Annotated in this window: 45 protein-coding genes (1 of these 45 running past the window's edge); 10 read left to right on the top strand and 35 right to left on the bottom strand. The window is 66.0% G+C overall.

All coding sequences use genetic code 11. The features are described from left to right. Nucleotides 1-1,533: 1,533 nt before the first annotated feature. Nucleotides 1,534-3,210, bottom strand: coding sequence for a hypothetical protein (locus ACFWF1_RS35595; RefSeq protein ID WP_379283730.1), 1,677 nt, complete (start codon nt 3,208-3,210; stop codon nt 1,534-1,536). A 272-nt stretch (nt 3,211-3,482) separates the two neighbouring features. Between ACFWF1_RS35595 and ACFWF1_RS35600 the strand changes: the two genes are divergently transcribed. Next, complete coding sequence (locus tag ACFWF1_RS35600; RefSeq protein ID WP_379283729.1) at nt 3,483-3,977, top strand: histidine kinase; 495 nt, start codon at nt 3,483-3,485, stop codon at nt 3,975-3,977. Nucleotides 3,978-4,045: 68 nt separating this feature from the next. On the opposite strand, the gene ACFWF1_RS35605 is transcribed toward ACFWF1_RS35600, so the two are convergent. From ACFWF1_RS35605 to ACFWF1_RS35645, 9 genes are all read right to left on the bottom strand, one after another. Beyond that, on the bottom strand, nt 4,046-5,710 hold the full coding sequence (locus tag ACFWF1_RS35605; protein WP_379283727.1) for a dipeptide ABC transporter ATP-binding protein: 1,665 nt from the start codon (nt 5,708-5,710) through the stop codon (nt 4,046-4,048). Further along, a complete protein-coding gene (locus tag ACFWF1_RS35610; RefSeq protein WP_379283725.1) occupies nt 5,707-6,573 on the bottom strand; it encodes an ABC transporter permease in 867 nt (288 codons plus the stop codon). Before ACFWF1_RS35610 ends, ACFWF1_RS35605 begins: the two co-directional genes overlap by 4 nt. Beyond that, nucleotides 6,570-7,577 (bottom strand): ABC transporter permease, encoded by a 1,008-nt coding sequence (locus ACFWF1_RS35615; RefSeq protein WP_379283723.1) that lies wholly within the window; start codon nt 7,575-7,577, stop codon nt 6,570-6,572. Before ACFWF1_RS35615 ends, ACFWF1_RS35610 begins: the two co-directional genes overlap by 4 nt. A gap of 21 nt (nt 7,578-7,598) precedes the next feature. Beyond that, entirely contained in the window at nt 7,599-9,233 is a 1,635-nt protein-coding gene (locus ACFWF1_RS35620) for an ABC transporter substrate-binding protein (protein WP_379283722.1), read from the bottom strand. Then, on the bottom strand, nt 9,233-11,173 hold the full coding sequence (locus ACFWF1_RS35625; RefSeq protein WP_379283721.1) for a biotin carboxylase N-terminal domain-containing protein: 1,941 nt from the start codon (nt 11,171-11,173) through the stop codon (nt 9,233-9,235). Before ACFWF1_RS35625 ends, ACFWF1_RS35620 begins: the two co-directional genes overlap by 1 nt. After that, nucleotides 11,170-12,735 carry a carboxyl transferase domain-containing protein gene (locus tag ACFWF1_RS35630; protein ID WP_379283720.1) on the bottom strand — a complete coding sequence of 522 codons (1,566 nt, stop codon included), beginning with the start codon at nt 12,733-12,735 and terminating at the stop codon, nt 11,170-11,172. The genes ACFWF1_RS35625 and ACFWF1_RS35630 overlap by 4 nt, the downstream gene beginning before the upstream one ends. Continuing rightward, nucleotides 12,732-13,967: an aminotransferase class I/II-fold pyridoxal phosphate-dependent enzyme gene (locus ACFWF1_RS35635; protein ID WP_379283719.1), complete on the bottom strand. Its 1,236-nt coding sequence runs from the start codon at nt 13,965-13,967 to the stop codon at nt 12,732-12,734. Before ACFWF1_RS35635 ends, ACFWF1_RS35630 begins: the two co-directional genes overlap by 4 nt. Nucleotides 13,968-14,007: 40 nt before the next feature. Further along, complete coding sequence (locus ACFWF1_RS35640) at nt 14,008-15,153, bottom strand: MFS transporter (RefSeq protein ID WP_379283718.1); 1,146 nt, start codon at nt 15,151-15,153, stop codon at nt 14,008-14,010. A 257-nt stretch (nt 15,154-15,410) separates the two neighbouring features. Next, nucleotides 15,411-16,262, bottom strand: coding sequence for a helix-turn-helix domain-containing protein (locus ACFWF1_RS35645; protein ID WP_379283717.1), 852 nt, complete (start codon nt 16,260-16,262; stop codon nt 15,411-15,413). A gap of 273 nt (nt 16,263-16,535) precedes the next feature. Here ACFWF1_RS35645 and ACFWF1_RS35650 point away from each other — a divergent pair, with 273 nt between their 5' ends. From ACFWF1_RS35650 to ACFWF1_RS35660, 3 genes are read left to right on the top strand one after another with little or no spacing between them, the layout of a single operon-like run. Then, nucleotides 16,536-17,342, top strand: a complete 807-nt coding sequence (locus ACFWF1_RS35650) for an alpha/beta fold hydrolase (RefSeq protein ID WP_379283715.1) — start codon at nt 16,536-16,538, stop codon at nt 17,340-17,342. Between the two features lie 43 nt (nt 17,343-17,385). Next, nucleotides 17,386-18,132: an MBL fold metallo-hydrolase gene (locus ACFWF1_RS35655; protein ID WP_379283714.1), complete on the top strand. Its 747-nt coding sequence runs from the start codon at nt 17,386-17,388 to the stop codon at nt 18,130-18,132. 2 nt (nt 18,133-18,134) lie between these two features. Beyond that, entirely contained in the window at nt 18,135-18,500 is a 366-nt protein-coding gene (locus tag ACFWF1_RS35660) for a putative quinol monooxygenase (RefSeq protein WP_379283713.1), read from the top strand. A 48-nt stretch (nt 18,501-18,548) separates the two neighbouring features. Here ACFWF1_RS35660 and ACFWF1_RS35665 read toward each other — a convergent pair whose 3' ends face one another. From ACFWF1_RS35665 to ACFWF1_RS35705, 9 genes are all read right to left on the bottom strand, one after another. Beyond that, the gene (locus ACFWF1_RS35665; protein WP_379283712.1) at nt 18,549-20,096 is read right to left on the bottom strand and encodes an amino acid adenylation domain-containing protein; all 1,548 of its coding nucleotides are present in this window, start codon (nt 20,094-20,096) and stop codon (nt 18,549-18,551) included. A 384-nt stretch (nt 20,097-20,480) separates the two neighbouring features. Continuing rightward, a complete protein-coding gene (locus tag ACFWF1_RS35670; protein ID WP_379283711.1) occupies nt 20,481-20,966 on the bottom strand; it encodes a MerR family transcriptional regulator in 486 nt (161 codons plus the stop codon). After that, a complete protein-coding gene (locus ACFWF1_RS35675) occupies nt 20,963-21,310 on the bottom strand; it encodes a hypothetical protein (RefSeq protein ID WP_379283710.1) in 348 nt (115 codons plus the stop codon). The genes ACFWF1_RS35670 and ACFWF1_RS35675 overlap by 4 nt, the downstream gene beginning before the upstream one ends. Nucleotides 21,311-21,366: 56 nt before the next feature. Continuing rightward, nucleotides 21,367-21,663 carry a hypothetical protein gene (locus tag ACFWF1_RS35680; protein ID WP_379283709.1) on the bottom strand — a complete coding sequence of 99 codons (297 nt, stop codon included), beginning with the start codon at nt 21,661-21,663 and terminating at the stop codon, nt 21,367-21,369. Nucleotides 21,664-21,674: 11 nt separating this feature from the next. Next, nucleotides 21,675-22,685, bottom strand: a complete 1,011-nt coding sequence (locus ACFWF1_RS35685) for an ABC transporter substrate-binding protein (protein ID WP_379283708.1) — start codon at nt 22,683-22,685, stop codon at nt 21,675-21,677. Between the two features lie 65 nt (nt 22,686-22,750). After that, on the bottom strand, nt 22,751-23,635 hold the full coding sequence (locus tag ACFWF1_RS35690; RefSeq protein ID WP_379283913.1) for an ABC transporter ATP-binding protein: 885 nt from the start codon (nt 23,633-23,635) through the stop codon (nt 22,751-22,753). Nucleotides 23,636-23,670: 35 nt separating this feature from the next. Beyond that, the gene (locus tag ACFWF1_RS35695; protein WP_379283707.1) at nt 23,671-24,738 is read right to left on the bottom strand and encodes a FecCD family ABC transporter permease; all 1,068 of its coding nucleotides are present in this window, start codon (nt 24,736-24,738) and stop codon (nt 23,671-23,673) included. After that, nucleotides 24,735-25,748, bottom strand: coding sequence for a FecCD family ABC transporter permease (locus ACFWF1_RS35700; protein WP_379283705.1), 1,014 nt, complete (start codon nt 25,746-25,748; stop codon nt 24,735-24,737). Before ACFWF1_RS35700 ends, ACFWF1_RS35695 begins: the two co-directional genes overlap by 4 nt. Nucleotides 25,749-25,852: 104 nt before the next feature. Beyond that, the gene (locus ACFWF1_RS35705) at nt 25,853-26,227 is read right to left on the bottom strand and encodes a hypothetical protein (protein ID WP_379283704.1); all 375 of its coding nucleotides are present in this window, start codon (nt 26,225-26,227) and stop codon (nt 25,853-25,855) included. A 149-nt stretch (nt 26,228-26,376) separates the two neighbouring features. Here ACFWF1_RS35705 and ACFWF1_RS35710 point away from each other — a divergent pair, with 149 nt between their 5' ends. Genes ACFWF1_RS35710 through ACFWF1_RS35720 form a run of 3 tightly spaced genes read left to right on the top strand, consistent with a single transcriptional unit; the run spans nt 26,377 to nt 30,836 of the window. Beyond that, a complete protein-coding gene (locus tag ACFWF1_RS35710) occupies nt 26,377-27,306 on the top strand; it encodes an ester cyclase (protein WP_379283703.1) in 930 nt (309 codons plus the stop codon). A 54-nt stretch (nt 27,307-27,360) separates the two neighbouring features. Further along, nucleotides 27,361-30,189 (top strand): BTAD domain-containing putative transcriptional regulator, encoded by a 2,829-nt coding sequence (locus ACFWF1_RS35715; protein WP_379283702.1) that lies wholly within the window; start codon nt 27,361-27,363, stop codon nt 30,187-30,189. A 53-nt stretch (nt 30,190-30,242) separates the two neighbouring features. Continuing rightward, nucleotides 30,243-30,836 carry a hypothetical protein gene (locus ACFWF1_RS35720; RefSeq protein WP_379283701.1) on the top strand — a complete coding sequence of 198 codons (594 nt, stop codon included), beginning with the start codon at nt 30,243-30,245 and terminating at the stop codon, nt 30,834-30,836. Nucleotides 30,837-30,915: 79 nt separating this feature from the next. On the opposite strand, the gene ACFWF1_RS35725 is transcribed toward ACFWF1_RS35720, so the two are convergent. The 5 genes from ACFWF1_RS35725 to ACFWF1_RS35745 form a co-directional block, all read right to left on the bottom strand. Beyond that, nucleotides 30,916-32,058, bottom strand: a complete 1,143-nt coding sequence (locus ACFWF1_RS35725; protein WP_379283700.1) for an acyl-CoA dehydrogenase family protein — start codon at nt 32,056-32,058, stop codon at nt 30,916-30,918. Between the two features lie 13 nt (nt 32,059-32,071). Next, nucleotides 32,072-32,983 carry an SDR family NAD(P)-dependent oxidoreductase gene (locus ACFWF1_RS35730; protein ID WP_379283699.1) on the bottom strand — a complete coding sequence of 304 codons (912 nt, stop codon included), beginning with the start codon at nt 32,981-32,983 and terminating at the stop codon, nt 32,072-32,074. A 36-nt stretch (nt 32,984-33,019) separates the two neighbouring features. Then, complete coding sequence (locus tag ACFWF1_RS35735; protein WP_379283698.1) at nt 33,020-33,637, bottom strand: TetR/AcrR family transcriptional regulator; 618 nt, start codon at nt 33,635-33,637, stop codon at nt 33,020-33,022. An 80-nt stretch (nt 33,638-33,717) separates the two neighbouring features. Then, nucleotides 33,718-34,602 (bottom strand): helix-turn-helix domain-containing protein, encoded by an 885-nt coding sequence (locus ACFWF1_RS35740; RefSeq protein WP_379283697.1) that lies wholly within the window; start codon nt 34,600-34,602, stop codon nt 33,718-33,720. A 233-nt stretch (nt 34,603-34,835) separates the two neighbouring features. After that, nucleotides 34,836-36,263, bottom strand: a complete 1,428-nt coding sequence (locus ACFWF1_RS35745) for an MFS transporter (RefSeq protein ID WP_379283696.1) — start codon at nt 36,261-36,263, stop codon at nt 34,836-34,838. A 250-nt stretch (nt 36,264-36,513) separates the two neighbouring features. On the opposite strand from ACFWF1_RS35745, the gene ACFWF1_RS35750 reads away from it, so the two are divergent. Next, nucleotides 36,514-36,840, top strand: coding sequence for a hypothetical protein (locus ACFWF1_RS35750; protein ID WP_379283695.1), 327 nt, complete (start codon nt 36,514-36,516; stop codon nt 36,838-36,840). A gap of 44 nt (nt 36,841-36,884) precedes the next feature. Here ACFWF1_RS35750 and ACFWF1_RS35755 read toward each other — a convergent pair whose 3' ends face one another. Together ACFWF1_RS35755 and ACFWF1_RS35760 are read right to left on the bottom strand one after the other, a co-directional pair. Next, nucleotides 36,885-37,121 (bottom strand): hypothetical protein, encoded by a 237-nt coding sequence (locus ACFWF1_RS35755; RefSeq protein WP_379283694.1) that lies wholly within the window; start codon nt 37,119-37,121, stop codon nt 36,885-36,887. Between the two features lie 66 nt (nt 37,122-37,187). Beyond that, on the bottom strand, nt 37,188-38,189 hold the full coding sequence (locus tag ACFWF1_RS35760; RefSeq protein ID WP_379283693.1) for an NADP-dependent oxidoreductase: 1,002 nt from the start codon (nt 38,187-38,189) through the stop codon (nt 37,188-37,190). A gap of 314 nt (nt 38,190-38,503) precedes the next feature. Between ACFWF1_RS35760 and ACFWF1_RS35765 the strand changes: the two genes are divergently transcribed. After that, complete coding sequence (locus ACFWF1_RS35765) at nt 38,504-39,217, top strand: DUF4232 domain-containing protein (protein ID WP_379283692.1); 714 nt, start codon at nt 38,504-38,506, stop codon at nt 39,215-39,217. Nucleotides 39,218-39,326: 109 nt separating this feature from the next. Here the strand turns inward: ACFWF1_RS35765 and ACFWF1_RS35770 are convergent, their stop codons facing one another. The 8 genes from ACFWF1_RS35770 to ACFWF1_RS35805 all read right to left on the bottom strand — a co-directional run bounded on the left by ACFWF1_RS35770 (nt 39,327) and on the right by ACFWF1_RS35805 (nt 51,342). Continuing rightward, nucleotides 39,327-40,349: a hypothetical protein gene (locus ACFWF1_RS35770; protein WP_379283691.1), complete on the bottom strand. Its 1,023-nt coding sequence runs from the start codon at nt 40,347-40,349 to the stop codon at nt 39,327-39,329. Between the two features lie 144 nt (nt 40,350-40,493). Beyond that, nucleotides 40,494-41,303, bottom strand: coding sequence for an ESX secretion-associated protein EspG (locus ACFWF1_RS35775; protein ID WP_379283690.1), 810 nt, complete (start codon nt 41,301-41,303; stop codon nt 40,494-40,496). Continuing rightward, nucleotides 41,300-43,837: a hypothetical protein gene (locus ACFWF1_RS35780; protein WP_379283689.1), complete on the bottom strand. Its 2,538-nt coding sequence runs from the start codon at nt 43,835-43,837 to the stop codon at nt 41,300-41,302. Before ACFWF1_RS35780 ends, ACFWF1_RS35775 begins: the two co-directional genes overlap by 4 nt. 5 nt (nt 43,838-43,842) lie before the next feature. Next, entirely contained in the window at nt 43,843-44,121 is a 279-nt protein-coding gene (locus tag ACFWF1_RS35785) for a beta-ketoacyl synthase N-terminal-like domain-containing protein (RefSeq protein WP_379283688.1), read from the bottom strand. A 2-nt stretch (nt 44,122-44,123) separates the two neighbouring features. Then, nucleotides 44,124-44,426, bottom strand: a complete 303-nt coding sequence (locus ACFWF1_RS35790; protein ID WP_379283687.1) for a hypothetical protein — start codon at nt 44,424-44,426, stop codon at nt 44,124-44,126. Between the two features lie 98 nt (nt 44,427-44,524). Next, a complete protein-coding gene (locus ACFWF1_RS35795; RefSeq protein ID WP_379322252.1) occupies nt 44,525-50,440 on the bottom strand; it encodes a hypothetical protein in 5,916 nt (1,971 codons plus the stop codon). Nucleotides 50,441-50,452: 12 nt separating this feature from the next. After that, the gene (locus ACFWF1_RS35800; protein ID WP_379283685.1) at nt 50,453-50,944 is read right to left on the bottom strand and encodes a YbaB/EbfC family nucleoid-associated protein; all 492 of its coding nucleotides are present in this window, start codon (nt 50,942-50,944) and stop codon (nt 50,453-50,455) included. A gap of 50 nt (nt 50,945-50,994) precedes the next feature. Next, complete coding sequence (locus tag ACFWF1_RS35805; RefSeq protein ID WP_379283684.1) at nt 50,995-51,342, bottom strand: WXG100 family type VII secretion target; 348 nt, start codon at nt 51,340-51,342, stop codon at nt 50,995-50,997. 361 nt (nt 51,343-51,703) lie between these two features. Between ACFWF1_RS35805 and ACFWF1_RS35810 the strand changes: the two genes are divergently transcribed. Continuing rightward, nucleotides 51,704-52,372: a TetR/AcrR family transcriptional regulator gene (locus ACFWF1_RS35810; RefSeq protein WP_379283683.1), complete on the top strand. Its 669-nt coding sequence runs from the start codon at nt 51,704-51,706 to the stop codon at nt 52,370-52,372. Between the two features lie 34 nt (nt 52,373-52,406). Here the strand turns inward: ACFWF1_RS35810 and ACFWF1_RS35815 are convergent, their stop codons facing one another. Then, on the bottom strand, nt 52,407-57,671 hold the end of the coding sequence (locus ACFWF1_RS35815; protein ID WP_379322253.1) for a hypothetical protein. The gene runs 31,677 nt beyond the window's last position; the window shows 5,265 of its 36,942 coding nt (coding positions 31,678-36,942); the start codon falls outside the window, past its right edge; its stop codon occupies nt 52,407-52,409.

Here is a 57,671-nt window from a genome sequence, read left to right on the forward strand (position 1 = left end):
CACCGCACGCTCACGCTGCTCGATCGGATAACGCTTGGGCATAGCCCACATCCTCCACAAAGAAGGAAGCGGCCAGAAAGTCGGGGCGGTTCACTGTGCACCCCGTCCCCGCCAACAGGTTTCAGCACACACCGGAGCTGTTGAGCCGCGACCACGGCCAGGCCACCACGCCAGAACTCCATCGCGCCCCCTCCCCAGATCTGCACTCTCTCTCGGGATCGGCACCGACTCTAGGGCCCTATTCCGAGTGCCGATCCCAAGAGACAGTGCAGATCCCGAACGATCCGGCCTCGCACCCCGCCACAGCGGGCGCTGATCGACGCCACTCCGGTCACACCTGCCGAACCCACAGACCGTGCATACCCTGCACAACAGCTAGACACCCTGCGAAGGGTATGCACGCTCTGCGAACCCCTTCCCCGCCAACAGGTTTCAGCACACACCGGAGCTGTTGGGCCACGACCACGGCCAGGCCACCACGCCAGAACTCAATCACGCCCCCTCCCCAGATCTGCACTCTCTTTCGGGATCGGCACCGACTCTAGGGCCCTATTCCGAGTGCAGATCCCGAGAGACAGTGCAGATCCCGAACGATCCGGCCTCGAACCCCGCCACAGGTAGCGCTGATCGACGCCACTGCGGTCACACGTATCGAACCCACAGAGCGTGCCTACCCTGCACAACAGTTAGACACTCTGTGAGGGGTGTGCGCGCTCTGTGCACCCTTCCCCGCCACCGGGTTTCATCGCATCGAGGCCAAAAGGGGCGCAACTGCGCCCCGATCGAGACGCGGGAACCCATGCGTACACCCGCTGTGTCAGCCCCACACCCGGTGTACTGGGGGCGGGGCTGACACAGTGGGGGCGCGGTAGTGGTTTCACCACCTCGGGAAGCCGGGATTCGCTGGGTATCAGGCTCTCTCAACGCAACCACAGCCAGATGACCACCTCGGGAACGCGACATCGCGCACCTGACCGATAACTAAAGCCGGGTACCCCACCTGACGTGCCCAGCACTACTCGGTCATTTCCCTTGGACGGGTATACCTATCCGAGCAAGTGCACCTAAGGACTTCCCGAGGTGACCTGTTCATGAAAGCTGAAGACCTACCCAGGTTTTCCCTGAAGTAGTGTGGGCGCGTCGTGTGCCGTACCCGACTTTAGGGGCGTGTCGAGTGCGCGATGTCGCGTTGCTGAGGTGGTCATCTGGCTGTGGTGGCGTTGAGGGAGTTTTCACGATCGGACAGAGTCGAATGGTTGTTGGTGAAGATCGTTTAGCGTCCATATGACTCTGCTCGATGCTCGTGATGTGTGGGCAGGGGCACCGAAGGGGTCGGTGGCGTTGCGGTCGGTGGCGTTGCGGTCGGTGGCGTTGCGGTCGGTGGCGTTGCGGTCGGTGGCGTTGCGGTCGGTGGCGTTGCGGTCGGTGGCTTCGGTGCGGGGCGCTGTGTACCAGTTGTTTTCGGGTAGATATCTGATGGTGGAGAGGTGCTGGCTTTCAGATCGGGTTCCTATTCATTGGCTATTCCCGTAGCTACTTGGGCACCGCCGATCTTGGCTGTGCCAGAACCACTTTCACCGGCGCGGCGACGAAACCGCCGCCTGCCACTACGATTCGATCGGCCGACTGGCTCCAATAGAGGGCTGAGTAGCTGGATCGGTTGTCGAACATTTCTGGCGGCAGCGGGATGTACGTGCCGTTCTGTGGAAAGTAGAGGACGCCGATATCGCCTTCGTCGTTGCCGCCGAACTTCAGTAGGAGGCTGCCGTTCGGTCCTGGACGTACTGCCATCACGTTTGTCCATGCTTCGATATGCCGGACGGGTGTACCACCGCGATGGATCTCGTACAGGGCGCGATCGGATAGGTAGAAGAATCCGTCGGGTCCTGTGGGTACCGAGGTGAAGTCGACGAAGGAGCGGTGTGCGTCCATCTCGAAGGTGCGGACGCAGGCGGTGCCTGCCGGGTCGAGTTCGTAACCGTTTCCGTCCCAGATCAATACGGTGCTGCCGTCAGCGAGCCGTGCCGTCCCGGTCATCGGGCGCGCGGCGTCGCCGAGCACGCTGTGGACCACGGCCGCGTCGGGGATGCCTGGAATCCGTTCCCACGCACCGGATTCCGTGAGCCACAGGGGGCCGGGCAGTGGGTCACCGATATTCAGGCCGCCGTATCTCAGCAGGTGGGTCTTCACATCGAGCAACACCACGGGGCGCGTGCCGAGGAAATAGCACTCGTGCGCGTAGAGGTCGGCGTCGCCCGGTCCTTTAGCGGGCAGTGCTCGTGGCGCATCCGTTGCGTCGGCCACCAGGATCGGCCCGAATACGCGTGGGCGGGCCCTGGTGTCGGCGGTGGACTGCGCGAGCCATTCGCCGGTGGGCGATCGTGCCGCCGCTACCCAGAATTCGTTGCGCTGCAACGATAGACGTGGTGGCCAGGTGTCGAGATCCCACAATTCCACCCGCGGTGTCTTACCGGCGCTGTGCGACAACAGGAATCCGTCGACGATGTCGTCGAGCACGCTGGCGATCGGCGACGGCGGCGCGGTCTCGACTGCGGCGGAGGGGGTTCCGTCGTTGCCGAGGTACTGCGCCCACATCAGTTCCGGATCGCCTGGGAACTCACCTGCCGCGGGTACCGCGAGATCGGTCGCCTCCCAATACCCTAGCTTGCGGTCGACCGCCGCCCGCAGGGTCGCCACGATGCCTCGGTAGGTCCGCTGCTCGCCTTTCGGCAATGGCACGAGCTGTTCTTCGACCCAAGCCAGCACTTCCGCGACATGCTCGGCGGGCACATACAGGCCCGTAGAATAATTCCCGCTGAACCATCCCGACGGGAACCGCCCACTCAATTGTGGATGCGCCGCAACGATTTCGGCGAACAGCCCGTCCGGCCGGTACGCGGCCTTCGGTGCGAACACCGCGTCCGGGAACACCCGCCCCGCTTCGAACGCGAGGCTCAGCGCCAGTCCTCGCTCGTACCGGTACGGCAGCATCGAGGCGCTGAACATGACCGCCGCAACGGACACAGCCTCCGCCGCGGCCCGCCCGTCTTCACTGAGCAGCAGCTCCCGCACCTGCCGCCACAGGTCCGCAGCGCCCGGATGCACTCGATCCAACGCGGTCGGCTCGGTAGTACGTCCGAGCAGCCTCGGCACGAACTGCTCCCGGATCGCGTCCTCGTCCACCAGGTGCAATGTGCAGTCGTATCCCATGTTCCTCCGCCTTGTCCTGCGCTCCCCATGCAACCACGGGGCAGCCGCACGACACCACTTCGTCGCCCACCCTCTCGGAGAACTCGAGAGTTGTTGCCGCACCGTTTCAGTCATGGTTCCTCGGTATGAAACAGACTGTCCGGCCGATAATTTCGGTACACTACGTGCGGTGCATGGAGTGCGGAAAACACCGCTACTCGGCTGAGCAACGCACTCGAATTTCTTTGTCGAAAGCAGCTACGACACGCTAATTCCGAGTCAGGGGAAACGACATGAGTATCAGCGAAAAAATCACCGCTGGTGAACTGGACAATCTCACGTTTCACGGCAAGCTCGAGGACGGGCACCTGGTGCCCGGTGGCCTGCTCGGCGACCAGGCCGCCATGGACGATATCGAGGTCGGCATCTACGTGCTGGAGAAGGACGGCACGCTGATCGCCTGCAACAAGACCGCCATCGGCGCCTGGGGCCGCAGTCCCGAACTGGGCACGAGCGAGAAGTACTGCGGCGCGTTCCGGCTGCGTTACCCGTCCGGCGAGGTCATGCCGCACGAGGCCGCCCCGCCGTCGGTGGTCATCAACAACGGCGGCACCGTCCGCGACGCCGACGTCATCTGCGAACAGCCCGATGGTTTCCGGCTGCTCGCGCTGGTCAACGTCTTCCCGATCCGCGACGAGTCCGACGAGGTGGTGGGCGCGGTCAACATCTTCCGCCACAACACCACCAAGACGGTGCCGGGACTGCTGGAGTCGGCTGGCGCCAGCTGACCGCTGCCCGGTCTGTGCTGGTCGGGCACGAGGCACCCTTCTCTGCTCGCGTCCTGCGCCGGCAGGGCTCAGGCGACACCGGAGCTGGACTGCCGCGCCGGCAGTCGAGGAACCGATGCCACCAACCGGCGGGTGTAATCATGTCGCGGTGCGTCGAATACCGCGTCGACCGCACCGGATTCGACGATGCGGCCGTCCTTCATGACGACCACGCGATCCGCAGCATGATGCACCACCCCGAGGTCGTGCGAGATGAGCAGTAGCGCGGTGCCGAACTGCGCCTGCAGCACGGCCAGTAGGTCGAGGATCTGCGCCTGCACCGAGACGTCGAGGGCGGATACCGGCTCGTCGGCGACGATCAAAGCCGGCCGGGGTGCGATGGCGCGGGCGATGGCGACGCGTTGCCGTTGTCCACCGGAGAGGGTGCGGGGATGGCGATGGAGGAACTCCCGGCCGAGTTGCACCGCGTCGAGCATTTCTCGGACGCGGTTCGCTCGGGCGCGGCCTCGAATGCCGACCGTGTCCAAGCTTTCGCCGATGATGCGTTCGACGGTGTAGCGCGGGTCGAAGGAGCTCAGCGGGTCTTGGGCGATCCATTGCGCGGTGCCGCGGTGGCGGCGTAGTTCGCTGTCGGAATATTCGCTCCACGGTTCGCCGTCGACGACGATGCGCCCGGAGGTCGGCGCGAGGAGTCGCAACGCGAGGCGCGCGGTGGTCGTCTTGCCGGAGCCCGACTCACCGACGATGCCGAGCGTCTCACCGGCGAACAGATCGAAGTCGACGTCGTCGACCACGGTGCGGGCGGCCGGGCCGGTGCCGTACGTCTTCCGAAGATCCTGTACCGACAACACGATTCGGCTCTCGTCCACTGTGCGCGGCGGCAGCGGCCTGCGGTCGAGGACGTCGATATCAGCCGACGGATCGTCGGGGATCGACAGCGTCGTACCGCGGGAGGCGGCCGACGGAACGGCAGCAAGCAATCGTTTCGTGTAGCTGTGCGCCGGTCGAGTCAGGACGTCGTGCGTACTCCCCTGCTCGACGACCGTGCCGTCCTTCATGACCAGCACTCGATCGGCCAGCTCCGCGACCACCGCGAGATCGTGGCTGATCAGCAGGAGCGCGTTGCCCGCGGCTTTGCGCTGCCGGAGCAGCTCCAGAATCTGTTGCTGCACAGTGACGTCGAGGGCGGTGGTCGGCTCGTCGGCGATGATCAAGCGCGGATCGCCCGCGATCGCCGTCGCGATCAGCACCCGCTGGCGCAGGCCACCGGAGAGTTCATGGGGATACTGGCGTAAGCGCCGTTCGGGTTCGGGCACACCGACATCGGTGAGCAACCGCACGCTGCGCGCGGTGCGCTCAGACCCGCGCAGCTCGGTCAGCGCACGTTGAACCTGGGCGAGTGTCGCGCCGATCGTGCACAGCGGATCGAGGGACACGAGCGCGTCCTGCAGGACGAACCCGATGTCGGAGCCGCGGATTCGCCGCCACTGCCGCTCGCGATACGCACGCGCGTCCTGCCCGAAGAGCTCCAGACTGTCCGCGCGGACCGCCGCGCCGGGTCCGGACAGACCGAGCAGAGCGCGTGCGGTCACCGACTTCCCGGAGCCCGACTCACCGACGAGCGCAACGACTTCACCCGGCTCGATCCGCAGATCGATGCCGTGCACCACCTCGTGCGCGCCGCCCTTCGCCGGAAACCCGATGCGCAGGTTCGTGATCGAGACCAGGCTCATGATGGCCTCCCGTCGTAGTGCCGTTGCCAGTGCCGCCCAAGTGAACTCACCGCGATGACGGTGACAGTGACCGCCACACCGGGCAGCACCGAGATCCACCAGGCGTTGCGCAGATAGTTGCGCCCCTCGGCGAGCATCGCGCCCCATTCCGGTTCCGGGGGTTGCGGTCCCATCCCCAGGAAGCTCAGGCCCGCCGCGCCGAGGATCGCGGTGCCGAGGCCGATGGTGGCCAGGATCGGCACCTGGGCCACCGCATGCGGCAGGACGTGCCGTCGCACCAGCGTGGCCCGGGTGAGTCCGAACGTGCGGGCCTGTTCGACGTACCCGGATTCCTGGACGACGAGTGTCTGGGCGCGCACCACCCTGGCAAACCGTGGAATGGAGGCGATGCCGAGCGCGAAGATCAGGTTCGTGGTGCCCGGCCCGGTGAACGAGATCAGGACCAGCGCGAGCAGCAGATCGGGAAAGGCGGAGACCACGTCGAGGAAGCGGGTGATCAGCTCATCGAGCAGCCCGCGGGCCAGCCCGGACAGCAGGCCGAGCGCTGTGCCGACCACCACCGCGATCGCTACGGCGGTGACGCCGATGAGCAGTGAGTAGCGTGCGCCGTGGACCACCCGGGTGAAGACATCACGCCCCAGATGGTCGGTGCCGAACCAGTGCTGCGCGCTCGGCGCGAGCTGGGCGGCCAGCGGATCAGCTGCCAGCGGATCGTCACCGGCCAGCACGGCGGGCGCGATCACCGCGATGGCGACCAGGCCAACTGTCAACGCGGCCACGGCGACACCTGGCGTAAAAGCGAAACCCCTTGCCCGCGCGGCAATTCGATCGACGGTCGTGCGCGGCAGACCGGCGGTCGTCATCGCGGTCCTCCTCGGGAGCCCCCGCGCAGCCGCGGGTCGAGCCACAGATACAGCAGATCGACCAGCGTGCTGATCACCACGTAGACGAACGCCGACAGGATCGCGACCGCGAGCACCACCGGAAGATCCTGTGCCAGTACGGCATCGACCGTGATTCGGCCGAGGCCCGGCCTGCCGAAGACCTCTTCGATGATCACCGCCCCGCCCAGCAGCCCGCCGACCAGCCAGCCGGTCAAGGTCACCGCGGGCAGCGCCGCGTGGCGCAGCCCGTGCCGCAGGCGCAGCTCGGTCTCGCTCACCGACCACGAGCGCACCGTCACCGCGAACGGCTCGTCGAGCGCCCGCTCCAGCCCGTCCCGCAGCACCTGGGAGACGACCGCGCCGAGCGAGAGACCGAGCGCGACCGCGGGCAGCACCAGGGCGGGCAGCCCCTTGTTCGCCGCCACCGGAAATATCTTCAACTGGAAGCTGAACACCGAGAGCAGCACGATGCCGAGCCAGAACGCGGGCGTCGAGATCAACGCCAGCTCAACCGCATTCGCGATGGCGCGGGCTCGCCGCCGCCGCGCGGTGGTGGTCGCGACGGCCACCGCGAACACCACCGCCACCAGCAGCGCCGCCCCGGTGAGCGCCAGGGTTGGCCCAGCCTGTGAGCCGATCACCTCCGACACCGGCCGTTGCAGGACGTAGGAGCGCCCGAAGTCCCCGTGCGCCACGTGCCACAGGTATCTGGCGTATTGCACGATCGCGGGGCTGTCGAGCCCCCACTCGGCGCGAATGGCCGCCTCGATTTCCGGCGTGCGTGGCTGTTCGCCGAGCAACACGTCGACCGTGTCGCCCGGCGCCAGCCGCACGCCGATGAACGACAGTGTGGCCGCGCCCCACAGCACGCCGATACCCGAGATCAACCGCAGCAGCACCCGTTTCGCAATCCACCAGCGCGCATCGGGTGCGGTGTCGGCCGCGAGCTCCACCGTCGGCGGTGCGGTGATTTCGAGCGTCATGGACACCACACCCGCACCGCGTCAGCCACGATCGACCCAGACGTCGTAGGAGTTCTCCGGAAGTTGCTTGTAGGGGCGGAAACCCGCGCCGTGCACGTGCGCGGCGGCCGCGATCTGATTCTCCGGAATGTAGAGCGGCAGCCCGTACGCCTTGTCCACCAACGCGAATCGCTGCAACTGCGCGTACTGCTTGGCGCGCTCGGCGTTGTCGGTCGTAGCGGCGGCGGCCTGCAGCCAGCCGGACAGTTCGGGATCGCCGGCCCGGCTGTAGTTGAGAGTGCCCTTCGAAGTAGACGGGTACCAATGGTTTTCGATATCGATGCCGCCGGTGATGGTGTCGGAGTTGGCGATCGAACCGAAGGTGTTGTTCTTGCGGAGTTCGGCATAGGTGCCGAGATCGACGTAGGAGAGCTTCAGATCGATGCCCGCATTCTGCTTGGCCTGCGCCTGGACCGCCTGCAACAGCACCTCGCGCTGATCGCGGACGGTGGACTGCGCCTGGACCAGATCGATGGTCAGCCGCTGACCATTCTTGGTCCGGAATCCGTCGGAATCCTTTGCCGTCCAGCCTGCTTCGTCGAGCAGGCGGTTGGCGGCGTCCTTGTTCGGACCGTAGGCGCCTTCGATGCTCTTGTCGTAGAACAGCGCGTCGACGCTGGAGGCGATGCCCCAGCCGCGGGTGCGCTGGCCGCGATAGATCGACTTCAGCACCGCGTCGACGTCGACCGAATCGTTCAGCGCCTTACGGACTTTCTCGTCGGTGGCCGGACCGAAGGTGGCATTCCAGTACAGCGTGTACGGGCTGCCGTTGTTCAGCGAGCGCTGGTAGGTGTAGCCGGAATCGCCCTCGAACAGCGACGCGTCGTTCCCGGACACCCCCTCGATGAGGTCGACCTGGCCGGAGGTCAGGGCACCGGTGCGCACCGACGACTCGGGCAGGAACCGGTAGGTCACCTCGTCGAGGTAGGCCGGGCCCTGATGGGCGGCGTTCTGCGGCGCCCAGTTGTAGTCCGGGTTCTTCTTGAAGTGCAGTTCCTGACCCTTGACGTAGCGATCGAGGATGAACGGACCGGTGCCCGCGATCTCGGGTCCACCGGCTTTGAGCTGGGGCTTGTCGAACGCGGCCGGCGAGATGATGTCGAAGCCCGCGGCGAAGTCGAGGAACGGCGCGTACGGGTTCTTCAGGGTGAAGACCACCGTTCGCTCGTCGCGCGCGCTCACCCCGCCGAGGTTGGACAGCGGCCCGGAGGAGAAGCCGCCGGAGTAGGCGACGTCCTGCATGGTGGTGAAGTTGCGGACCACCGCGGCCGCGGTCAGCGGATTGCCGTCGGTGAACTTCACGCCGTCGCGCAGGGTGAAGGTGTAGGTCAGCCCGTCGGGCGACACCTCGTGGCCGGTGGCCAGCCAGGGGACGTAGGCGCCGTCCTTGGTACGCGCCAGCAGCGTCTCGTAGGTGTTGCGCAACATCATTCTGGTGTTGCTCTGGCCGTTGAGGTGGGGATTGAGCGTGGTCGGCTCCGTCTCCACACCCCAGGTGAGCGAGCCTCCGCTCTTCGGTTGCGCCGAGGTGCCCGCGGTGGTGTCCGATCCACCGCATGCGGTCGCCAGCAGCGCCGTGGCCACCAGGAGAGCTGTTGCTATTCGCCGAGTCCGCATCACAGTGCGGCGCTCCTATCTTCGATGAGAAATAGTGGTTGATCGGTGGTGACGACCGTGCCTTCGGTGGCGGTCACGGTCACAATTCCGGGATGGGTCGCGGTCAGCTCGTGCTCCATCTTCATGGCCTCGACCACGCCGAGCAGCTGGCCTTTCTCGACCTGCGCGCCGGATTCGACATGGAGCCGAACGACGGTGCCCGGCATGGGCGAACGGATCTCGGGGTCGGTCGCGGTACTGCCGAACGAGCGGTATTCCGCGTACCGGACTTCCCTCGACACTCCCGCGACCTGGACGGCCCACGCCTCTCCGACGCGTCGGACCACAGACGGTGTCGAGCCGACCGAAACCGTGTCGCCGCTGGTTCGAACACACACGACACCCGCGTCGGCGGTGTCCGCGCGAACCCGCACCGCATCGCCGTCGTAGCCGTTGACGCGGACGGTGAACGGCCGCCCGTCGACCGTCAGATCGATGCTGCCGAGGTCATGATCGGCGGGATCGAGCAACTCGCGGTCGCCGACCGGTGCGCCGACCGACCACGGTGTCGCACGATCGGGTGCGGTCAGTGTGGTGGCAACTGCGAAGGCGCCCAGCAGGTCTGGATCCGCGAACGCTGCGGTCGGATCGATTCGATCCAGGTAGGCGGTGTCGTGCTCGACGGCCGCCAGGATCGGCGAACCGAGTACGTGGCCGACGAATCCGAGGTTCGTGGAGATACCGGTCCAGCGCAGCTCCGTGCAAGCCTGCCGTGCGGCGGCGAGCGCCTCGTCGCGGGTAGCGCCGGTGGCAACGAGTTTGGCGATCATCGGGTCGAATCCGCCGGTGACATTCAGGTGGCGATCGAATGCGCGCTCGATGCGAACGTTCGGCCACTGCGTCACTTCGAGCGCACCGGGACAGGGCAGGAAGGCCCGGAACGGATCCTCGGCGTACATCCGAACCTGAACGGAGGCACCGGTATAGGTGATCTGCTCTTGCGTCGCCGGCAGCGGCTCACCCGAAGCGACCCGCAGCTGCCAGTCCACCAGATCGATACCGGTGATCTCCTCGGTCACCGTGTGTTCGACCTGTAGCCGCGTGTTCATCTCGATGAAGAAGAACTCGTCGCCCACCAGCAGGAACTCGAAAGTGCCTGCGCCGACGTAGTTCAGCGCCTGCGCGCCGCGCACCGCGGCATCGAAGATCCGGTCGCGGATGGCGTCCGGGATCCGCGGGGCGGGCGCTTCTTCGATCACCTTCTGGTGTCGTCGCTGCAATGAGCAGTCCCGATCGAAAAGGTGTACGACACTGCCGAATTCGTCGCCGAAGACCTGTACTTCGATGTGCCGCGCGTGCTCGACGTATCGTTCCAGATGCAGGCGACCATCGGCGAAAGCCGCTGTCGCGGTCCGGGTGGCGGAGGCCAGCGACTCGCGCAAGTCAGTGCGAGAGCGCACCACCGACATACCCTTGCCACCGCCGCCACCCGCCGGTTTGACGATGAGCGGGTAGCCGATGTCCTCGGCCGCGCGGGCCAGGGCATCCAGGTCGCCGCTCGCCTGCCGGGTGCCGGGCAGCACCGGGACACCCGCCTCCGCCATGACCGTGAGCGCGGAGGCCTTGTCGGCCATGGTCTCGATCACCCGGGAACTCGGGCCGACGAAGACCAATCCGGCGGACCGGACCGCGCGGGCGAAATCGGCGTTCTCGGAGAGGAAGCCGTAGCCGGGATGTACTGCGTCACAGCCGGTTTCGACGGCCGCGTGCACCAAGGCGGCGGCATCGAGGTGGCCGCCGGTGGCGGGCAGTCGCACGGTTGCCACCGCACCGTCGTGATAGGTCAGCTCGCGATCCTCGTCGACACTCACGGTGACGTAGTCGATGCCGAGGCGGCGGCAGGTCCGCGCGATCCGCGCCGCGACCTCACCCCGATTCGCGATGAGCAGGGTTGCGATCACAGCCGGAACACCCCGAACGTGCCTGCGTCCGGCTGGGGTCGATCCCAGCGTTCATGTGCCAGCGACAGGCACTGGGCGAGCCAGGTGCGGGTGTCCTCCGGTTCCACGACCGCGTCGATCCACATCCGGGCGGCGATATACGCCGGGTGCGACTGACGTTCGAAACTGTCGATGATCGGCTGTTTGATCGCCGCCTCCTCGTCCGCGCCGAGCTCCTTCCCCTCACGGCGGAGCTTGTCGCGCTTGAGAATTGCCATCACCGCTGCCGCCTGCTCGCCGCCGACGCCGGTGGAGCGCGCGTTCGGCCACATGGCCATGAACTGGCCGCCCATCGAGCGTCCCGACATCGCGAAGTTGGCCGCGCCGAAGCTGCCGCCGATCACCAGCGAAATCTTCGGCACCGTCGCGCACGAGACGGCGTTGACCATTTTCGCGCCGTGCTTCGCGATACCCGCACGCTCGTATTGCTCGCCGACCATGAAGCCACTCACGTTGTGCACGAACAGCAATGGGATGCGGCGTTGATTGCAGATCTGAATGAAGTTCGTCGCCTTGAGCGCGCTGTCAGGGAAGATCACGCCCTGATTCGCGACGATCCCCACCTCGTATCCGGCGATCCGCGCCGTCGCGCACACCATGGTGATGCCGTAGTCCTTGCGGTACTCCACCCACGAGGTGGCGTCGACGACGCAGCGCAGGATCGCGCGAACGTTCATCTCCTTCTTCGTGGTCGCCGGAATCAGCTCCGGCAGCCGCGCCGGATCGTCGGCGGGCTCGAGCGCCGCGAAGGCCGGTGGGCGCACCTTGTCGCCCGGTGTGCGGGCGACGATATCCCGCACCATCGCCAGCGCCTCCACCTCGTTCATGGCCAGATGGTCCGCAACAGCGGTCTCTCGCACGTGCAGGTCCGCGCCGCCGAGTGTTTGTGCGTCGACCTTGATGCCGGTGGCGGCTTCCACCAGTTGCGGGCCGCCGAGGAACACCGTGCTGAGGTCTTTCACCATGACGGTCTCATCGCTCATCGCGGGGATGTAAGCGCCTCCCGCAGTGCAGATTCCGAGCACGGCGGAAATCTGCGGCAGCCCGAGCGCGGACATCTCCGCGATGTTGCGGAACATCTTTCCCAGGTGCTCCTCGTCCGGGAAGATCTCCTCCTGCAACGGCAGATAGATGCCACCGGAGTCGGCGAGGTAGACGCAGGGCAGGCGGTATTCGCGGGCCAATTTCTGCCCACGCAGCTGCTTCTTGATGGTGAGCGGGTAGTAGGTGCCGCCTTTGACGTGCGGGTCATTGGCGAACACCATGCAGGGACGGCCGTGGATGCTGCCGATCCCGACGACGAGCGCGGCGGCGGGCAGGTCGGTGTCGTACACGTCGTGCGCCGCGAGGCGGCCGATCTCCAGGAATGGGGTGCCCGGGTCGAGGATCCGGTTCACCCGTTCCCGGACCGGCAGTTTGGCGTCGCCCGTCCGGCGGCGCGGCGCGACTATGCCTGCGTTGTGGTCACGGAGGAGTTTGCGTTGTGCTTCGAATCCGATGTTGTGTTCAACGGTGACGGTCATGCCGGTAGCTCCGCTCGATCCTGGTGTGCGGCGAGACTCGCGTTCAGGGTGTCGGCGAATCGGCGAATCGTGTCGGGCTCGAGGTCGGCGCGCAGCATGAGGCGCAGGCCCGCGCTGCCGCGGCGAATGATCGGGAAGAAGATGGGCGAGGTGTAGAAGCCCGCGCCGAGCATGTCCCGTGCCACGGCGATGGTGCCGTCCTCCTCGCCGATACTGACGAAACGGATGGGCAGGCCGTCACCGGCCAGGTCGGTGTCGACCAGCGAGTCGAAGAGCCGAATGCGTTCCTGCAGCGCGACCTGACGTTCGTCGACCGTGCCGTCGTCATGGAGATCGCAGGCCGCGACGATGGCGCCGAGTCCGGCCGTGTTGACTCGCTGGGACCACATCAGCGGCCCGCTGGTGCGCAGCAGCGTGTTCTTCAGGGCGTCGTCGCCGAGCCCGCCGAAGAAGATGACCCCTCCGCTGGCGCCGAAACCCTTGTTGAGCGAGGCGATCACGAGCGTGCGGTCCCGCCAGCCTGCGTAGGCGCCGAGGACGTATCCGCGCCCCCGCGAGCCCAGGGTCGAGATGCCGTGTGCCTCATCGAAATACAGGAACAGCCCGTACTCGTCCTGGAGCCGGAACAGCTCGTCCAGCGGTGCGCCGCCGCCCGTGCTGTAGACGCCGTCGGCGACATAGGCGACGTGAGAGTGGCTGCGGCACAACTCTTCCAAGGCGGCGATATCGTTGTGGGCGATCGTGACCAGCTCGGTCTCGTCCGCGACCAGCGGTTTCATCGCGTTCAGACAGAAGTGCGCGTTCTTGTCGAAGACGACCAGCGGCGGGTGTCCGTCGGTGAGCTCGCCGGAGGCCAGCAGCGGCAGGGTCGCCCAGGCCGCGGCGGCGCAGGACGACACCGTGACCGCCTGTGCGCCGAAGGTCTGTGACAGGCGCTGTTCGGCCACTTCCAGGAGTGCGAGCCGAATTCGCATGCGGGAGATGGAGGAATTGATTGTCGCGGTTTCGTCGAGTCCGCGGTGGGCGCCCGCGACTATGCGCGGGTCACTGTCCAGGCCGAGATACGAATACGACGAAAAGTTGACGATCGTGCGGCCGTCCCGGTCGTGCACGAGCCCGTCGCGCATGTCCGCTGCGACGATATCGACCAGGCCGTGAGCTGCACTGTCGTCCCAGAAGGAGTTGCTCAATTGCAACTGCCGACGGACATTGGCGAATTGATGAGTAACCATTCCCCTTATTCCTTTGTTGGCGTGCGCGTCGATCGATGAATCAAGAAGTAGTAGCGGGCTTTTCCGGTGCCGCGACAACGAGTACGTTCGCACCGGCAAGCGCAGTGATAGCAATGGACCAGGCGACCAACCCGGTCAGCGATGGTCCGGCCAGCGAGGCGATACCCGCCAGGCCCTGCTGGATCAGCGCGCACCAGGTGACCGCGATCGCGGCGCCGGAGACGAGATGGCTGACCGCGTGCGCGGCGCTGTTGGGGAACAACGTCGCCTGCCCGAAGGTGGTCGCGACGTAGCCGGCCAGGAAGATCGGCAGTGCGATCGCGCGGTGCGGCTCGACCACCCAGACCACGGTGATGAGCACGCAGCCGGCCAGCATGATCCACGCGCCCTGCCGCATCATGGTGCGCGCACCGACGCGGCGGACGGTGCGCCGCACGTAGGTCGCACCGGCCAGGTACGCCGCACCGTAGAGGACGCCGAAGAGGCCGAATATCCACGGCTGCAACGAGAATCGGTCCGCGAAGATGAACGCCGACTTCTGCTGGATCATCACGATAATGGCGAACCCGATACCGCCGGCGACCGCGCTGGCGACGAAGACCCGATCTTTGATCAGCCTGCGCACCGCGCCCTTGGCCGGGGACTTCGCCTCCGGCCGTGGCAGTTTGATCCGAAGAGCGAGCGCGACGGGCACTGCGGCGAGTACGGCCAGCGCCACGAAACCGTAGCGCCACCCGACCGTCGAGGTGATCACGCCGCCGACCACCTGGCCGCCGCCGAGCGCGACGACGAACGCCATCGACAACAGCGAAAGTTGCCGTGCGAGTTCAGCACCCGAGAACAGGTCCTTGATCATCATCCGCGCGACGACGGCTATGCCGCCCGCACCGATCGCCTGCACGATCCGCAGGCCGAGCAGTTCCGGCGCGTTCGTGATCAGCGCGAGGCCCGCGCTGGCGAGGATGAAGCACAGTCCCGCCGCCACGAACGCGGGCACCCGCCCGAACCGTTCCGCCGCCCGGCCCCAGGCGACCACCGGCAGCGCGGCGAACACCACGAAGACCGCCACCGACACCTGCAGCATCGAGTCACTCGCCCCGATATCGGCGCCCAGCGCGGGCATACTCGGCAGATAGATAGTGGTCGCCATTTGCGCCGCGGCGACCGCGCTACACGCGGTCAACACGACGGATCGGCTTCCTGCCGTCGGGGATACGACGCTCTCGGATTCCTGCCGCACAACCACTTCAATCCCCCTACACCCAATAGATGTGTGCCGCAGGTCAGTCGAGCCCGGCATGTCAGTGTGGATCGATGACCCCATCGATCCACCCAAGACATGATTACCCGCCGGTAACCCACTACGCGAGGGTTAAAATCCTCTTGATTCTGCCGGAATGCATTGCCGCCCAGCATGTTCCGCCAAGACGTCAGCCCTGGTCGTCACTGCGGGTAGTGCAGCAGGCGGGTGTGGTCCTCGCCGAGGGCGGTCAGGCGGTGGGCGTCGCGGGTTCCCGGCTTGGCGGTGAAGACAACCATCTTGAGATCACCGGCGGGCACGGTGAGTGCGTTCGCATCGAGGGTGATCAGCCCGACGTTGGGATGATGCGTAACCCCGGTCGTACCAACGAATTTCGTGGCCGACCCGGTGCACCACAGGTCGTCGAAGCCACCGTGCGAGGCCCGCAACTCCGCGACGAGTTTCGCCAGCTCCGCATCGTGTGGATAACGGTTCGCCGCGTCGCGCAGATCGGCGACCAACGCCGTCTTGAACTGCTTCTCCTGCGCATCGGACGCCCAGGCGAAATTGGCAGGTTCCATGAAGAATCGCCAGGCCATGTTTCGCAGGTGGGCGTCGTCGGCGGGCTCGCCGAAGACGCGAACACCGATCGCGTTGTACGCCAACAGGGTCCAGCCCGCGTCGTAGACGGCGACCGGCGTATCCCCGAGCCGCTCCAGGAGTTGCCGCGTGGCCGCGTCGATGGTGCGATGCACGGCTCCCGGCGCGGCTATCGCGTGCCCGGACAGCGCGGACAGCTGTTCGTATTCGGCCTGGGACAGCCGGAGCGCGCGAGCCAGCGAGTTGACGACCGAGGCCGATGGGTGACTGCGCCCCTGCTCCAGGCGCTTGATGTAATCCTCTGAGACTCCGGCCAATTCGGCGAGTTCCGCACGCCGCAGTCCGGGCGTGCGGCGGCTGCCGGGCAGGTGCGGCAGGCCGAGTTCGGCGGGCGCGAGGCGATCACGGTACTCGCGCAGGAGTGGGCCGAGGCTTCGAGAGTTGTCAGTTGCCATGTCGGTCCGTTCCGGTCGATGCGAAGGTCGAGCAACCCACAGTCTGACGGCACCTGCCGGGCACTGCCGGACGACCGTGTCGCTGGGTGGGACAACTCGACCCTGGTTGGCGACACCCGCTCGGCACAGGCTGGTTTCGGAACCAGATTCAGGGACGGGTGCGGACCACCAGGACACCGAGCTCGACCGCGGCATTGCAGACGGACGCCGACCGCACCGCAGCCAGACACCGACTGCACGACAACAGGATTCACCACGATCAGAGGAGACCTCATGCCTGTCACCACGATTCATACCGTGCCCCTCGCCGGAAATGGTCCGGTCGAGCTCACCGTCGCCGAATACGGCACCGGACAACCGTTTCTGCTGCTACACGGCGGGGCGGGGCCACAATCGGTGAGCGCCTTCGCCGAACTGTTCGCCACCAGCTACGACGTGCGCGTGCTCGCGCCGACCCATCCAGGCTTCGGCGGCACGCCCCGGCCCGAAACCCTGTACAGCATCGCCGATCTCGCCGCGCTCTACGACGCGCTGCTCGAGCAGCTCGACCTGACCGACGTCACCGTGATCGGCAACTCCGTCGGCGGCTGGATCACCGCCGAGATCGCGCTGCTGCGGAACCCGCGCGTCAGCGGCATCGTGCTCATCGACGCGGTCGGTCTCGAGGTGCCGGTGCACCCGGTCGCCGACTTCTTCGCCCTCGCCATGGACGAGGTCTTCACCCTCAGCTTCCACAACCCCGACCCGTTCCGCTTCGACCCGGCCACGCTGCCCCCGGCCGCACAGGCCGTCGCCGCGGGTAACCGGGCCGCACTGGCCGCCTACGCGGGCACCTCGATGACCGATCCGAACCTCGCCGAACGTCTTGCGGGCCTGGAGATTCCGACCCTGGTGCTGTGGGGCGAGAGCGACGGCATCGTCGATGTGGACTACGGCCGCGCGTACGCCGTGGCCATCCCCCTGGCCCGGTTCCAGCCGCTGCCCGGCACCGGCCACCAGCCGCAGATGGAAACACCGCACCAAGTCCTGCACGCCATCTGGCACAGCGCCGAGACCGACTTCTCCGTCTTCGCACGCTGACCACCCAATTTCCCGACCATATCGACGAATTCGAGGACCGATCATGTCGACCATCGCTGTCACCCGTGTGACGCACAGCTGCCACCTCATCGAAATCGGCGGCCGCACCTTCCTGACCGACCCGTGGTTCAGCACCAAACCCGGCTATTACCAAGGCGAACCGATCGCGGTGAGCATCGCCGAGCTGCCGCCGCTGGACGGCGTACTGATCAGCCACGACCACTATGACCACTGCGACCTGGAAACCTTTGCGGCATACCGTGATCACTCGGTGCCGTTCGTTGTCGCCGAGACCGTTGTCGAACACGCACATCGCGCCGGCTTCGACAACGTCACCGGACTCACGCCGTGGGACGACCTCGAGATCGGCGGCGTCACCATCACCGCGGTCCCCGCGAAACACGGCGTCCACGAAATCACCTTCGTGCTGCGCGCGGGCTCCGACGCCGTGTACTTCGCCGGCGACACCCTGCTGATCCCCGAACTCACCGAGATCCCCGACCGGCTCGGCCACATCTCACTGGCACTGCTGCCCACCAACGGCCTGCACGTGCGACCCGCGAACAACATGCAGGTCGTCATGAACGCCGAGGAAGCAGCCGAACTGACCGCCCTGCTCGCCCCCGAACTCGCCATCCCGCACCACTACGCCTTCACCAAAGGCTGGCTCGGCGACCGACTGATCACCGATAGCGACCGCGACCCACAACACTACCTGGAAGCAGCGCGAAAACTGGCCCCCGACACCACCGTTCGCATCATCGAACCCGGCGTCCGAGTGGAGCTCTGACCATGACCGACGATTTCCTCACCACGGCCTTGCGACACGACAACCTCCACGTCGACCGCACCGATCCCGACCCGCGCCCGATGATCGCGATCCTCGACGCCAAACCCGGCATGGCCGAAGCCTTCCGCGCGAAGATCGCCGAACTCGTCCGCGCGGTACGCAACGAGCCCGGCTGCCTCACCTTCACCGCCTACGAAGCCCGCAACCACCCCGGCCGCTTCTACCTCTACGAGATCTACACCGACGCAGCAGCATTCGACGACCACCTGCAAACCCAGCACGTCCACGACTTCATCTCCGCCATCCCCGAACTGAGCACCGGCGGCCCGGACAGCCTCGTCCAGCTCGACGAAGTCTCCATCGAATAAGGTTCAACAGCCGCCATGGTCGGAGGGCGCGTCAACGGTGCTGCGCCGCTACCCGGCCAGACGGCGCGACCATCCCTGTGGACCGCCGGTTCGGCCAATCTCCGCCGGCAGGGCCGGACGCGCGTGCACTTGCTCGATCGCGCGGCGACGCAGCTGGGCGCGGTCCTGTTTTCCGTTGCAGGTCAATGGGATTCGGCGAGTACGCACGAAACGGCTTGGCACTGCCGCTGGGGACAGCTGGTCACCGAGACTGGTGCGCAGCCGCCGGAACAGGCCCTCCGGCGCGCAGTCGGGGTCGGCGGGCTGGATCCAGGCGACCATGGTGGTGTCGTCGTCGACGTCGACCGCTACCACCACCGCGGCGGCGACTTCGGGATCCGCGAGCAGATGGTGCTCGATCTCGCCCGGTTCGATTCGCTCGCCATGGATCGTCACCTGGTCATCGATGCGGCCCAGGTACTCCAACTCGCCGTCGACCAGCCGTACTCGGTCGCCGGTGCGGTAGAGCCTGGGCACCGACGAGCCTTCGGGGGCCGTGACGAACGCCCGCATGGTCAGGTCGGGGCGGTCGAGATATCCCATCGCCAACGGAACTCCGCCGATGTGCAGCTCGCCCTCGTCGCCGGGACGGACCGGGCTGCCGTCCTCGCCGAGAACGCTCAGTACACAGTTGTCGATCGGACGGCCGATGTAGACCTGATCGATGTCTTCCGGCCGGACCGGACAGGTCCACGAGGTCACGTCGAGCGCGGCCTCGGCCGGACCGTACAGATTATGCAGGGCCGCAGGCAGTTTCGCCACGAATTCGCGGGCCACCGGAACCGGTAGCGGCTCACCGCCGCAGAACACGTGCCGCAGCGAAGTGCACCGGGCCGCGTCCGGCCAGCGTAGGAACTCCCGCAACATGGTCGGCACGAAATGGCAGATGGTGATCTGGTGCCGGACGATGGCGTGGGCGACCGATACCGGGTCGCGGTGTTCCGCCGAGGCCAGGAAGACGCATCGGGCACCGGCGATCAGCGGCAGCAGCAGTTCCCATCCGGACACATCGGCGGTGACCGGAGTCTTCTGCAGAATTCGGTCACCGGCACCGACGCCATACGTGTCGCGCATCCATTCCAGACGGTTGCACAGCGCGAGACCGCACACTGCGACGCCCTTGGGCGCCCCAGTGGATCCCGCTGTAAACAGTACGTACGCCGGTTGATCGGCCGAGGCTTCCGATAGGTTGTCGAACTCCTCCGTGTCGGACTCTCGCGGCATGTCCACCGCGCGCAACCCGCACTCGACGACCAACTCCCGTCCGGCCCCCGTCACCAGCGCGACCTCACAATCGGCGATCTCGGTGAACTGCCGCATCCGCGCCGAGGAGGCGGCCGGATCGACCAGCAGATAGGGCAGACCCGCCTTCAGCACACCGAGCATCGCGACGAGCAGCGCCCGGCCCCGCGGCACCGCGATCGCGACCGGCCGGGCAGGTGGCGCGGTCGCCCGGAGCATCCGCGCGACGCGATCCGATCGCAACTCCAGCTCCCGATACGTCAGCTCGCCGCCACCGTCCGATGCCGCGATCGCCTCCGGCGTTTCCCTCGACACCGCCCGGACCAGACCCGGAACACCGTGCCGAACACTGCGCTGAACCGTTCGCCCGCGCAGCTCCAGAGCCGCCAACGAGTGTTGGTGATACAACCATGCCTCCACGCTCAGACCTGTGTCCTGATTCGCCACGGTAGAGCGCAACAAACCCTGCGCGAAACGACCCTGACGCAACATTTACGAGGTTGGAGACGCGGCTCACGCAATCGCAGCAGGATTCTGTGTGCGTTGTCTCAGGAGGTTGCCGATCCCTACGTGGTTGACCTCATGCTGCTCGCCGATATCGGCTGGCGGCCGCCGCGTCACTGAGAACGAGGAGCGCGGTCGGGAGGATGTAGCCACTGGCAGCAGCGGTGCGTCAGCGCCTGCCGGGTGGCCGGGACGTCAGCGCGGCTCGGTCGTATCGCGCCCACGAACGGTTCCGATACCGCCGGCGCCGTCTCCCCCGGTCGTTGCGGGCCTCGGATTTCTGTCGAATGGCAATGGACAGCAAGGGCTTTCGCTGCATTCGAGCAGATCGTCACATCCAGCGGTCAAAGCCGCACGCAGGGTGTCTCGAACTACGCTGAGTTCAGCGAGTTTCGCATCGACTTCGGCGAGTTTGGTGGTGGCGCGGGCGTGTAGTCCAGGGCGCCGACCGCGGACTCTCGCCACCTCGAGCAGATCGGCCACCTCGTCCAGGGTGAATCCGACACGCTGCGCCGCCTTGATGACACGCAGCACTGTCACAGCTTGTTCGGGATAGAGACGATGCCCACCCAGTGAACGATCCGGCTCGGCCAGCAGCCCACGGCGCTCGTAATAGCGCAGCGTCTGGACGTTCACACCGGCCGCCGCCGCAACTTCGCCGGTCCGCAGGCCGGTACTCACCGTGGGCTCGCATGCACCGCAGTGCTGACCCGAGCCTGCAGCGCGTCGAGGACATCGACATACGCGGCAGGAACGTCGATATGCATCACCGAGCCGGTAGCGCTGGTGTCGAAGACAAAGGTGAAGAACGAACAGCACCCGACCTCACGGGCCGCCAGGTCACGACCGACCGCTTCGGCGTCCGCGGCAAGCTGGACATCGAGCCTCGTTGGTTGCGGGCGATCGACGTGATGCACTGAGCTACCGAAGAATTCGTCGAACTCGGCTACCCGCACCGGCTGCTCGACGGTGGGCAGCGTGCATGCATCCGGCACCCAACCACTGGAAGCAACGTTGATCGTCATGAATCCACGGTAAGCCTGTACCTGGGTACCGATTGCAAGATGCCACAGACGCCTGTTCAGTCCCCGCTGAACCAGAGGTATCCGTTCCGGCGGATAGCGGTCTCGGCGGCTTTGCGCAACGCGGTGAGCAATTCCGCCTCTTGGTCGTCGTCCGCCGACATCGTCGCCAGCTCATCGAGAAGAACGTTCAGCTGGGAGGTGTTGAACATGGTGTCCGCATGCGCGTGCAAGCCGCTGAGCAGGGAGCCCGCCGGGGCCTTCGCGCGATACTTGACGAGCGTGTCCGACGCATCACCGTATGCCAGCTCGACTTGTTCGTGGATCTGATTCTGAATGATGATGTCGATGCCCAATTCAACTCCTGCTATGTGAGCTCCACACCGGTCGCCTTGGCGACGTCCGCGAGCATCTTGTCTGCGGCCTGCACGCCGATGCCGGACATCCAGGTCTCGTCCGGTACCTCGATGGCCTTGCCGTTCTTTACCGCGCGCAGGTCGTTCCACACTGGGCTGGTGGTTACCGCGCCCTTCTGGGTCTTGCTCGGATCCTCCACGGTGGCAATGAAAATCAGGTCGGCGTCGGCCTGGTCGATCTGTTCGGGGCTGATGTCCCTCATGGTCTTCGCGGGATCGGTGGCGACCTGCGAGGCCGGGCGGGGCAGGCCGATGTCGCCGAGCACCACGCCGCTGAAGGACGTGCTCTGGTATAGGCGGGTCGGGCCTGCCATGAACCGGACCACCGAGGCTACCGGCAGCACACCATTGTTCTTCGCGCCGATGGCCGCGCCGAGGGCCTTCGCCCGGCCCTCGTAGTCCTTCAGTGCGTCGGCGGCCTGCTGTTCCAGACCGAGCGCCTGGCCGTGCACGGCCAGGTTCGCTTTCCAAGGGCCACCGGTGGTTTCGGTGAAGACGGTCGGGGCGATGCCGCTGAGCTTGCTGTAGATCTTCTCGTGACGGACCTTCGAGGACAGGATCAGGTCGGGTTTGAGCGAGGCGATCCGCTCCAGGTTCGGCTCGAGCAGCGGGCCGACATCGGTTGCCGCGCCGACCTTGTCCGCGAGGTACGCCGGGAAACTGCCGCTGGACTTGGTGTGCGGGGCGACCGCGCCGACCGGCTTGATGCCGAGCAGGGTGACCGAGTCGAGTTCGGCGGTGTCGAGCACCACCACGCGCTTGGGCGCGTGCGGGATCGTCACCGCGCCCATCGGGGTGTCGAGGGTGCGCGGGAAGCTGGCCGAGTCTGCCGCCGACACGGCGCTCTCCGGCTTGGCCGCATCGCTACCGCAGGCCGCCAGCGCGGACATACCCATCGCGGCGGCGACGAGCGCGACGCCTACGCGGCCGGATAGGCCCATTTGGAATCGTCGGGTGGACATGGCAGTTCCTCGTCTCTTGTCGTTGTGGCGCAACGTCTTCGGTGACGCTGTGCGGGTCGAGCCGGTCAGCTGCGAACGGCGGCAGCTGGTTTGCCGGCGGACGTATGTCGGACGGCTCGGCTCCGCGGCACCACCAGCGGGGTGCCGGTCTCCGGATCGGGGATCACTCGGCAGTCGACCTCGAACACAGTGCGCACCAGATCCGCGTCGAGCACGTCGGCGGGTGCGCCCGCCGCGGCCAATCGTCCCTCGTGCAGCACCACCAGGTGGTCGGCGTAGCGGGCGGCCTGCCCGAGATCGTGCAGCACCATGACGACGGTGCGGCCCGCCTCGGCGTGCAGATCGGCGACCAGATCGAGCACGTCGAGCTGGTGGCGCAGGTCGAGGAAGGTGGTCGGCTCGTCGAGCAGCAGCAGGTCGGTGTCCTGCGCCAGCGCCAGCGCGATCCAAGCGCGTTGCCGCTGACCGCCGGATAGCTGGTCGACGTGTTGATCGCGCAGTTCGGCGGTGCCGGTGCGGCGCAGCGCGTCCTCGACGGCCGCCTGATCCGCGGCCGACCAGGGGCGCAGCAGTCGCTGATGCGGGTGGCGGCCGAGCCGCACCAACGCCTCGACGGTGATCGCCTCCGGGGTGATCGGCTGCTGCGGCAACAGCCCCAACCGCAGCGCCAAGGCCCGGGCCGACATGCGATGGATATCGGCGCCGTCGAGGGTGACCGTGCCGGACGCGGGCCGCAGCAGCCTGGTCAGCCCGCGCAGCAGAGTCGATTTGCCACAGGCGTTCGGACCGACGATCGCGGTGATCGAATTGCCGGGCAGCACCAGCTCGAGGTCTTCGATGACGACGCGGTCGCCGTAGCGCAAATCCAGGTTGTGCGTGCGTAATTCGTTCGACACGTCGGGAGTCGCTGTGCCACCGGCACTCTCGTGACCGACCGGATCGCCGGGCATGTCCGGTCGAACGTCGTAAGCGGCGCGACTGTCGGTCATGCGGTTCTCCGTTGGACGGGGCTGCTTTCCCGCAGCATCAGAATCAGCAACCAGGGCGCGCCGACCGTGGCGGTGACCACGCCGACCGGCAGTCCGTTGATCGGCAGGACGTGCTGCACGATCAAGTCGCAACCCACCAGCAGCGTAGCGCCCGCCAGCCCCGTGACCGCCATGGTGCCCACGGTCGGCCGACCGGCGAGCAGCCGGACAAGGTGTGGAACCGCAAGGGCCACAAAGGAAACCGGACCGGTCAAGGCGGCGGCGAGGGCGGCGAGCGCAACCGTGGTGAGCAGCAGCGTGAGCCGGGCGCCGGAGACCGAAATACCGAGCGTGCCTGCCGAATCATCGCCCAGGTCAAGGACTTCCAGCGTTCGGTAGCGCAAGAACAGCACCGCCAGCACGAGCGCGCCGGCGATCGCGGCACCCTCGACCTCCGGCCAGGTCCGCCCGTAGAGCGAGCCGGTGGTCCACTGCATCGCCTGGCCGGCGAGTTCCCTGGGGAAGCGCACCACCATCAGGTTCACCGCGGCGGCCAGACCGGCTTGGACGGCAAGCCCGACCAGCACCAGGCGGGTGACCGACAACCCGGACCGCCAGCCGAGCGTGCCGAGCAGTACCGCGGCGAGCAGGCCGCCGCCGAGCGCGCCGAGCGGGATGAGCGTCTGGCCGGCACCGAGGGCGAGCACCAGCACCGAACCGAAGGAGGCGCCGCCGGTGACACCCATGACATCCGGGGAGGCCAGCGGATTGCGGAACAGTCGCTGCAGCACCGCACCCGCAACGGCCAGGCCCGCACCGGCGATCAGCCCGGCAACCACGCGTGGGGCCCGGAACTCCTGAACTATGTAGACGTCGCCTTGGTCGCCGAGGCCGATCACGGCTCGCAGCGCCGTCGGGACGGACATCGCCACCTCGCCGGTCGTGAGGGCGATCGTCGTGAGGACCGCCAAGGCGGCGGCGCACAGCACCCCGATCAGCAAGACCCTTCGCCGCTGTCGAGCCAGCGCAGTCGAACCCTCGACGGCCGTCCGAATCACGGTGCCGGACAACACTTGGTTCGTCATCGCACCTCCTTGCGGCGGGCCAGGATGGCCAGCAACGGCGCGCCGAGGAAGGCGGTGACGATCCCGACCTCGACCTCCGACGGCCGGGCGATGAGGCGGCCCAGGATGTCGGCGCTGAGCAGCAGCAGCGGACCGGCGATCAGGCAGCCGGGGATCAGCAGCCGGTTGTCGTTACCGAGCACCAACCGGACCAGGTGCGGCGCGGCCAGGCCGATGAACGCGATCGGCCCGGCAACGGCGACCGCCGAACCGGCGAGCAACACCACCGCGATCATTCCGGCCAGCCGGATCCGAGCCACCGGCATGCCGAGCGCCTGGGCGGAATCGTCGCCCAGCGCAAGCGTATTCAGCGAGGGGGCGATCGCCAAGCCGACAACAGCGCCGATCGCGAGGGTGGGCAGCATCGGCGTCAGCACGCTGAGGTTGCGTTCGGCGATCGAACCGGCCAGCCAAAAGCGGGCCTCGTCGAGTGTGCGCTCGCTGAACAGCAGCACCGATGACGTCCACGAGACGAGCACGAGGTGCAATACGGTGCCGCCGAGCACCAGCCGGATCGGATCCAGGTCGCCGGCCCGGCGCCCGAGAGCCAAGCTGAACACCGCGGCCGCCGCCGCGCCGGCGAACGCGAACCACACGTACTCGACCGGACGCGTCAGGTGCAGCGCGTAAATCGCGGTGACCACGGCTAATCCGGCACCCGCGTTGATGCCGAGCGTGGTCGGCGACGCAAGTGGGTTGCGGGTAATTCCCTGCACGACCGCGCCCGCGAGTCCGAGTGCCGCGCCGACCGCAAGCCCGACCAACGTGCGCGGCAGTCGCATCCCGGTGATCACCATGGCGTCGCGGCCCTGCCCGCCGAACAGCGCCTCGACAACGGTGCCCGGAGCCACCGATCGGGCGCCGAGCGCCAGACTGAGCACGATACACAGCAGCAATGCGGCAAACCCGAACAGCAGCACCGCGATACGGTGCCGCTGTGGCGCCGCACGCTTCGTGTCCACCGAGCTCATGACGCTAGAGCATAGGTTAGCGATACCTAAGGCTGTCAATTTTAGTCGAGGACAGGGAAGGCGACAACTCCGCTGAGCGGCGACAGCCCGGCAACTGGCCGGGGCTATTGCGGGAGGCAGTGTCCGGTGTGCCAGTCCATGACATCGCCCCACGCCTGGAACACGGGATCGGTGCGAAGAATCAGGTCTGCCGGAACACCTTCGAGCACAGCGGTTTCCGCGTTCGCCTCGATGAGTGCGTCGGCTTTGATCTCGGCCGGAGCATTGCCGGCGAACAGTCGCACGCGGTCACTGGCGCCGACGCGGTCGGCGGGCGGATTGTCGTGGAAGAGATCGACGAACAGGCTCGTGACATATTGGGCCTCACCGCACACGTCGTACGCCGGCTCCGCGTTCGCGGTTTCGGTCGCCGACAGGATGAGTCCGCTCGACAGTGCGACGACGGCGGCGGCCACGGTGCTGCTTCGGATCACGTTCATGAACGACATCCTGGGTACAGCTCCTTACAACCGCATTACAGCGGGGCGCCGCACTGTAATCGTCTTGAAACGGTCCCCGCATACGGTCGCCGGACCAGCTATTTCGTCTGCGACAGCACAGTTCGGCATAGATCAGAAGGAGGAGGGTAGTGAACGCTGTTCACTTGACCGTCGAGGAGGTGGCGATCCGCTGCGTGCACATGATGGCCGACGGCGCGATCGACGAGTTCGCGGCGTTGATCCATTCGCAGGCGGTCAACCGCGAGGCCGTCGCCGAACCGCCGGCCTGTCGTGGGCGCGGCCCGCAGGCGTTCTTCGCCAGCGCGCAGTGGCTGCGGTCCGCGTACGCGGACATGAGCTGGGAGGTCCACGAGGCGGTGTCCGATGGTGGACTCGTGGTGCTGCATACCACCATGTCCGGGCGTCAGGTCGGCGCCTTCGTCGCTTACGATGCGGAAGGTAAAGTCGCACAGGCATTTCCGGCGACCGGCAGACAATTCGCGGTGACCCAGACCCATTGGTGCCGAATTTCCGACGGACAACTCATCGAGCACTGGGCGAACCGGGACGATCTAGGCCAGGCAATGCAATTGGGCTGGACGCCGCCCAGCCCCGCGTATCTGGTTCGCATGCTGCGGGCGACCCGGCGGGCGCGCCGCGTGGCCGCCGGCATCGCCGCTGCCGCCGTCGTGGTCGCGTCCGTCGCACTCTCGGGCTGCTCCGCGAGCGGAAACAGTACGCCCGCAACACCTTCGGCTGCGGTGACGTCGACGCAACAGGCGCCCGCTGCGGCACCCGCACCGGCCTCAGCAGGCGAGGCCTGCGCTGAGGTCGCGTTCGAGGTGACAACCGTGCGCGATCTGCAACATGGCAACAATCCGGCCGATATCCGGGCGGCGGCACGGCGAATCGATGCGTTCGCCCTCTCGGCTCCCGGCGATATTCGCCGCGCGGCCCAGGGCGCGGCAGGCCCGGCGATCACCGTCATGAAGCACCCGGAGGTCCGCGGCGAAGTCAGCTCACCCGCCGTCGAGAACGACGTGCAGGAACTCGACGCTTGGCACGCATCGCACTGCTGACCCCGCCGTTCGCCGCCGCGCGGTCGGTGCGGCGCGTCCGATATCGTTGCGCGGGTGATTCGTTGCCGTATCCTCGGCCCGATCGAGGTCGAGGTCGGCGGAACTGTGGCCGACCTCGGTGGCCCGGTCCCCCGACGCCTACTGGCCGCGCTGTCGGCCGCCGGGGGCGACCCGGTGGGCAACGCCGTGCTGGCCGAGCTGGTGTGGGGCGCGCAGGCCCCGATGGACGCGGCCAACGCCATCCGGGTGGTCGTCTCTCGATTGCGCACCGCGCTGGGCCCGGCGGGCCGTGGTTGCCTCGAATCGGCCGCATCCGGGTATCGGCTCGTGCTCGGACCGGAGGACACGACCGACCATCTCCGCTTCACCGACCTGGTGGCGCGAGGTACCAAGGAACTGGCCGCCGGCTCAGCCGATACCGCCGCGCGCACGCTGGACAGCGCGCTGCGGCTGTGGCGGGGCCGTCCGTGGACCGAACTGGGCGAATCGCTGTGGGTGGCGGGAACCCGCGCCAAACTTGTCGAGTTGCGCGATGTCGCCGTGGAAGAACTGCAAGCGGCGCGGCTGGCCTGCGGTGACACCGCGCCTGCCGTGGCAGAGCTCAGCGAGGCGGTGATCGCGACGCCGTTCCGGGAAAGACGGTGGGAGCTTTTGGCTTTGGGCCTGTATCGCTGCGGCCGGCAGGCACACGCACTGGCCGAACTGCGCCGCGTCCGCCAGCTGCTGGTGGCCGAACTCGGCGTCGAACCCGGTCACGCACTGCGCAGACTCGAGCAGCGCATGCTCGAGCACGACCCGGATCTACTGATCGCCGAATCGGCACGCCCCGGCCATCTCTCGTCATCTGTCCCCCGGGAAACTGTCACGATCGCCCGGCCGCTGACCCGCCTGTTCGGCCGCGAGACCGACTTGGCGTTGCTCCGCGCATTGCCTGCGCACGCTCGGCTGGTCACCGTCACGGGACCGGCCGGCGTCGGAAAGACCCGCCTGGCCATCGAATACGCCGCCGACCTACCCGACGCCTGGCTGGTAAGACTCGCGGACATCCGCGACACACAGTCGATCGCCGCCGCCATCGCGACGGCAATCGCGGTCGCGCACAGCGCAATTGATTCCCTCACCGCGATCGAGCAAACAGTGCGGCAGCGATCGGCCCTGCTCGTCCTGGACAACTGCGAGCACCTGATCGCCGGCCTCCCCGACGTAGTACTGCCACTGCTGGCCGCCTGCGGCGGGCTGCGGATCCTGGCGACCAGCCGATGGGCCACCGCGATCGACGGCGAACACGTCGTCTCGCTCCATCCGCTGCCCGTCGAGGGCGACGCCAGTCCCGCGATCGAGTTGCTGTTCGACCGGTTGCGGGCGCACCGCCGCGGCTGGCAGCCAACCCCTACCGACATCGTCTCGGCGCGAGAAGTGTGTACCGCCGTCGATGGCCTGCCGCTGGCGATCGAATTGGCTGCGGCCAGAGCACACAGCTTCGGTCTGGCCGGGCTGACCACGCACCTGCGCCGACGGCTCGACGTCCTCGGCCGCACCGCACGTGGCTCGGTGTCGCCCCATGACTCACTCGACGCCGCCATCGGCTGGAGCATCGAGCAGCTCTCGGACGCCGACCGCTCGCTGCTGCTGCGACTATGGCCGTTCGAGGGCGGATTCACTTGGCAGGCAGTCGAATCGGTCCGTCCCGACACCGCGGATGCCGCGGTGGTGGCCACTCTCGCGGCGCTGGTGGACCGGTCGATGCTGACCGCCGATGTCACCACCGGTCACGCGCGCTACCGCATGCTGGAAACGATCCGCCGCTACTGTCGCGCCATCGACCCCGATGCCACGGATACCCAACGCGCTCATGCGCAATGGATCCGGGACCTGATCGCGGATCAGGTGGCGTTGTTCGGCACTCCGGCATTCGGTGACGCGATCCAGGTCCTGGGCAACGAACTCGCCAACATTCGATCCGGTATCGACTACGACCTCGAACACGAACCCGAACAGGCACTGCGGTCCACTGGCGCACTGGGATACATGTGGGTGACCGCGGGCGCGGTCCCCGAAGGACTGCGGTTGCTGCGGTCCGCGCTGCACGCCTGCCCGGACGCGCCCGCCGCGGATCGCGCACGCGCCCTGAGCGCCCTCGCGCTGACCTCCTGTCATGTCGGCGACGCGCAAACCGGGCTGAGTGCCGCCGAGCAGGCCCTCGCCCTGCTGGACGACACCGATCCGGCCCACGACCTGCTGCTGCTCGACGCCCATCTGCGGCGCTGTAATGCGCTGGCCGACTTGTACAGTCCCGAATTGCGTGCCGGGGCCGAGGCATTCGCCGCGGCCTGCGCGCACCGCGACCCGCCCGGCTACCTGCGTGCGACCGCGCTGTGGGGCCTCGGCTTAGCGGAGTTCCGCGACGGCAAACCGGATGCCGCGGCCGAAATCCTCACCCGCGCACACGAAATCAGCGTCCAGCACAGTTTTGTCCCTGGCGCGGCGATCACCGATCTCCTGCTCGCGTGGTGCGTACTCGCCGACCCGTCCGGCGGCCAGCCCACCGCCCGCCACGCCCTGAACCTGCTCGCTCGCGCGGTGGCCGCGTTCGGGCAGCAGCCGAACTACTCCGATGCACTCTGCGCCGTGCACGCGGGCGCCTTCGCCCTGGCCGAACTCGGAATGCACGACGTAGCAAGCCAACTCAGCTCGGCCGTCGCCCAGCACGCCGACCGCATCGGCACCGACCCCACCCGATACATGCGCGGTGCCGGGCCGGAACTCGATGCGCGCGTGACCCGGCTCCTGCCGACCACTCCGCCCCCACCGAACCCCATGTCGTGGGACGCGATGATCGACCTGTTCACCCGCACGGCCTCGGACCTGCCGGTAACGCGCTGACCGGCGCGGCCGTTGAAAGGCGGTTGAAACGACGACCGGGCATCCTGCTCAGCATGTTCCGGACGATTACGCGGGTGATACGCCGATGGCGGCCTGCGGCGGGAGTATTGACCGCCGCATGCTCGCTACTACTTCTCGTGGCCGTCCCGGCCACCGCGAACCCCGGCCCCGCAGGCCGATACCTGCACAACGATTTCTATGGGAACTGGGGATGCCTGACCGATCGCGGCGAGAACTTCAAGGTCGTCCTCATGGCATGTAACTTCGACGCCGACGGCTCCATCGCCGCGAATCAGCGATGGGATCACGTGCCGGTGCCGACCAGTCCGGGATACTTCCAGCTGGTCAGCGGGCTCGGCAACAGCCTCGAATTCGGCAACGGCGTCGGCGGCGCCTACGGAACCCCGTTGACCGCGATGCACTTCCCGCCCGGCAATTTCCACACGGCCTGGCTTTCCGACGGCTTGCGGTTACGGGCCGCATCCTGCGTCGTCGTCGACTCGCTGGTGTGCACCGTCGACCGCACCGGCACCATGATCTACCTCGAGCCCTACCAGCGCAGTCGCCCGATGCTGGCCACCATCGGCCCCACCACCCGGCTCGACAATTTCGACCCGCGCATGCTCGAGTGGACCCAAGGCCCGTAACGACTCACGGGGCTTCGGCACCGCGATATAGTGCCGCCCGCGCGAACCTGATCGACAGGCGACATGTAACGCCCAGTGCTCAGAGATCGAGTGCGCGGCCGACGATCTCCTTCATGATCTCGGTGGTGCCGCCGTAGATCGTTTGGAACCGGGCATTGAGATAGTCCTGTGCCGCATCGTATTCCGACATCAGGCCGTAGCCGCCGTGTAGCTGCACGCAGGCGTCGATGACCTTCTTCTGGAGTTCGGTGGTCCACCATTTGGCTTTGGCGGCGTCGGGAATCGTGAGTTTGCCTTGGGCCAGCAGTTCGACGCAGCGGTCGATGAAGGTGCGGGCGATGGTGATCTCGGTGTCGAGTTCGGCGAGCACGAAGCGATTGTGCTGAAAGGAGCCGATCGCGCGTCCGAAGGCCTTGCGCTGCTTGCAATACGCGATGGTGTCTTCGAGTGCGCGTTCCATGGCGGCGACGGCGACCACGGCGATGGCGAGTCGTTCTTGGGGCAGCGCCTGCATGAGGTAGGCGAAACCTTGGTTCTCCTGACCGAGCAGATTGGCTTTGGGCACCCGGACGTCGCGGAAGAACAGTTCCGCGGTGTCCTGAGCCTTCAATCCGATTTTGTCGAGGCTGCGGCCGCGTTCGAACCCGGGCATGCCGCGTTCGAGGACGAGCAGACTCGTTCCGGCGGCGCCTGCCGCGGGGTCGGTTTTCACGACGACGATGACCAGGTCGGCGTTGATTCCGTTGGTGATGAACGTTTTCGATCCGTTGACGATGTAGTCGTCGCCGTCGGCGATCGCGGTGGTGGCGATGGCCTGCAGGTCGCTGCCGCCGCCGGGTTCGCTCATCGCGATCGCGGAAATGGTTTCGCCGGAACAGAATCCGGGCAGCCAGCGCCGCTGTTGTTCGGGCGTGCAGTATTTGAGCAGGTAGGGCTGGACCAGGTCGTTGTGCACGATGAAGCCGGGCCCGTGCACGCGAGCTTTGGTGAGTTCTTCGTTGACGATGGCGTTGAAGCGGAAGTCGTCCTGGCCGCCGCCACCGAATTCTTCCGGTGCGGCGGTGGCCAGAATCCCGGCCGCGCCTGCCTTTTTCCACACCTCGCGTGGGACGATGCCGTCGGCTTCCCACTGTGCGTGGTAGGGCAGACATTCGCGTTCGGCGAAGGCGCGGACGGTCTGCCGGAACTGTTGATACTCCGGCGCTTCGGGTTCCCGGTACATGAATACCGTTGCCTTACTGCTGGTTCAGCAGCGGCAGCAGCGTCGCCAACTCGTCGCCGGTCGACAGCGGCACGGTGTAGCCGTCCCGGTTCTCGATCTCGTCGAGGTGCGCGAGAATGTCTTCCGCGGTCGGGGTCACGCCGTGACCGGCGTACCAGCCCGGGGTGAGACCGGTGAAGACGCGGGCGTATCGGCCACCGACCGCGGAGAAGCATTCGTGGGTGAGCTGGCAGGCCTCGCTGGCGAGGAACACCACCATCGGCGTAACCAGTTCGGGCGCAACCTGATCGGCGAACGTGCCGAGCAGTTCCTCGGTCATCCGGGTCCGCGCGACCGGCATGATCACGTTGCTTGCGATACCGGCCTTGGCGCCCTCGATCGCGAGCACGTTCGACAACCCGACCAGGCCCGCCTTCGCGGCACCGTAGTTCGATTGGCCGAAATTGCCGAACACACCGGCGTTGGACGAGGTGAAGACGAACCGGCCGTAGTGGTTGTCCTTCATCCGGGCGAACGCGGGCTTGCTCAGATAGAAGGCGCCCCGCAGGTGCACGTCGAGGACCGCGTCGAGATCCGCCCATTCCAGCTTCACCAGCGTCTTGTCCCGCAGAATTCCGGCGTTGTGCACGACGATGTCGAGCCGCCCGAACGCCTCGAGCGCGGTGTCGACGATTCCTTGGCCGCCCTCGGGAGTCGCGACGCTGTGCAACGACGCGGCCGCGCGGCCGCCGAGCGCCTGGATTTCCTCGACCACCCGGTTGGCCGCGGCGTCGGAGCCGCCGACACCGTCGACCGAGCCGCCCAGGTCGTTGACCACGACGGACGCACCGCGGCGGGCCAGTTCGAGCGCGTACTGGCGGCCGAGGCCGCCGCCCGCGCCGGTGACAATGGCGACGCGATTTTCGAATTCGAGTGTCACGAGCATCCTTTCGGCGGTGACGCCGGATTGGTGGGTATTCGGTCAGACATTCGGGGTCCCGTAGCCGAGTGAGCGATCGACGAACGCGATCAGCGACTCGACGACGGCGGGGTCGGCGGTGCCGTGCGCGAGCGGGATCACCAATGCTTGCGCCACCGCGCCCATGATCGCGGCACCGGCAACGCGGGGATCTTGCTCGGCGAGCTCGCCGCTATCGATCCCGACCTTGACCGCGCTGGCCAGCAGATCGGTGTAGGCATCGTAGAACGCGAGACGTTCGGCGGCGACCACTGTGTCGACAGGTTCGGCGATCAGGGCGTAAGCGAGCTTCGGTGAAGACAAGGCTCGGGTGCAGAACGTGCGCGCCGCCGCAAGGATCGAGGCACGCGGCGAACCTTCGGTCATGGCCTGCCAGCCCGCTGCGGATGCGGCGGAAACCTCGCGCGCCGAGGCCTGCCGGAACACCTCCGCGAACAGCTCGCCCTTGCCGGGAAAGAAACTGTAGATCGTTCCCGTGCCCACTCCCGCGGCCTCGGCCACCGCGGCCATGCTGCAGCCGCCGTATCCGTGTTCGGCTACCAAATCGGTTGCCGCCTTGACGATTCCAGCGCGAGTCGCGTCGAGACGCTGCCGCACCGCCGGCGTCTGCCGATAAGCCATGTCAACAGTTGAACCCAGGTTCGGTTCTTCTGTCAAGACTCGAATCCGGATTCATTCCTATCGGCCGGACAGCGCGCACCTCACAGCGCGGCTGCGGCGGCGATCATCAGTTCCCGGGATCGCTCCGGCGTCTCCGCCTGGATCGCGAGGCGATCCATGACCTCTCGGTAGAGGCGAACGTCCTCCCGGCGATCCAGATACAGCGCGGTGGTCAGCTGCTCCAGGTAGATGATGTCGGGCAGGTCTCGCTCAGCGAAACGCAGCATAGTGAACGAACTGCCCGCGGCCGCGCTGCCGCCGGACCGGTACGACAGCACCTGGATCGTCACGCTGGACTTCGCCGACATGTCCACGAGATGCTCGATCTGCTTGCGCTGCACCGCCGTACCGCCGACCGGCCGGTGCAGGACGGCTTCGTCCAGCACTGCCCACAGCATCGGCCCGCCGGGCACATCCAGAATCTTCTGACGCTTGGTCCGCAATTCGACGCGCCGTGCCGCGTCGTTGTTCTCCTGGCCGATCTCGACCATGGCGGTAGCGTAATCCTCGGTCTGCAGCAGACCCGGAACCAGTTGGCCCTCATAGGTTCTGATCGTCCGCGCCGCGCCTTCCAGCCCGACGTAGGTCTCGAACCACTGCGGCAGCAGATCGTTGTAGCGATGCCACCACCCCGGCTCGTTGGCCTTGAGCGCCAGATCCACGAACATCTCGCGCTGCTCGGCGTCGGTAACCCCGTACAGGTCGAGCAGATCCACGATGTCGCGTTTTTTGAACCCGGTACGGCCCAACTCGAGTCGGCTGATCTTGGCGTACGAGCCACGAATATGATCACCCGCGGCTTGCGGCGTGATGCCACATCCCTCACGCAGCTTACGTAATTGCCCACCGACCGCGATCCGCAGTGCCGTCGGGCCGCGTTCAGCGACACTCGAATCGACAGCGATCCGTTTCGGTTCTGCGGTCATAAGCGTTCCACTCCGATGTTGGGAAGACCACCAGCGGTAGCCCCACCCACGCCCTGGCAAGCCACACCGCGTCCACACTGATGATATCGCCCAGGAACGTAACAGCAATCGACGCACCGGGCCCGACTCGAATCGATCGGACACCGACTGCTGGCTTAGCACTAGATATCCCGCAATCCGCCGAAGAATCCGACGATCCTGCGGATTCGCCCCTCCCCCGAAACCGGGCGCCGCTACAACAGCGCCTGCGACCCGACGAGCTCCGCCGCCTCCGCCTCGGATTGCGCGGCGGGCGCCGAACCCCACATGTGTCGGCCGTTGGGTTCCTGCAGGAAGTAGACCGATATCGCGCCCACCAGACCCGCGATGATCAAATAGTAAGCGGGCCAGTTCAAATCGCCGGTCACTCCGACGAGTGCGCCGACCACCACCGAGGTGGTGCCTGCGAACAGGGACACCGCGACGTTGAACGCTACCGACAGGCCTGCGCCACGCACCTTCGTCGGGAAAAGCGAGGGCAGGGTGGACGGCATTGTCGCGCTGAAGCAGATCAGCGTCAGCCCCATCATCAGCAGGCCCGCGAAGACGGCGAACGCATTGTCGGTGCGGACGAGCAGCACCATCGGGAACGACAGCACGATCAGCGCCGCGATACCGGTCCAGATGATCGGTTTGCGGCCGACTCGATCGGAGAGCAGACCGAGCACTGGAATGGTCAGCAGCGCAACGGCCATCACCGCGATCTGCAGCCACTGCGAGGTCGACGAGGACACCCCGCCGCCGGTCGCGTCGGGCACCGTCGAGGTGACATAGGTCGGCATGTAGGAGGTCAGCATGTAGTTGGGGACGTTCCAGACCACGACCAGACCCATACAAACCAAGACGTAGGGCCACAGCTTCGCGAGGATCTTGGCCTCGTCGCCGGTCTTGTTCGACTTCTCGCGCTCCTCGGATTCCTTTTCCAGGGCGGCGAAAGCCGGGGTGTCGGCCAAGCGCATGCGCAGGTAGACGCCGACGAGACCGAGCGGCAGCGCGACGAAGAACGGCAATCGCCAGCCCCACGACAGCAACTGGTCATGACTCAGTGTGGCGTCGGCAAGCGTGACGACCAGCGCGCCGAGGAGATATCCGGTGAAAGTGCCGAATTCCAGCCAGCTGCCGAGGAATCCGCGCCGCCGGTCCGGCGCGTACTCGGCGATGAAGGTCATCGCGTTGCCATATTCACCGCCGGTGGAGAAACCCTGCAGCAACCGCGCGCACAGCAGCAACATGGGCGCCCAGATGCCGATCGAGTTCTGGTCCGGGATGCAGCCGATGGCGAAGGTGCCCAATGCCATCAGGATCATCGTGGTGGCCAGCACCCGGTTGCGGCCGATGCGATCGGCCAGCGGGCCGAAGAACATCCCGCCGAACGGGCGGACCAGGAACGCCACCGCGAACAGGCCGAAAGTGGCGACCGTGCCCGCGGTGTCGCCCAAGTGGGAGAAGAACACTTCCTTGATGGTCGGCTCGAAATAGGCGTAGACGCCGAAGTCGTACCACTCGGTGATGTTGCCGATACTCGCCGCGCCGATCGCCCGGCGGATGACCGGCGGATCGGTGACGACAATATCGTCGAGCGACCAACGCCTCGGACGTTCGCGCGGGTTCAGCACAGCCACAAGGACACAACCTCCTGGAGTTCGCGATCCGCTGCCGATCCCCGGACCACGGAACCCGCCGTGGAGATCGTGGCGCGGGTGCCGCCGGTCCGGGATTGCGCGTCTCAGGCTAAGGCGACCGTAGACAGATCCACGCGTGACGCTCCGCAGTCCAACCGAGCACAAACCCAGCGATCGCGTACCAACCCCGGGGCCGAGAGCACAAGATCGAACTGAGTAAGGTGAATACGTGCTGGTCAGGTGTGTAAAGGTGATAAGCCCCATCGACGGATCTACCAGGGAAACACACCCGTCGATCCGGATAGGCGCCGAGTACCCCGTCCTGTCGATCAGCTACACGAGTCGTGGACTGACCCTCCAAATCCTGACCGACGACGGTCCCAGCTATTGGCGCGCCGAGATGTTCGAAACCACATCCAGCAGTATCCCGAGCAGCTGGGTGACACAATTATCCGACGGTAACCTGGACATCGGCCCCGAGAAATTCCTGCGGCCCGGGTTCTGGGAGTCCTATTTCGATGACGACCCCGGGGCGATTCGAACTTTCACTGCCGAGCTGGAAAATCTGCGCCCCTGATGCGGAGATCCTGACCGTGTCGATATTCGCGAATTCGTTCGCATTCAGCGAGACGGTCTGGTGGCGGTCGGGGCGGTGTGCGCCGCGCCGCCGCCGGACTTCGCCAGCAGGCCGTACTCGATCGCCGTAGCGTCGGGTGTGGCCGAACCGCCGGATGCCGATGCGACACCTGTGCCCTCGATGTGGATCACACCATTTTCTGCGACAGCTGGTCCGGCCGCGATCGCGACTCCTGCCGCGATCGCTACCGTGAACACCGTGCCGGCGATGATTCGTTTCATGGTTCCTCCCGTGATCGAAAACACTTCCCTCGTAACACGTTCGAGGCGCGATCCGGGTTCAACCAGTCAGACGGCGAGTAACAGCTTGCCGGTGTTCGCGCCGGTGAACAGCATCTCGAGTGCTCGGCCGAACTCGGCGACGCCGCCCTCGACCACATGCTCGCGGGTCTTGATCTTGCCCTCGGCCAGCCACTGCGAGAGCTTTTCGATGGCCTCCCCATAGCGGTCGGCGTAGTCGAACACGACGAACCCCGTCATGGATGCCCGGAAGACCAGCAGCGACATATAGCGCGAAGGGCCGGGCGGTGGCTTGGCGGCGTTGTATGACGCGATCGCCCCGCTGAGGACAACCCGGGCACCCCGGCGCAAGTTGGCCAGTGCGGCATCGAGTATCTCCCCGCCCACATTGTCGAAGAAGACGTCGACGCCACCGGGCGCCAGTTCGCGCAGCCGCCGCAGCACATCCTCGCTGCGGTAATCGATCGCCAGGTCGAAGCCCAACTCCTCGACCAGCATGCGGCACTTCTCCGGACCGCCCGCGATACCGATGACCTTGGCGCCCAACGCTTTTGCGATCTGCCCAGCGACACTGCCCACGGCACCGGCCGCCGCGGAAATCAGCACGGTTTCACCCGCCTGCACTTTGCCGACGTCGAGCAGGCCGAAATAGGCTGTCATGCCGGTGATTCCGAGGGCGCCGAGCCACGTTGCCGCCGAGGCGATATCGAGATCGACCCGCTGCACGCCGCTGCCATCACTGATCGCGTACTCGGTGACACCGAACGTACCGCTGACCGTCTCCCCCACCGCGAAACCAGGATGAGCGGACTCGACCACGGTGCCGATATCCAGCGACCGCATGACCGCACCGATCGCGACCGGCGGAACGTACGACCGGACATCATTGAGCCAGCCACGCATCGCGGGGTCGATCGAGATGAGATCCACCTTCACCAGGATTTCGCCCGCCCCCACCGCGGGCAGCTCCTCGGTAACCACACTCCACGTGTCCGCGTCGGGCAGCCCCTGCGGACGCTTGGCCAGCCGCACCTGTTGGGTCGTCGTCACAAATACTCCCTCGCTGTCAGGAAATGGTGCTCACTCTAGTTGCGAACTCTGCCCACACCGTGCTGATTCAGCGGCACTCCACCTCGCCTAGCTCGGCACATCTGACGGCCCCCACTTTCTGGGGCACAGCGTGGCGTTAACACTTCGACCGAAGGTACTCGGAGCAGGGAGTTTCGAAAAAAGCTACGGTGAACTGCGTTTATTCGCAGCCGATTACACAAATTCTTGCAGGTACGTGACGTAACGGGAACTGCCACACATCGATGTGCAGCTTGCATACCGAACGGTTGCAGTACCGAACTGGAGGGGATCTCATGCGGATCAAATCACTGCTCGTCGCCGGCTTCGCGGCGGGCGTCGCCATCACCGTCAGCGGTTGCGGCACGACCGGGTCGGCGCCAACCCCGGCGACCCGAACTCCGCTGCCTTCAGCGCAACCCGGGCAGCCCACCCAACCGGGGCAGCCCACCCAACCCGGGCAGCCGCCGCAACCAGGGCCCGTGAGCGAGCCCGGCGGCAGTGTCCCCGCGCCCGGCGGCAACATCCCCGAACCCCCCGCAGCACCCGCGACCAGAACCGTCGTCGCGGACCCGCCGCCACCCGCCGACACCCCACCCCCGAAATGCGTTACCGCCCAACTACGCCTGGACAAGGGAGTCGGCGGCCAGATAGGCGGAACCTGGTTCCTGAGGTTCATCAACTCCAGCTCGCGAACCTGTGTCCTGCAAGGCTTCCCGGGCGTCTCACAAACCAACGGCCCCACCGGTGATCCGGTAGGCGAGCCCGCCGATCGAGACCAGGGCCCACAGGCCCCCAAACCGGCCCCGGTCACCCTCACACCAGGCGCGGCAGCACAATTCGAGTTCATCTCCTACCTCAAGCAGATCAACGAATGCGCCGCCCTGCGCACCAACACCCTGCGCGTCTACCCGCCCGACAACACCGAATCACTGTGGCTGCCTTGGGACAACCTGATCTGCCCGAGCCCGCAGCGCATGCTGATCGTCCGAGCGATCACACCCCTGTAGGCGCTACACCCCGACAGGTCCTGCCAGCCGACACGCGGCCGCAGTAGCCGGTCAGTCCGGCTGGGCGGCGCGTCGTACGGCAGCGGTTGACGCGTGCGCCCAGCGGCAGCTACCGGACGTTCGGCCTAGGCGCCTCCGACGCCCCATCCGAGCCGGGGCGTTGGCTACTACCGCTCGGTGCGCTGCTGCCGTTGCTCGGCGGGGAGCCTGGGGCCCGTGAGGAGTTCGACTTCGGCGCGGTGGTCGACGGTGTCGATGACTCCGGCACGGTCGTCGATGGTGTCGACGACTCCGGCACGCTGGTCGACGGTGTCGAACTGTTGGTCGTCGACCGTTTCGTGCTGTCGGTGCTGCTCGGCGGGGTCGTGGTCGTAGGCACCCGGGTCTGACTCGGCGCAACGTTCTCGTCGCCGCCTGTCGGGGGCTTGTCGGGCTGACCACCCCCGACACCACTCCATATGTGGCCGACGGTGGTGACCTCGTCGCCCGAGATCGACTTTCCGGTGACGCCTTCGAAGCCGGTGATGGCCAGGATCGCGATGACGAATCCCACCACGCTGGTGCCGATGATCAACGGCCAATGCAGGCTATACCGGCGGCGTGCCTGCTGTGCACCGGTCTCGACCGGCGCTTCGGGATTCAGCCGGGGAATGAATACGGTGGGTACCTCGTCGACGGTCCGTCCGGCATTGGCTCCTGGTGCCCTGTGGTGCGCGGGTTGCCGCTGCTGCCACTGAGTTCGGGGCCCGGCACCGGCTCCTGGACGCATGCCGTTCCTGAGCCCCGCCCGGTCCTGCGCGGTCGGCTGGTAGCCGACCATTCGCGGTCCGGGCACCCGCTGCGGTTGCTGAACCTGCCCGGCCTGCTCCCGCGTACTCGAGTCGGCCAGCGCCAGCGCCGCCGCCGTGGTGCGCTGCGCCGCCGCCTTGGTCTTGCTCAGTGAGCGCAGGTACAGCTCGCCACCTACCGTGGACACCACGCTCGCGATCCCGGCGCCCGCCACGGTACCGGCCACTCCCAGCGTCGATCCCAGAAAAGCCGCAGTCACCGCCGCCAGTGCTGCCGCGGTGACCTGCGACGGTTTGATGCCGCCTTTTTCGTCAGAGGTGTCCTTCTGCTCTTCGCTCATCATCCCGATCTGCTCGCATTGTTACCGCTTCGATTCCACCACGTTATAAGCCGTGTGGACCGCAACGGCCGATGCCGGGACTACCTGTGACACAACACATTCCAGCCGCTTAACTCGCATAAAGTCGACCTAACAATGGCTCTGAATTCAATACCGGTCTTCGGGACGCCCTGATTCCCAATGGGTTTCCAGCCGCTGCATCAAATTGCCGATATCCTTCTGGATCCGCTCGACCAGCATCCGACGATTCGTACCCACCGCGAACGGTGGCTCGTCCAGCGACATCACATAGCGGCCGTCACCGATCACATCGCGCCACATCATCCTCGTCTTCTGAATCCCGCGCGGCCCGTACTTCGACCGGCCCTGCACCACCTCGATCGTTCCCGTGCAGTCGGCGGGACGCTGAAAGAACCGCTGTGTCCGATAGATCAACGTGTTTTCCCGATCGTCACGGAGGTAGCTGCCGCCCCAACTCGGTGCGACGTCCTCGGTGCGGTCGGTGACGATCGGGATGCCCGGCAGCTGACCGGCCTCCACCCGTGGTAGCAGCTCCTCCACGGCGTCGGCCAGCCTGCGCGGATCACATTCGGTCACCGTGAACGCAACGGTGTCGTAGGTAAGCGATCCGGGCGTCTGCTCGAAGACATAAGCGAGAGCGCCTGCGCGAGCGGCATATACGCGCAGCCCCTTCGCCGAGTTGCGCATATTTCGTTCGTCCCAACTCGACACCTCCACATACAGCTCCGGGGCACACAGCACCTCGATCGCGCCGTCGAACCAACCGTCCAGCCGCCGCTGCAGGTCCTCCCAAGCCGCACGTTTGCGTCGCTCCAGGTCGTCCGCGAAGACCACCTCGTCGCTCTCGAGCCAGAACGGATTGGGCAGCAGACCCTGACGATGCCGCTCACACAGCACGACGAATTCGAGCACAGTGAATTTCCACTGCCTCGTCACGGCTCGATCACCGGCTTCGACCACGCGGCGTCATCGCCGAGGCCCTCCTCCATATTGCTTGCCGCATCCAGATACTTGGGCCGCTTGTATTCCTTGGCCGCACCGCCCTGCGCGCCGCCCATGCCGCCGCCGCCCATGCCGCCGCCCATCGGCGTTCCCGAGCCGCTGGAACCGGTACTTCCCGCCTGTAGGTTCGACATCTGCGTGTTCTCGAGCCCGCTCTGCACCGACGCCCGTGGGAACAACTTCGACTCGACCATGCCGGGAGGGACACCAGGCGCGTGCGGTGCGCCACCGACCCCACCGCTACCTCCGGGAATTCCGGCATGGGCGCCACCGAAGGCAGCCGCGATATCGTTCGGAATCGCACTGCTGTCGAAACCGGGGATATTGAGATTCTGCAGATCTCCGATACCCGGAATGCCGGCCATGCTGTTGCTCGTCAGACCGGCGAATACCTCGGTACCGGCCTTTATCACATCGGTGAGCGCCGAAGACGCTTCCTTGAAACCGTCCATCAGCGTCTTCAAAAGATCGGCGCCGCCCGGGGTCTTGACCAGCGGACTCGCCGGGTTGGTCAGCGTTTCGTGGTTCAGCTTGCGCAACGTCTCCGGATCCAGCTTGCTCAGCGTGTCCGGATCCAGCCCCTTCAGTCCGTCCGGCCCGAGACCGCCGAGGAGGTCGTTGCCGATCTTCTTCAGATCCTCGGGACTCATGTGCTGGACGAAATCCGAGCCCAGTTTCTGCAAGTCCTCGGGGCTCATATTTTTCAACAGATCCGGGTTCAAGCCACCGAGCAGATCCTTGCCGATCTGCTGCAGTGCCTCCGGACTCAGATCCTTGAACGGGTTCTCGCCGTGCATCAGCTTGTTGATCAGATCTTGGGGCGATCCCGGCGGCGCCTTGGGGCCCGATCCCGGTTTGCCGTTCGGTCCGGGTTTGGAGATCCGGTGGCTCGCCGCCGGACTGGTCTGCGGATTGTTGGACGTGTTGGAGCCGTTGTCGCCGTTGTTGCCGTCGCCATTGCCGGACCCGCCGTTGCTGCCGGATCCGTCACCGCCACCCTGGTTTCCGCCGCCCGGGGGATTGACATTCGGGTAGGCGGGCAGGTTGCCGCCGCCCGCGCGTGAGACATCCTTCGAACCGCCACTTCCCTGAGAGCCGCCGCCTCCCTGGGAACCGCCACTTCCCTGGTAACCGCCACCTCCCTGAGAACCTTCGCCCTGGGAACCACCACCGCTTTGGGAGCCACCGCCGTTCGAGGCGTCGCCGGCACCCCGGGACTTGCTCTGGTTGTAACCGCCTTGCGATCCGCCGTTGTCGTTGCCGCCGTTGTTGCTACTACCGTTGTTGCTACTACCGTTGTTGTTACCGCCGTTATTGTTACCGTTGTTGCCGCCGTTGTTGTTGCGGTCTTTGTAGTCTGTCAGGGTACGTTGTTCATAAGGGTTTTTGTGGTCTGTCAGAGTACGTTGTTCACCGCCGTTGCCACTGCCGTTGTTGTTACCGCCCGGTGGAGGCGCCGCCGCGGCACCGGTTACGGCCACAATGGGCATGGCATTGACAGCGTTTTCGACACCGGGCTGGTACGCGTTCTTGTACCTCTCGCGCCAGCCCGCGAGTGCCTTGTTCTTATCGCATTCTTCGGCAGGATCGTCGTCCCATTTATTGGCCGGAATATCCTGCAACATGTAGTTCAACCACTGAGCACAGTAGCTCAGATCGCTGCCCAGGCCCTTCAGCTCATCGGCGAAGGAGCCCGAATCGCGGGTGAATCGCTCGATCGCCTTCACGGCCTGGTCCGCACCGTCACCGGTCCACATGTCGGAGTTCACCCGCGTCAGAGCCGTGTTCAGCTCCGCGAGATCATCCGTGAGCTGTCCGCCCATCCACGTGTACCGGGCACCGGCGTCGTATGCCACCTGATCATGCCCCGTCAGGGAATGACTGAATTCGTAATATCTGTCGTACGGCCACAGATCGGCGGACTCGGTCTGAATCGACTTTTCGCTGCCCGCACCCGTTGCGGGTGCCAACGGATTCGGCTTGTCCGAGACCTTCGACAGCGTCGTACTGCTCGGCGGATCGGTCTTCGGCTTCACTTTGTTCGTCAACGCAGCCTGCAGATCGCCGACCTTGTCGAGAGCTTCGGAATTCAGCTTTTCGAAATAGAGATAGCCGCCGCCGGCGCTACGGAACGTATCGCCCAGGTCCTCCAGGATCCGTTTCATGGTATTCATGGTTTCGATGACGTCGTCACCCTTGGTATTGAAGCGATGAGTCAGTTCTCTGCCACCGTTCTCGAGGGCCCACGGGTCCATGGTGTTCATCTTGAACTCGCGAATGAAGTCCTGGTACCACGCCAGGTTTTCGATCAGGTCGTGGCATCGCTGTACGCATTCGACCACGGCCTTCATTTCGAACTTCAGCCCGTTGATCTTCAACGTGCCGCTGTCCGCGTTGGCGCGGTTCTTTTCCCAGTCGTCGTACGTCGCCTTGGTCGTGTCGTCGATCTTCGGGGGGGCGTCAGCCATCTGCGTTACTCCTCGTGGTCTTCGTGGTGGGCCGCTGCTCTACGACCGGTTCGTTCGGCGACGATGCCCGCATCCTGCAGGGCCTCCCAGGTCGTCTCCAGGAACATCCGCTGCTGCGGATCGATCCGCGCCGCCTCGGTCGACCAACGGTCTTCGGGAACCTCACGCACCGCGTCGCGGTTCTCGGCCAGCAGCCGCCGGAAGTCCTCGACATCGGACACCTGCCCGGGGAACCGGCAACCGATCCCCACGACGGCAATGCCCTCGCGCTCGGCATCGATCATGGTTACCGGCCGTCCATGTTGTCCATTTTGTCTGCTGCGTCACGCATGCCTTTACTGAACTTGCCCGCCGAATCGACCATATTGTCGCCGCCGGCGAGCAGGTTCTCCGCGGATTTCCCGTAACCCTTATCGCCCTTGACGAACTTGTTGCCGTAGTCGTCGTGGCCCCACGGATAGTCACGCGCGTTGATCGCGTTCTTCAGCGTGGTGATGATGTCCTTCGCCTTGTCGCCGACCTCGTCCATCCGGTCCGCGGTCTGCCGCAATCGGGCGGTATCCACCCGAATTTGCCGATCTCCGGCCATTACGGTCTCCTAACTCCTGCGCTGAATTCAGTACCGGTCCTCGGGGCGTCCCCATTCCCACTGTGTTTCGAGACGCTCCAGCAGGTGGTCGATTGTCGTCAGCCATCTGTAGTACTCCTGGTCGTCGTGGTGGGTCGCCTCTCTATGACCGGCTCGGTCGCGGAGGGCGAAGCTCCCAAAGTGAACGGGACGTCGGTCGAGTCGCCGGGTCCGGCGCGTTGCTCGGGTTCCTCGTCCGGCGAGGGCATGAGCATCGACTTCGGCTTCTTGCGCGGCGTGTCGTCCTTCTTGCGGTTTCGGCGCGACTGCTGCCGCGCCCCGGGGGCACCGCCGGGCGAAGTTCCCGGTGGCGGGGCCCCGGATGCGGAGGGGGCCCCGCCTGGTGCGGACGGCGCGGCGGGTTGGTGCCCGTCCGGCATCGCAGGCATCCTCGGTGTGGACGACTGCGTCCCGTTCCCGCTCGACCCGGAATTCTCTTGCTGCCCAGGCACTCCCGGATGCTGATCCGGATCCAGTTGCGCACCCGGATGTTGCGGGTCTCCTGGATGGCTTTCGGCCCCCGGTGCACCGTGCTGGTCTCCGGAACCTGGAGCACCCGAATTGTCCCCGGCACCGGCACCGCGGGACGGATCTGCGGAATCCGTTACACCCGAATGGCTTCCAGCATCATCGCCTACCGCCGGGTCTGCCGAATCCCGTTGATTCTCGGATCCCGGAGTCCCCGTGTTGTCGTCAACTCCCGGTCGACCTCCCGGCTCGGTCGATTCCGAATTGCTCTCGCCACCAGTTTCTTTCGGGTCTCCGGACGGAACCGGCGATTGCTGGCCGGCCGAATTCCGCGGTGTCCCTGAACGATCCGGCTCGCCCTCGTCGCCGGAGGTTCCCGGATGATGCTGCGTGCCCGGAGCGCCCTGTCTAGTCGTATCCTGCGATTGATCCGACCGATTCCCGGCAATGGGATTGTTCGGGGAGCCGGGTTGATCGGAGGTTCCGAGTCCGGGATCGCCTGAACGTGACTGTCCCGGCTGGTCTAGGCCCCGGTGCTGAGCAGACGGATCGGACTGGCCGGAACTGTTTCCGTCGCCCGGCCGGAGTTGCCGCGACGAGTTCGACGCCCCGGTCGAACCTTCCGGTCCCGGTCGGTCGACCGAACTACCCGACGACGTCGGCGAAGCGTTGCCGGGACCCAGACGCCAGAAGTCCGGCGACGGCTCGCCCTGACCGTTCGTCCCCTCGCCGTTACTCCCGCCCGGCGACAGGAACGAATCACCCATACCCAGCGGCGGCATCATATTCTCGGCCGCGTGCAGGTTCTGCAGCATCCTCGCCACCATCGCCGGGTCCGGTCGAGGTGGTGGCGGCGACTGCCGCGGCGGCGGCCGGTCGTTGTCCGGCGAGCGGTGATCACCGCCGGAGCCGCCACTGTGGCCCGACGTGCCGGAGCTGCCGCCATCGTCACCGGAACCACCCGATCCACCGGCATTGCCACCACGGCCGTAACCACCGGAGTTGCCGCGACTGGAGCCGCCGGAATCTCCGCCGTGGCCGTAATCGCCGGAGTCGCCGCGCCCGGAGCCACTGGAATCCCCACTGTGCCAGGAGCCACCGGGGCCCTGATCGTGGTCGTCCCCTCCTGGCCCTTGGAAGTTCCGATTGTTCTCGTACGGACCGGGATTCGGTGGGCCATCGTTATACGGATCATCATCCGGCGGCGGCCAGGAGTCCATATCCGAGGGATCCCAGCGGTACAGGGGACCCCAATACTGTTCCTGCGCATCCGGATCCGGCGGTCCCGGATAGTCCGGGTCCGGCGGTGCCTGGCTGTTGTCGTACCCCGGCGGAATCCAGTCGTCGGCGAGCGGCGCGTCCGGCGCCGTGTACCCGTCGCCGAGCTCATTGTTGCCGTTCAGCGGGTGCGGCTTGATCTTGGCGGTCAGGTGGGCACCGGCGACATAGGGACTCATCCGGTCGACCGGCGGTGCGATTGTCCCGTCGGGAGCGGAGACGTGCACCTTGTTCTTGTCGTCGACAGTCCAGGTGGTGCCGTCGCCCCTGCTACCCCACTTCGTCTCGTCCGGCGCCGTGATCCGCACCGCCCCGTCGGCACGGACCTCACGCAGCGGACCGTCGGCGCCATGGTCGACGAAAGCCGTTCCGTCCGATCGTGTCCCACGCACCACACCGTCAGCGTCGGTGAAGGTGACCCCGTGCGGCTCGACCTCGGAGACCGATTCATCGCTCTTGTGCGTGACCCGGAAGCCGTTGGGCGTCCGCTCCAACTGCGAGCCGTCGGCCAGCTCGATCGGCTCCTTCGCCGACCGCGTCTCGGTGTCCCCGTTCGGCTTGGTGACGTGCACAGATCCCTTCGGACCCCGCTCATAGGTAGTGTCGTCACTGTCGAATACCTTGATGCCCTTGGGCGTTGACTCCAGGGTGATCCCGTCGGGCCGATCCATGTGCACGACACCGGGCTTGCGCGGACCGTCCTCGCCGAAGCCGCCGAGCCGATCACGCATCCCGACTTTCGAGGTGTCGCTCAGGTCGTGATGGATCACCGTCTGATCCGGGTGCCGGGTGCGCCCGCCGCCCTGCGTATCCGTGGCATCGAACACCACATGCGTGGTGCCGTCGGGATGGTCGACAGTGACCGTGTTGTTGTGCTCGGTCGTCAGCCTGGTCTGGTCGGGGGCGGTAACCACGGTCGGCTTGCCAGGCCCGGACTCGACCACGGTGTCGTCCGCCTTGTGCACGGTCCTTTCGCCGGTGGGCGAGATGAATTCCGTTGCCCTGTTGGGTCTTACGATCGTGGTCCAATCGCCCCGGGACTTCGTCCGCACCGAGCCGTCGTCCAGCACGGTGTGCGAGACGCCATCGCGCCGAGTGAACGTCGGCGACTGCACTCCGCTCCCTTTGCCCGAAGTCGCCCCGGGATGAGCCGACGGGCTGGTGCCGTCCGGGCCGACGAACACGATCGAACGATCGGCCTCGACCTTCAGCAACTGCGGATCACCGGGACGACCCACCAGAATGGTCCGGTCGTCGCCGACCACATGCCTGGTTCCGTCCGGGGAGGTGACAACCAGGTTGTCGTCCTCGTCCCGGTGCCGCCCCGGCGTGCCGATGTGCACGGTGTTGTCATGCGTGGTGACCGTCGTCGGGTCGTCCGGCCGGGTGTAGGTGGTGGTGCCGTCCGGATCGAAGTGCGTCCGGTCGTCCCACGGCGAACGCAGCTCCGCGCTGCCGTTTCGCCGGACGATCGTCGTCGACCCGTCCGGGGACTTCGTCCGTACCGAACCGTCGGTGAGCACCGTGTGCTCGGTACCGTCGTCCCGGACGATGACCTCGCCCTCGCGGGCCGGACCACCGGCCCGCGAACCCGGTTCCGCCACAGGATCATTGCCGGTCTTGAGCACGAATTCGACCGAGCGATCCGGAGCTATCTTGATCCACTGCTGGTCCTCGGGTCGCCCGAGGAAGATGTTCTCGTGCTTGTCCACCCAATGCTCGGTGCCATCGGGCGAGGTGACCACCACGTCACCCGACTCACCGCGCGTCCAGTTCGGATGCTCCTGATCGCCCTCGAACGTCCGGACACCCGGCTCGGCGTCATCGGGCCCACGCCGCCCGCTCGGACTCGAATGCTGTTCCGGCGGAACCGATCCCCGTGGCGTCTCCGCCGCCGACGGCGGCTGTCGCTGCGGCGGGGCACCGGACTCCGGCGGACGCTGCCGCGACGGCGAGCCACCTCCTGAATCCGACGGTGTGCGCCGAACCGGCGGCAGCTGGTCACCGGAGCCGGCACCTGGCGCCGAGAACCGCGACGACTTCGGGTTGTCCGAACTCATCTCCGAACCCGGCGAACGCGGTAGCGGCCCCTCGAGATTCGGCCCCGCTGGACGGCGTGGCAACAGCGGCGTCTCCCCGCCCGACAGCCGCTGGCCCTGCGGTGAGACACCGGACTCCGGCGAACGCTGCGATGGCGGCCCCTCGAGATTCAGCCCGGCTGGACGGCGTGGCGGCTGCCCGGAATCACTCGAACTCACCGACGACACAGCCGACGAACGCGGTGGCACACTCGATTCGTTCGAACTCACCGATGACACCGATGCCGGGCCGCGCTGCGATTGTCCCGCAACGATATTCGAGTCGGGTGTCGAGCGTGACGACGTCTGGATACCGCCCTTGGGCGTTTGCGACACCGAACCGTCGCTCGCGGGCGATGGACGCGTCGCGGGCGGATCGCCCGCAGGCCCATCGCTCGCCCGGCTGATCACCGACGAGCCGCGACTGTCGACGGACTGGTTCGACGATGACGCTCTCGACGGCGGCGATCCCTCCGAGGCGGACGAACTTCCGCTGCTCCCGGAATGATTCGAGAATGCCGGAGACGCACCCCGGCGGTCCCCAGCGGCCGACGATCCACTCGGCGAACCCGAGCCACCGCTCGCCGACCCATTCGACGAGTGCGAGCCACCGCTCGTCGACCCGCTCGCCGAACCTGAGCTGCCATTCGCCGACCCGCTCGACGAGCCCGAGCCGCCGTTCGATGACCCACTGACCGAGTGCGAGCTACCGCTCGAGAGCGGCTCATACCGCCAGGAACTGGACGTACCGTCCGACGTACCGCCATTGCGATTGTTCCCCGTAGCCGGGGACACTTGCGATCTCGTGCTCGAGCTGTCCGGATGCGAGCCGCCTGAGCTGCCCTGGCCGAACTGCGAGTTCCTGTTGGACGGTGACGTGACCGGCCGCTCCGAATTGCTGTGCCCGGTACCTGAGGCCGGGTGCGTCGCCCGCGAAACCTGCTCGCTCGCAGACGATCCCGACCGGTCACCAGGAGATCGGGGACCGTCGAAGACGTCTCGATCGCCACCCCGCGACCCGCTCGATCCGGCCGACGGATTCTGGTTCGTGACATGCTCGCCGCCGAATCCGTTGCCCGCGAGGCCGTTCCGAGAACCCTGGGTTCCGTCCCCGCCCGGGTCGAACGAGAATCCGCCCCGCGCCAGGTTGCGCACCGACCCGTCCCCGGGCAGCTTCCACTCGACCTCGAAGCGCTTGTTGCTGAACCGATTATTGCCGAAATAGGCCTTGGCACCGCCCCCGAGCCCACCGTGTGCCACGCCGCCGACCCAGCCGTGCGGGTTGCCGAGCGTCTCGGACCAATCACCGGTCACCAACCCGGCACCGACGCCACCGAAAAAGCCGAACACCGGGCTGGAACCGACCCCGACGATCACGCCGTTCCCAGCCCGAACCCACGGATTCTCCAGCTTGTTCCCGAAGAACTTCGTCGTGTACTTGTTCATCCAGTTCGCCGCCGCCCGGCCGAACGGCGCGCCGGCGCCACCCGCGGCCAACGATGCCCCGAACTCTTTCCAGTTGAAATGCTTCCGGTGCCCACCCGGTCCCATCTGACCGACCTGCACAAGGGCGTCCAGTCCACCGGAGATGAGCGCCCCCTCCAGGATTTTCACGATCCAATGCTTGCCGAGGTTCGCGAACTTCCCCGCGAATGTCGCCGCCGCCTTCGCCGCGATCTTTTCCTGGACTTGTATTTCGAGGCGGCGCACCACGATTTGGGTCGCTGCCTCCTCGGCCACCTCAACGATTGGTGCGGTCGGCGGGAAAGTAGCCCAGGCCCACGCGATTTCGATGGCCAATGCCACCAGCGAGACGATGGTCATCAGCTTCGCGCCCTGAATCGATGTGCCGAACTCTTCGGCGGCGTCGGCGATCTGGTCCATGAAATGCCCCAGCGAATCCATCGACTGATCGCCGGTCAGCATCTGGTCGAACAGCGCGCCGATTTTGTCGCCGCCGACACCCTCGGGATAAGCCTCGACCGCGGCGCGTTTGACGTCCGCGATTTCCGGTGTCAGTTTCCGCAGCGCCTCGCCGGCCGTACGGTAGGCGCTGGCAACCGCCCAGACGTTGTCCTCGTCACCGTCCGGCCACGCACCGCCGGCGATCCACCCCAGCCAACGCAACTCCGGCGGCAGATACAAACTCATCCCGCAACGGCCTTACTCGTCGAGACCGTTGATCATCGACCGGCGGCGCAGCGGCTCGGCATCGCCGAAACCCGGGTCGTCGTCGTAGCGGCGCTCCGGCGAGTTCGGCGGCGCGGTCGACACCGGCGGCGGCACCGGAATCATCGACCGGACATCCGGCATGTCCTCGACCAGATCCGACAGATGCGGCAACCGATCCTTGCGCTCCCGCAGCGGCTCCATCAGCAGGCGGCCCTGCTCGTTCACCTTCCTGGCGGCGCCCTGCACGGCCTCGGTCATCGCCGCGGCGATATCGGCGTAGGTCAGGTCACCGATATCGTCGGCGAACCGGGTCTCGATGAGAATGCCATCGGCATTCACGGTCACGCTGATCCGCTTCTCACACGCGGTCACGGTCGCGGTGAGCCGAGCACGATCTCGCTGAATTTTCGAAAGACCCCGCATTTGCTCCGACAGAGCTTCCAGCATCATCGCGGCATCGGCCTGCAGCCGTTCGTTCACCACCGGGGGCCTCCGCATCGTAGGTCTAGCCGTACCGCAACGCTGAACATTGGTTACTGCCCGGGCTTCCTATGTATGGCCGAGGACCGAAGCGGCCGACCGGACTGAGCCTTCTCGTTTTCCTCGAAGACATTCGCCGTGTCCCGCAGGTTCGTCGCATTCTGACCGAGTATGTCGGCGAGCTGCGACAGGTTTTTGAAAGAATTATCCCGGCCGACCAGATATCCCTTGTCACCCTTGGCAAATTTCTTGCCGAGCCGGTCGTCACCCCATGCTTCACCCTCGCCGTTGGTAGAATTAACCAGGGTGTCCGTAAGCTTTTTGAGTTGGTCGGTGATATCGTCGAACATCGCTGCCGCCGAACGCAATCCGTCCGGATCGATGTTGATGGATTCTTCCACTATTCTGCCCTGTCCATAATCGGCGCCCCAGAAAGCATTACCCTCGCGTTACGACCTCTTCGCGCACTCGACTGATATGCTTCTCGTCGAAGCAAAACCAATTTCGGCGGACACCCGCCGCAAGGGGCAGGAGAAGAGACCGCATGAGACCGACGACATCTACACCCCGCCGAGGGCACCGCACGCAGGCGCTCGGCTCGGTCGGTGCGGCCGGTCCGGACCGCGGCACCCACCTCAGGACAGGCACCGGCGATCAGGCAGTCCCAGTTCCTTGACGCTGCGATTCCGGCACCGTCCATGTCAGCCTCACATTTGAGTTGACCTTCAGTAAAATGACATGACTGAGAGTAAACCAGAGCTTATGGCAGACGTCAATCGACTGCAGCGCGCCTACCGTTCCCCGGTGCGCGAAGAGGCTGCGCGGCGCACCCGCGACATCGTGGTGCAGGCGGCAGTGCAGGTGTTCGCGGAACGCGGATACGGTGGCGCCACCATCGACCAGATCGCTTCCTGCGCAGGCGTTTCCCGCCCGACCGTCTTCGCCGCGGGCAACAAGGCCCAGCTTTTCGCGCTCGCTCGCCAGTACGCGGCCACCGACGGTCAGCTGACCGCAGCAGACAACGGCACAATCGCGATCGACTCGACGACGACGAAAATCCTCACCATCACCGACCCGCGACGCCTTCTCGAAGAGTTCGCCGCGCACACCGCAGCCCAGATGCAGCGCGTGCGACCACTGCAGGTCGTCCTCGAGCAGGCCGCAGGCACCGACCCTGACCTGGCGGAGCTCTTGAAGTCAACGCAGCGGCAGCTGCTGGAGACGGCCGGAAGCGTCGTCGCCGCCATCGCCGCGACCGGGCCGTTGCGGCGCGGCATCTCCCCCGACGCCGCAACCGATGTGCTGTGGTTACAACTCCAGTACACGAACTACCAGCGCTTGGTCGACGAACGCGGCTGGAGCCACCAGGATTTCGAACAATGGCATGCCACGGCGATGCGCACCGCACTGCTCGAACCGGAGCATGAATAATCGCCGAGGCCAACGCTGCGGAGTATCCCCCTGGTCAGGTCGGTCGCCTGGCGGACCCGTCTCCTGCTCGCGTGGCGCGCAAAGAGCGCTCCCCCATGTGAAACGTCACGATAGACGCATCGACATACCGCATCATCGCCGAGACCTGCGACCTGGTCGCGAACACCTCTACGCCCCCCAACGCCGAGCCGCGGGCATGCACGTACGCGCTGATCATCGCAGCAGACCTGCTCGGACCCGGCCGCGAACCGGCGGACCTGCGCACAGCGCCGAACAGCATGCCAGGGTTGCGCAGCATGGAGAACCCTTGCCCGGACGAGATCGGCTGTGCCCCTTGCCTATCGGACGCGCTGGAGTGCCCGTGCGGTTCGTCGTGCCCGATCGAGAGCACCGACGCGTGGCTCGCTCCGAACCTACGGGCGTAATCCTCTGCCGCGTCGACCATCTCGCCGGTCAGCGCAGTGAACGACAGGCCAGGCAGTGCCACTCGCCACGTCACGCCGAAAGCGGTGTCCGCGGGTCCGAAACAGATGATCACCGCCGCACGACCACGGCGATCCTGGATGAACGACAGCAGATGTACCGGTGGGATGTCGCGCCCGCGGCGCGCCGTCGTCATCCCGGCCTCGAGGTCCGCGGCGGCCAGCAAATCCGCCAGGCGCGTGTACTCGGCGACCAAGGTCCGCCGCCGGTCCCACTCTTGCGCGGTCTCGCCGGCGGGAGCGTCCGCCAGCCGCTCGAGCTCCAGCCGAAGATATGTGCGGTTCAACTGATCTCGTATCGCTGCTGGAATGCCTTCCCCGTTACGCAGGCCGGGCAACTCCGTGAGCAGGCGCCGTTGTTGTGCCTCGGTCGCTGTCGCGAAGTTCAGCAAGCGCCACCACCGCTCGCCGTGCTGCTGCCACCACAACGCGGCCACGCGGGGATCCGGCCCTGCCCCCTCCAAACCCGGCGGCCGCTGCTGCGGGATCATGAACATTCCCCCGCTGAGATAGTCACCCGGCGCGGGCGCCGACGTCGACAACGACGGCCGGATCCGGCCGCTTTCCAGCTCCCCGCGCCATTCGGTTAGGCCGCGGTCATACCGATCCAGTCCCACTGACACCAGACCTGCCAGGTACCGGGCCGACTGCAGATGGGTGTTGCCGTGATTGCCGATCGTCCGTAGCGACAACGCTCCGCGCAAAACCGCCGCCAGTCTCGACTGACGTGCGAGCGCTTCCCGTTGCCGCTGCAATTCCGCATGGTCGCCGCCGGCGTCCCGGTAGGAGGCACGGTCGAAGAAGTCTTCGTCGATCAGCAGTCCCGTCCCACGCAATGCCTGGTAATAGGGCCCGGGAGGAAGGGGTTCCGTCCGGGGCGTGTCCAGGGCGGGAGTATCGGCGTCGTATCCGGGTAGCACATCCCAGGGCATGTCGACAGGTTCTTCGAACCATAATCCGTCCGCGTCGTAGCGCGGCAGTTCCGGTAGGTATTCGGGGTCAGGGTCGCTGCCGATGAGGTGTCGCCGATGTGTACCGGGGGTGGATGTGTGGGTGTCGGTCGGCGGCGTGACGACGTTGCCGTGCTTGTCGGTATAGATGACTTCGGTGGTGGTGATGGCGGGGTGGTGCGGTGGGTAGTTGCGCGGCGTTCGCAAGGTGCGGTCGTACCAAATGTCCCAGACGATGAGGGTGTCGAGGTGCTGGGTGCGGGCGGGGTCGAGGTTGCGGGCCTTGTCCTTGTTGGTGACGAGGACGGCGTGTGCGCCGACTCCCTGCTGGTTGGGGGTGACGTGGTTGTGGACGACATAAGCGTGGGTTGCTGGCGATTCGGAGTCCAGCAGAAAGGCAGCGATGGCGGTATCGGGATCGCGCACCGTGTGGAGCTGTGCGCCGGGTATGCGCCGGTGAAGTTCGTGGTGAGTCATGCCCGCGAGGCCGGTGGTGAGGCCACCGGCGTCGATGCCGGTGTGGCCGGTGAGTTCCCGTAGCCGGGCCAGTGTGCGGGGGCCGCAGTCGTGGTGATATTCACTTGCGAGAGTGTGGGTTTCGAGAATCGGCGCTGGGCCGCCGATGGCGTGTGCGCCGCCGTCGATAACCGCCCGGATCGCGGACAGGCGTGCGGCTAGTTCGGTGACAGCGCCCTCATCGAGCAGACCTGGACGGTTGCGGGCGGTGGTGACAACCCGTTCACGCCAGTCGGCCTCGGACTCTTCGGGACTGCGGTGTACCCGCAGCGTTTCGAACAACGATTGGGACGCCCCCGATACCGATCGAGCATCGCCGGTAAATCCATTTCTCCGGAGATCATCGACAATGAAGCGGTTGTTGAAATCCCATTTCAAGAAGACCGCCGCAGCATAGTATTCGAGCACCCTTGCTTGCAGGGGTGACCGCATGGTGGCCGGGGGTCCCGAGGGTGTGTCGGAAGCCTGATCTAGCAGCCCCAGCCTGCGGGCTTTGGCGATGACCTCATAACGTGGGTTCGCGAAACCGGCAAGCCCGAACTCTTTGTACATACGCTTGAGAGCGTCCTCCACTAGATCATTCCGAGTGCCGGAGAATCCGTCCGCGCGCAAGCGGGCTTCGATTTGATTGTTTGTGTGTCGACCCGCGACATAGTTCAGGAGCGCGCGCTGATGGGGCGTCAAGGTGATGCCCGGTATCGAAGTTGTGCACAGGCCTCCGGTGGACGTGAGTCCCACCTGGTAGCCGTGCTCCGGATGGTGCCGGAAGAACACGACGGGCCGGCCGGGAGCGGGTGTAGCGAGGACTGAGTGCCGAGTAACCCCGGGTCGGATGACGACCAGATTGGCGTGGGTGACGTCGGCGGCGACGTGAAGTAGAAAAGGGAGGCCCAGGTGCGCGGCGGAACAAAGGCCGGTGCTGCCACCGGCGTGTAGTGCGTCGATCTCCAGTTGGAGCAGTCGTCCGCGCTCGCGGTCCACGCGGCCACGCAGTTCGGCGGCACGATCGAATTCGACGGCGATCGGAACGTCACCCCGGAAAGCCGGGTTGTCCAAGAACTCCCGGCGATGTTCGCCTTCGTGGATCTCCTGTGCGTCGAGATGGTCGGTGGTGATCTGGCCCAGGTAATGGTCGCGGTTGGCCGCGAGATGGTTGGCGATGTCGAGACGTAGCCGCTGTGGGTCGAGGCCGTACGCACGGGCAAACGCGACCAATGGATCACCGTGGACGGGAAGCCAATTCGGCGGGATGGGGGCAATGATCGTGACCCGCGCCAGGATTCGGGTGCGGAGATAGGGCAGGAATTGGACTTTGTCGAACAATTGCGAGCCTACGGAGTCGCGGAATTTGAAGTCACCATTGGGATGCAGGGTGGCGGTGACGCCGTCGGGGAAATGCAGAACACTGCCGGCCAACAGGGTGAGCTGGTCCCACCGGTCGACGAGCTCGGCAATGGAGGTATCGGCAGCCGGTCCGGAGGTGTCCAGCGCGGGCCGTTGCACGTAAATGACTGGCGCGGTGCACATTTCGATGTGGTCGCGGAGGAAGGTTAGGGCCTCGTGGCCGTAGCCGGCGGGCTCCTCGCGTCCCACGCCGGATCTGTAGTTGAGCAGCGCGCTGAATCCGCCGTCCGAGGCGATGGTCAATCGCAGCCGGACTTCGGTGTCGGGGATGTACTTATGCAGACCGGTGAGATAGATGTGGGTGCCGGGCGGGAAGCCGGCGAGCCCGCCATCCGTAGCCGGGCCGGCGTCTATTGCCTGACTGAGCTCTTGGAGCAACGCCCGGATACGGTCGTCCGCAATGGGTTCGGCGGAATCATCGGGAATGAGTCCGGCGAGATCATCCGTCATCACCCCGGCGAACTCATCTGGCACCAGCCCACCGAAATCATCCATCATCAACCCGCCGAAATCATCCGCCACAGGTTCGTTTGGATGCGGAACGGCCTGGTCGAGAACATCGCTGCCGGATGCGACGCTGCTGCTGACTCTCCGGAAAACGTCGGCGGCGTACGTGGCCGGAGTGGCGTCGCCACCGTATTCTTCGGCGTCGAGGGACGCCGGACCAGCCAAATCGTCCGGTTCATCAACCGCCATAGCCGAATCACCGCGAACGTCGGTGCCATCGCCAGCCTCGTCGATAGCAGTCTGTGCGGAACCGACCAGGGCATCGTCCCGGCCAACGATATTCGGCACGCTGCCGTCTCCTACCCGGCGATTCCGAAGCTCATAGATCTTGCTGTAGTTCAGGCGTCGTTGCTGCCGCAGCTCAGGGATGAGCTCCGTCACCGCATCCCTGATGTCCTCGGGTCGTTGATCGGCACCAGCCCCCGATTCACCGGTAGCTACCCGCCCGAACTTCTCCCACACACTCTCTAAAAGCTGATCCAGCTCACCCCCGGCAAACCCCAACCTCCGCTCGATCTCCTCGAAACCGAACCCCGCAGCCCGATACTCCAACACCGTCCGCTCCGCCGTCGACAAAAACACCCACGACGAATCAGACGACCCCGGCACCAAATCCACAAACGTGAACTGACCCAACTCCACATCCCCCGCACGCGCCCGCACAGCCCCCACCAAATCCCCCACAGCACCCAGCAGATCCTCCTTATCGAAAACAACGCCGTACATCTCGTACAGGCTGATCAATGCTTTCCGCGCTTTACTGCCAGATACTTCAGGGATATCCTCGATCCGCGCAAGGTCACGACCACCCCGCACATGAGAAATAACCCGCTCTTCATCATCCGTCAAATATTGTGACGGATGCGGCACAAGCTTCAGGGCCTGCTCCCGATCCGGAAACCCCAACGCCCTCGCCCGCACCACAGCAGCATCGAAACCAGAAACTCTCAAATTTGAATATAACCTTTGGAGGAGCCTCTGTACCGCCAGGGTAGTTACGTCGCTGCCGGGCAGGGAGAGTGCTCGCGCGGTTCGCGCGGCGTCGTAACCGGCGACAGCATACGTCCACACTTCCTTCTGCGCGTCAGTGAGGTGCACGGCCGTGGGCTCCGACCCCACCTGCCGCAATTCAGCGAACAAACCCGGAACCTTCCGCACCGCCTCATCCAAAGCTCGATCATCAGACTCTCGATTCCTCGTCCGAACGACACCGAATACCCGATACAACTCCTCCACATCCTTGCCCACCTGGGAAGTTGTATGTTTGCCTGCTTCCGTTCGCTGGGCGAGTGCCGCCACGATCTCACCGGCAGAATTACCCTTCATCACGTAGGGCAGTACATCCTTCTCACGGTCCGTCAGATACCGCCACGGCGGCGGAACCTGTTGCAAAGCCTGTCCCCGATCCGCAAGCCCCAACTCACCAGCTCTCGCCAAAGC

Origin of the sequence: Nocardia sp. NPDC060255, assembly GCF_042727395.1 — a bacterium.
Classification (GTDB): domain Bacteria; phylum Actinomycetota; class Actinomycetes; order Mycobacteriales; family Mycobacteriaceae; genus Nocardia.

Coding starts and splice junctions, on each gene's coding strand:
- ACFWF1_RS35595 (WP_379283730.1), bottom strand. CDS start 3,210: ATGGGATACGACTGCACATTGCACCTGGTGGACGAGGACGCGATCCGG.
- ACFWF1_RS35600 (WP_379283729.1), top strand. CDS start 3,483: ATGAGTATCAGCGAAAAAATCACCGCTGGTGAACTGGACAATCTCACG.
- ACFWF1_RS35605 (WP_379283727.1), bottom strand. CDS start 5,710: ATGAGCCTGGTCTCGATCACGAACCTGCGCATCGGGTTTCCGGCGAAG.
- ACFWF1_RS35610 (WP_379283725.1), bottom strand. CDS start 6,573: ATGACGACCGCCGGTCTGCCGCGCACGACCGTCGATCGAATTGCCGCG.
- ACFWF1_RS35615 (WP_379283723.1), bottom strand. CDS start 7,577: ATGACGCTCGAAATCACCGCACCGCCGACGGTGGAGCTCGCGGCCGAC.
- ACFWF1_RS35620 (WP_379283722.1), bottom strand. CDS start 9,233: ATGCGGACTCGGCGAATAGCAACAGCTCTCCTGGTGGCCACGGCGCTG.
- ACFWF1_RS35630 (WP_379283720.1), bottom strand. CDS start 12,735: ATGACCGTCACCGTTGAACACAACATCGGATTCGAAGCACAACGCAAA.
- ACFWF1_RS35635 (WP_379283719.1), bottom strand. CDS start 13,967: ATGGTTACTCATCAATTCGCCAATGTCCGTCGGCAGTTGCAATTGAGC.
- ACFWF1_RS35645 (WP_379283717.1), bottom strand. CDS start 16,262: ATGGCAACTGACAACTCTCGAAGCCTCGGCCCACTCCTGCGCGAGTAC.
- ACFWF1_RS35650 (WP_379283715.1), top strand. CDS start 16,536: ATGCCTGTCACCACGATTCATACCGTGCCCCTCGCCGGAAATGGTCCG.
- ACFWF1_RS35655 (WP_379283714.1), top strand. CDS start 17,386: ATGTCGACCATCGCTGTCACCCGTGTGACGCACAGCTGCCACCTCATC.
- ACFWF1_RS35660 (WP_379283713.1), top strand. CDS start 18,135: ATGACCGACGATTTCCTCACCACGGCCTTGCGACACGACAACCTCCAC.
- ACFWF1_RS35675 (WP_379283710.1), bottom strand. CDS start 21,310: ATGACGATCAACGTTGCTTCCAGTGGTTGGGTGCCGGATGCATGCACG.
- ACFWF1_RS35685 (WP_379283708.1), bottom strand. CDS start 22,685: ATGTCCACCCGACGATTCCAAATGGGCCTATCCGGCCGCGTAGGCGTC.
- ACFWF1_RS35690 (WP_379283913.1), bottom strand. CDS start 23,635: ATGCCCGGCGATCCGGTCGGTCACGAGAGTGCCGGTGGCACAGCGACT.
- ACFWF1_RS35695 (WP_379283707.1), bottom strand. CDS start 24,738: ATGACGAACCAAGTGTTGTCCGGCACCGTGATTCGGACGGCCGTCGAG.
- ACFWF1_RS35700 (WP_379283705.1), bottom strand. CDS start 25,748: ATGAGCTCGGTGGACACGAAGCGTGCGGCGCCACAGCGGCACCGTATC.
- ACFWF1_RS35705 (WP_379283704.1), bottom strand. CDS start 26,227: ATGAACGTGATCCGAAGCAGCACCGTGGCCGCCGCCGTCGTCGCACTG.
- ACFWF1_RS35720 (WP_379283701.1), top strand. CDS start 30,243: ATGTTCCGGACGATTACGCGGGTGATACGCCGATGGCGGCCTGCGGCG.
- ACFWF1_RS35725 (WP_379283700.1), bottom strand. CDS start 32,058: ATGTACCGGGAACCCGAAGCGCCGGAGTATCAACAGTTCCGGCAGACC.
- ACFWF1_RS35730 (WP_379283699.1), bottom strand. CDS start 32,983: ATGCTCGTGACACTCGAATTCGAAAATCGCGTCGCCATTGTCACCGGC.
- ACFWF1_RS35735 (WP_379283698.1), bottom strand. CDS start 33,637: ATGGCTTATCGGCAGACGCCGGCGGTGCGGCAGCGTCTCGACGCGACT.
- ACFWF1_RS35740 (WP_379283697.1), bottom strand. CDS start 34,602: ATGACCGCAGAACCGAAACGGATCGCTGTCGATTCGAGTGTCGCTGAA.
- ACFWF1_RS35755 (WP_379283694.1), bottom strand. CDS start 37,121: ATGAAACGAATCATCGCCGGCACGGTGTTCACGGTAGCGATCGCGGCA.
- ACFWF1_RS35765 (WP_379283692.1), top strand. CDS start 38,504: ATGCGGATCAAATCACTGCTCGTCGCCGGCTTCGCGGCGGGCGTCGCC.
- ACFWF1_RS35770 (WP_379283691.1), bottom strand. CDS start 40,349: ATGATGAGCGAAGAGCAGAAGGACACCTCTGACGAAAAAGGCGGCATC.
- ACFWF1_RS35780 (WP_379283689.1), bottom strand. CDS start 43,837: ATGGCTGACGCCCCCCCGAAGATCGACGACACGACCAAGGCGACGTAC.
- ACFWF1_RS35785 (WP_379283688.1), bottom strand. CDS start 44,121: ATGATCGATGCCGAGCGCGAGGGCATTGCCGTCGTGGGGATCGGTTGC.
- ACFWF1_RS35790 (WP_379283687.1), bottom strand. CDS start 44,426: ATGGCCGGAGATCGGCAAATTCGGGTGGATACCGCCCGATTGCGGCAG.
- ACFWF1_RS35795 (WP_379322252.1), bottom strand. CDS start 50,440: ATGAGTTTGTATCTGCCGCCGGAGTTGCGTTGGCTGGGGTGGATCGCC.
- ACFWF1_RS35810 (WP_379283683.1), top strand. CDS start 51,704: ATGGCAGACGTCAATCGACTGCAGCGCGCCTACCGTTCCCCGGTGCGC.